The sequence below is a fragment of the Thermostichus vulcanus str. 'Rupite' genome (assembly GCF_022848905.1).
Classification (GTDB): Bacteria; Cyanobacteriota; Cyanobacteriia; order Thermostichales; family Thermostichaceae; genus Thermostichus; species Thermostichus vulcanus_A.
Map to the genome: position 1 here is coordinate 1 of NZ_JAFIRA010000017.1, position 56661 is coordinate 56661.

The following is a 56661-nucleotide window of genomic DNA, read 5'->3' on the forward strand; positions in this document are numbered from 1 at the left end:
GCTTGAGTGTGGTGGTGACCCGTTTCATGGGGACTATTGTATGTACTATTTCTGTTGCTGAATAAATTCAGCCTGTGCGCTTATATCCCCCGGTTGGAAACCGGGGGCTTTACGCTGTTTTTCGTAAAGACTCAAGCTCGAAGATCAATGGCTATGGGCTAGTAAGTTTGGCTCAAATGCATGCAGCACCGACTGAAACGGGATCCCCATATGGGCCAACCAATCCCGCAGGGGATCATCCGCCAGCAACAGGATCTGCCCCTGCGGGGAAATTTGTGCCGGTCGATGCCAATTGCCCATTTGATGTAGAACCTGTCCCATTTGCATCACGTTCTCCGGTTGGATCAAAAGTACAGGCTCCGCTTGGGCCTTGACCCGAATTTGTCGCTGTGCATCAGCATAGAGCAGATCGCCATCCCGAAGATGGGTGCCACGGGGCAGCATCAACCGGAGCTCAGTGCCCCGATCGCTGACCAACCGTTGTCGGGAACGCTGCCGGTCATGCCAAGTGAGGGTGACCACCTCAAGGCTAAGCGGGATCCCACCTGGAGGCTCATCCAGTAGTTGTAGCACCGTGATGACCGGGGGATCCTTGGCTGCGGTTGAGGGGGTGTTGGGTTCTTCCGCCATCAAAGGGCCTCCAGATAGTGGCTGAGGTCTTCCCGCAGACGAGACAATTCCACCTCCGTAGACAGACGCAGTAATTGGGTTTTCAAAGTTACCAACACTTTGGCTGCATGGGGGCTAGGCCAGATGTTGGGGTTACAAAATACCTCTAGATGCAGATCTTCGGCACGATGGCAAAATTCCACGGGGGGTTGGGGTTGCCGCTGAGTATTCCCTGAATTGAGCTTGAGGCGCTCTAAAATAGTTTGCAGTGCCTCCCGCAACTGCAAGGAAGCCTCAGGGGAAAGGGAAAAACTGGCTGACCCAGTTGCGAAGTTGAGGACAAACTGAGGAGAATAGGTAGTCATGGAGGCCCGTGCAGCGGGAGGGCAGCATTGGATAACAACAGTATCTTACGTCAGCTCCTGCTGATGGGGGTGGGTACAACCACCCTGGTGGCGGAGCAATTGAAGAAGGCCGCTGACGATTTGGTGCAGAAGGGGCAGCTCAACCCAGAAGAGGCATCCAATGTGATTAACAGCCTGCTTAACCAGGTGAAGTTGGAACAGGGCAACGTGGAGTCCTACGTCCAGCGGCAGGTGCGCAACGTCTTGCAGGATTTGGGGGTGCCGCGCCAATCGGAAATGGACGAACTGCGGGGGCGACTGGATCGGTTGGAGCGACAAGTGCGCAATTTGGAAAATCAGGTTTACCGTAAGTAAATCTTTAAGTCTTCCGGGTTCAAGGTTGAGATTCATCCACATGCCGAGCGAAGTTTTGACCATCACTGGCCGAGGGATCCCGCTTCCGGGCAATGATATCGACACGGATCGGATCATCCCTGCCCGCTTCTTGAAGTGCGTTACTTTTGATGGCTTGGGTCAGCATGTCTTCGCGGACGACCGCGCCCAGAAGCAAGGACAGCACCCCTTTGATCAACCTCAGTACCAAGGGGCCCAGATTTTGGTGGTGAATGCTAACTTTGGCTGTGGTTCCAGTCGGGAACATGCGCCCCAAGCAATTGCCAAATGGGGGATCCGCGCTATTCTGGGGGAAAGTTTTGCCGAGATTTTCTTCGGCAATTGTCTGGCAATGGGGCTCCCCTGTGTAACCGTCAGCCCGGAGGTGGCCCAAACCCTGCAAACGGCGATTGCCGCCCACCCACAGTTGCAGCTCAGCCTGGATTTGTTGGCCAAGCAAGTCAGCTGGGAGAGCCATACAGCCCCTGTGGACTTGCCCGAGGGATCCCGGCAAATGCTGGTACAAGGCACCTGGGATGCGACGGGCCAATTGTTGGCAGCTCAAGATCGTATCAAACAAGTGGCCGCCTCTTTGCCCTATATGCGTTGGCCCGCCCCGGGATTCACAGCCCGTTAAAAACCCTTGAGAACCCTACCCGACACCCATACTTGGCTGGGCACTGCCAACCCGGAGTTCCTGGAGCTGGCGATCCGAGAAATTGAAGCGGCGGATGCGGAAGCTGCTGTCCACAGGCTGGAGAGCGCACCCGGTCTGGTGTGGGTGTGTAGCCAACGCTCTTTTGCCGCTCTTGCCCAAGATTGGCAGGTGGCGCCCCCGATTTTCCTGCGCCATATCTGCCCCGTTCACCAGGAGTACTACTGCTCAAAGGGATCCCTGACTCTGCCCCAACTGAGCCTAAACGATGAAGTATTGAAAAGCCTGGATCCTGCGCTGACTTTTTCCGTGCAGACGCGCCTGTTTGGGGAGCTGAATCTCAAGCCGTTTCAGGTGAACCAAGCTTTGGCAGAGCAGGTGATCTCAGCTACAGGGTCTCCCCTAGAGGTCAAAGATCCCCAGCAAATTCTCTCGGTCCTGATCCTGGCTTTGGCGGATGGGATCCGGGTATTCATCGGTCTATCCAAAGCAGCGCAAAACCTCTCCAATTGGGCGGGTGGGATCCACCGTTTCCGACGGGATCCGGGGCAAATCAGCCGGGCGGAATTTAAGCTGCTCGAGGCCCTACAGGTGTTTCGGGTGCCGATGGTAAGGGGAGGCCGAGCTTTGGATTTGGGGGCGGCACCAGGGGGATGGACGCGAGTATTGCGACAGTATGGCCAAGAGGTTACGGCGGTGGATCCGGCGGAGTTGGATGGACGCCTAGCTCAGGATCCGGGTATTCATCATCGTCGCCTCAGCGCCCAAGCCTATTTGGCCCGTCATCCTGGCCAGTTTCACCTTATCCTCAACGATATGCGCATGGATGGGTGCGACTCGGCCCGGTTGATGGTGGCGTTTGCCCCCCATCTGGAGCCTGCGGGAGCTGGGGTGATGACCTTGAAGCTACCGGGTCACTGCCGCCTGCAGGTTCTTCAACAAGCCCTGGGCATTTTGCAGGGCACTTTCCCCGTTGTGAAAGCCCGACAACTCTTTCACAACCGCAGTGAGGTCACCCTCTACCTACGAAAAGAGAGCCCTGCCTCTTCCAGCTCTTAACCCCATCCCCCTCAGTCGGCCGTTTCCACCACCTGAATCTCGCGGCGCAGTACCATCTGGCGAATGGAATCGAGTAACTGCGCTTCTTCAGGGGAGACTTTGCCATCAGCTCGGATGGCGGTCACAATTTGATCCATTTCCAGACGGGTGAGCTTTTTGTCTTCCAAGGCCCGATCCACCAGCTCTTGCAGTTGTGAGAACTCCATGTTTCGGATGCTCCTCTGTGACTTCACTTAGGCTAAACGCCCCGGCAAGGATCCAGCTCAAGTGCAAGATTCTCTTCAGGTATTCTTAGAAGGGAGAGGAAGCGTATTCGGGAGAGGACGTTATGGCTGGCTCGGATCCCAGTAGCATCGGTGCTGCCCCGGCGGGGCATGACTGTGCCACGCTTTGCAGAGATGGATGTATCCTGGGCGAGGCTTGTCCACACCGGGAAGCCGCTCGTCAGGCGGTTGCCTTTGTCATGAGCACCGACTGGGATACGTTGATGAATATTGCCGAAACCAAGAACCTACCCCCGGAAGAATCGGATCCCCTCAAGGTTTTGGATAACTATTTCCCCGGCTCTCAACCCTAAATCAGATCCCATCAACTCATGCCATCGGGATCCTAGCAGAGCGGATCCCTGCCAAGAATAGGGGGGTTTTGGGCCATACTGGATGCAGTGGGATCCCTGGATGCTATGGTTCTGCCCTGGATCATCATCGGATTGGTTTTAATTGCAGCTGAATTGTTTTTGCCGGAATTGGTAGCTGGGTCTGTGGGCTTGGCGGCTCTTCTGGCAGGACTTTTGGCTTATCTGGGGCTGCCGATCTGGGTACAGTTTTCCGCCTGGATTGGCGTGTCGATTGTGTTTATCATCCTCAGCCGCCGATTGGTGCCGCATGGATCGGCTCAACTAGAAGAGTCCCGGGAGGCCCGGGCAGTAACCGCTATCCCAGCGGGTGAGCGGGGCCGTGTATCTTATCTCGGATCCACCTGGAATGCCAAGTGCAGCATCCCCACCCTGGAAATTCAAGCGGGGCAAGATCTATACGTGGTGGAACGACAAGGCAATACCTTGATCGTGATGCCGGCCAAGATGCTGAACTCCTAAACCCAAAATCAGTCTTGTTTTCGGCTGCAATGCCCCCAATCCCATGTACACCAACGGCGGGAATCTGTCATAATCGCAAGAGTCAAGCCGGGATGTAGCGCAGCTTGGTAGCGCATCTGCTTTGGGAGCAGAGGGCCGCAGGTTCAAATCCTGTCATCCCGATCACAGTACGCTCACGAACCCAAATGGAGTCTGTTGCATGGTTCAGTTGGGGGCACGTCAGCGGAATGAAGCGCTTCCCAAGTCTTTCATGGTTACAGACTTCGTGGAGCGCTACGGAGACAACGCCCGCTATGAACTGATCGATAGAGAGCTAACCGATTTGGAGCCAACTGGTGTTCATGAAGAAAGAGGTTGCTGGGTTCATCGGGCGTAAGCTCAATGTTGCTATTGACCAGCAGCATGCTCCTTATGGGATTCCTTTCCGCTGTTTGATTAGGCTGTTGAGCACTGAAACTGCCTTTCGGCCTGACCTGGTTGTTCTGGATCAAAATCAGTTAGCGCAAGAACCTTATGAGCAAGCCACCTGGACTGGATAAGATCAAGCGGTTCTCTTAAAGGGGACTTGGATTGGCTTTGGGTCGGGATCCCCTTGCCTGAACCGTGAGGTTCTCGTTATCCTGGTAAAGCTGAAAAATCCGGGGAAGCAAGTGAACCGTGGCTAAAAAGAGCATGATCGAGCGGGAGAAGAAGCGCCAACGCTTGGTCGATAAGTATCGGGAAAAACGCCAACAACTGAAGGCGGAGATGGCCAATCCAGAGATCGATCAGGCCACACGCATGGAGCTGCACGCCCAGCTGCAAAAACTCCCTCGGGCCAGTTCTCGCACCCGTCTGCGCAATCGCTGCTGGCAAACGGGCCGTCCGCGTGGCTATTTCCGAGATTTTGGCCTCTCCCGCAACAGCCTACGGGAGATGGCTCACAGGGGGTTGCTACCCGGTGTGGTCAAGTCCAGCTGGTAAGATCCAAAACTTGCGATTGAATGAGCACTGAGGGATCCCGCGTGGGCCTACAGCCTTTTCAAGTTTGTGATGAGGATCTCTCTGCTGAGGTTCTAGAGGCACTTGCTGGCGAAACCCGATTGGCAGTAGATACTGAAACCATGGGCTTGATCCCGCAACGGGACAGGCTCTGTGTTGTGCAAATTGCCAATGCCTCTGATGAGGTGGTGCTGCTGCGGCTGAGTCGCGGGGTCCGGCAAGCCCCTCGCTTGGCCCAGTTGATGACGGATCCCGGCATTGAAAAGATCTTCCACTATGCCCGTTTTGATCTGGGTATGCTGTTGTATCATCTCGGGATCCCGGTTTGGCCGGTGTTTTGCACCAAAATTGCTAGCAAACTGGCCCGCACCTACACCAACAAGCACGGCCTTAAGGAAGTGGTGCATGAGCTATGTGGGGTGGAGCTAAACAAAACGGCCCAAAGCTCGGACTGGGGATCCGTACAGGCTCTCTCTGCTGAGCAACTGGAGTATGCTGCCAACGATGTCCGGTATTTGATCCCGGTTCGGGATAAGCTAGCCCTCATGTTGCAACGGGAAGAGCGCTGGGACTTGGCACAGCGTTGTTTTCAACACTTACCCACGCTGGTGGATCTGGACTTGATGGGCTTTAGCAACATCTTCGAACATCAGTAGCCCCACTCCACAGCACTGTTCGGCAGTCAGAGGCCCGTGGGGTTTCCAGTAGGTACGGGGCCTGAACCGTGATGAATCTCTGCTCTGTTCTCACTTTTTCTCTGCGATAGATGAATCTCAAGGGATCCCTCTCAAACCGGCTCATCTCCGCTGCCGGAAAATGGGCAGGGTTGGGGGAGTGTAAGGTATCAGGTAACACAGTTAGCTGCTGCTCTCTCTGGTGTAGTGATGGCAGGACTGGCCCTAAAAGATTAAGAGACTAAGCCTTTTCTGTCCTGTGCTTTTGTGCAAACACCCGGAGTTGAGTCGATGTTGGAGTCTCAGATGGTTGCCCAAGATCCGTCATCCCCTCCCAGCACCCGCCATGGGATCCCGGGTCAGCCCGTTCTGGAATTTCGTCATGTCTCGCTGCAATACCCCGGTAAAGGAGCTCCCGTCACCATCATTCGGGATCTCAACTTTTCTGTGGAGCACTCTGAGTTTGTCTCCATCGTCGGCCCTAGTGGCTGTGGCAAAACGTCGCTGCTGAAAATGGTTTCGGGTTTGAATACCAACCACGGTGGCACCATCTACTTTCAATCGCAACCGATCAATGGCCCCCTGAAAAATGTGGGTATGGCCTTTCAAAACCCGGTGCTACTGCCCTGGCGCAACACCCTAAAAAATGTGCTGCTGCCTCTGGAGGTAGTTCAGCCCCACAAGCGCACCTTCAAACAAAATCTAGCCCAGCACGAAAAATCTGCCCTCGACCTACTGGCAACCGTTGGTTTGGATGGTTTTCAAAATGCTTATCCCTGGCAACTGTCGGGTGGCATGCGACAACGGGCTTCTTTGTGTCGCGCCTTAATTCATCAGCCGGAGTTGTTGCTGTTGGATGAACCCTTTGCGGCCCTGGATGCTTTCACCCGCGAGGATATGTGGGAAATGTTGCAGCGGCTGTGGATGCACACCGCTTGTACCAGCATTTTGATCACCCACGATTTGCGAGAAGCGGTGTTCCTCTCCGACACTATTTATGTGATGGGGCCGCGCCCGAGCGAGATCATCTTTTCCCTTAAGGTAGATCTGCCCCGCCCACGTCCACTGGAGATCTGCTTGACGGATGACTTTCACCACCTGGTTTCGGAAGTGCGCAAACACATTCGCCGCAGCTACTGATCCCGGTTTTTGGGCTTTGAAGGTTCTGGATAGGTTTTGGCTTGTTGCGAACACTGGGGGATCCCAATGAAGAAATCATTCGACCAATTTCTAAATACCAAAGCGGCTTCGATCATCCTGCCCGCTGCCACCATCATCCTCAGCATTGTGCTGTGGCAGGTGGGGGTACGCCTGTTCAACGTTCCCCGCTTCATCTTGCCTGCGCCCACTGAGATCATCGCCGCCATGAACCAATGGAGCCAGGTAATTATGCGCCACTCCCTGATTACCGTGGGCTCGACGGTGCTGGCCTTTACGCTGGCTTTGGTAGGGGGAGTCCTGCTGGGATCCATCATCGGCAGTTCCCGCCTGGCCTATCTGTCTTTGTATCCGCTGCTGGTGGGCTTTAATACAATCCCAAAGGTAGCTTTGGTGCCCCTGTTGGCGATCTGGTTTGGTTTGGGCTTGATCCCAGCGGTCATTACGGCCTTTTTGTTGGCTTTTTTCCCGATAGCAGTAAATGTGGCGGTGGGGCTAGAAACAGTTGAAACGGAAATGCGGGATGTGCTGCGCTCTCTGGGGGCGAGTGCCTGGGAGATCTTTATCAAGGTGGGATTACCCCACAGTATGCCCTATCTGTTTGCCTCGCTGAAGGTCTCCATCTCTTCAGCGTTTGTGGGTTCGGTGATCTCAGAAACGGTAGCCTCTAATGGTGGCTTGGGCTATTTGATCGTCTCCGCCAGCTCCTCTTTTGATGTGCCCTTGGCCTTTGCTGGATTGATTGCCCTCGGTATTATGGGCATCTTGCTCTACACCTTCTTCGCGGCCCTAGAGAGATATGTGTTGGCTTGGCGGCAGTAGGGAGGGATCCTGGATCCCTCTGTGTCGCGTTCCCGGTCAGTGGTTGCCAGTCTTTATGGTTGCTAGCTAGCGTCTCCACCGAGAACTCGCGCCATCACGTCTGAACTCACCGGCCACCAGGGATCCCCTGTCTTCGAGTCAGTCTTCTACCGAAACCGGCGGTGTGAGGTTACGAAAAGCAGCGTAAAGCCCCCGGTTTCTAACCGGGGGATATAAGCGCACAGGCTGAATTTATTCAGCAACAGAAATAGTACATACAATAGTCCCCATGAAACGGGTCACCACCACACTCAAGCTCAAGTTTCTTGACCTCAATGTGGTCAAAGCAGAGATGTTCGACCAGACGGTTTGTGCGACAACCGAACTGGCAAACGAACTGCTCCGCATCAGTCCGAAGGAACGAAAAGCATTGACAACCGCCAAAGTGGTGACACCACTCAAGTCGGCCCTCTCCAACCAGGTGATTCGTGTCCTGAAGGGGAAAGCCGGCCAGCGGGTCAAACACTTCAAAGTGTTCTGGCCAGAGGTCAACAACCAAAACTGGAAGCTGCACAAAATAGGCAGCACCTACTCAGTGAGCTTCCCCACAATTCAGGGTGACAAGCGGGTTCCCCTTGAGGTTAGCAGTTCCTACTATGCCGAGCGTCTTGAGCGCATCCTGGCCGAGCAGGATTGTGAACGGGGAACCTTGAAGCTGATGCAAATACGTGGGGTTTGGTATGCTGTTCTATCTATCACTTGGGAAGTTCCCGAAGTGAGCAGCACGGAGCGGCTGGGTGTTGACCGGGGGCAGAACCGTTTGGCGGTGGCGGCCACCCGTTGGGGTCGGGCGGTGTTTTTTGGGGGTGGAGAGGTAGCCTATCGTCGTCGTCGTTTCCAGAAGCGTCGCGCCCAGTTGCAGCAGGCGGGTAAATACCGAGCACTCAAGCGACTGGAGCGCAAAGAAGCCCGTTGGATGAGGGCGGTCAACCACACCGTTAGCCGTCGCATTGTGCGGTTTGCCAATGCGGTAAATGCAGATGTGTGGATGGAAGACCTCTCAGGTATCCGCCAATCCAGACAGAGCCAGAAGGCTCGCTCTGATGCCGGTAAGTCACGGCACACCTGGTCGTACTACGACCTAGAGCGGAAGGTTGCCTACAAGCTGGAGATGGCGGGTAGGACGCTGCATAAACGTCCTGCTGCCTACACATCCAAAACCGACCACAGGACAGGATTGATTGGGAAAAGGAGTGGGCATTTGTTCACCGGGCAGGACGGGTATTGCTGTGACGCGGACTGGAATGCCGCAATAAACATTGCTCGGTGGGACGGATTTTCGTGTCCTTTGAGTCTAAAAGAAGCCCTGCCCGTAATAGGCAGGGTCGGCTCAGGGGATGGGGTAGTTGGCAATCCCCTGAACTCCATGAATACCTTGCAGTCTAAGGTTGCAAGGGGCTAGAAGGGAGAATCCCCCGGTTTCTAACCGGGGGAGTGTCAAATTTCATCAGGTCACTAAAGCCAGATCCGAGCCAGCCTCTTGTTAGATTGTTAGACATTCATGCTTTACCTAAACCCGACTGAAGCCCACTATCCGTACCAACCAAAATAAGGGCAGGAGAGCCAGCATCCAGCGATCCAGCCGCCGCAGTTGCAGGGCGTGCCAGCGCAGCGGGTGATCTGGGCCTGTTAAGCCCCGTGCCTGCATCGCCGTAGCCGTCTGTTCGGCCCGCAACAGCAGATTCTCAAAAAACCGTTCCACTAGCGCCATTAAGGTTTGGATCCCGCCCCGGAAACTCAGGGCTCCCCAGCGTACATCCCGTGTTTGCACCGCCCGCACCAAGTTTTGCACCTCCTCCATCACCAGAGGCAGAAAGCGCAAGGCCAACGTTAGGGTGAGGATCACCTCCGCAATCGGTAAGCCCCAACCTTTCAGAGGCTGCAACAGTCGCCCGATCCCTTCCGTAATCTCTTCGGAGGCAGTGGTGAGCAAAAACAAGTTGGTGGCATAGAGCAGCGTGAACATGAGTGTGCCCAGCCGCAGCGCTACTGACAAAGAACGGCGGGAGATCTGAAATGTTCGCCCCAGTAAGGAGAAATGAACCAAACGATAGCGGTAGGGAGCCGGCCATCGGCGAGTTTGGGCCATCCACACTCGGGTTGCCTCTTCTGGTTCAGAACTGGGGATCCCGGTCAACCCATAGCCCACCACCTGCACATCCTGTCGTTGCGGCTGCGGCGAAACCCCCAACCCATCCGGCGCCAAGCTCGTAATCCCAAAGGTGAGCAGGCTCAAGACCAGCACAAACGAGAGCTGGCGTGACCAGACCCGCCGCGGCAAGCGGGCCACGGCTGTCAGCACCAACAGGGCCACCACCACGGCTAGGCGCCAGACATTACTGGCCAGGATTGGGCTGAGCAATACACTCAGCAGCCAGAACAGCTTGACGCGCGGATCGAGGCGATGCAGCCAAGTTCGAGGTTCTTCTAGATAAACCCCAAGCGGGGCATTGCGCAGAATATCCACAAGAGCAAAAAGGGGTATTACCTATCCCCGCGAGAGGAGCAGAACCTGAGCCACAGACCCATCAGGGTCGTTCCACCAAACGAGTGGTACCGGATTGTGCGGCAATCCAGCCGCCGGGAGCCCCATCCCGCTCAATGCGCAACCACACGGGAACCTGTCCTTCTCCAGACTGTACCTCCACCACCCGCAGCAGAGCTTGACGGGGGGCAGCCCCAACAATGGCTCCCGTCAGGCTAGGTTGCTGGCGAATGTTGATGCCATCATTCGAGATGACCCGCACCTGTTGCACCCCCTGCCATTCGGCTAGGGGGCCAGTCAATTCTGGCTCCGGCGGCGGAGTCGGTTCTGGCTGGGCAGAGTCGTTAATGGCAACCGGGGGCTCATCCAGTTGCACCTGCGGCTGTTCAATTGGCGGTGCTGGGGGTGGGGTGAATAGGCCCCGTAACATCTGCCAAATCACGATCAAAGAAATGATGCCAATGCTCACCACCCCGGCAAGGCGAACCCCAGCAGGAATGGCAGGGCGATAGGGATCCCCACCGCCAGCGCGACCACGGTTTCTTCTCGGCCCAGAGCGGTTGCGGCGGTGACCCTCCAAGTCATAGGACTCCGTCCCGCTAACGCGAAAGGAGGCACGACTGCGGGCTGGGGGAATCTCAGGTTCATCTGAATAGGGATGACCTTCCAACCCGTCTGCACTCGGATAGGTGGGCAAATCCGCCATCCGAGGGGTGTTTAGAGGGGTGGTAGGTGGTGACAGAGCTCCCCCCCGTTGTAAGGGACTTGGGGGGCGATTCAACTCCTGCGTTTGTTCCGTAACCCGCGGGCCAACCATAGCGGGTAAATGGGGCTGAGGTGGGCTGGGGGATTGGGGAGACAACATCCCAGGGATCCCTTCCAGGGGGTCTTCACGGCTGGGCATCTCATCCAGGTAAGCCTGAACCTGAGGGTTGTCGAAGTAGGCTTGCAGAGTGGCTTGAGCGGTTTCCAAATCCCGAAATTCCGGGAAGACTTCCACTTCAAACCACTTTTCCGTAAAGCGGCACAGCCCCGGCAGTTGGTCAGGGGATCCGGCGGAGTGCTCTTCAATAAACTGCAACGCCTCTTCCTCTTGGGCTGATTGTAGATGCTGTAGGGCTTCCTCGGTGCGACCCAGCAACAGGCTGCAGATGGCTTGTTCTAGATGGACATCCTGCCGCTGCGCCAGCCGAGTCAGGTAGCCACGGGCTCGCCTGACCAGAGCAGGGCGATTGTCTAGGTAGCCACCCGCCAGCAACACCTGCGCCGCCAAGTAGGTCGCCACCATGGAGGGCCGCTCAGCCTCCCGCTCAAACAATTCCTGTTGCTCCTTGAGGGTGAGCTGACGGCGCACCCGTTGGATAAAGCGCAGAAAATCTTCGGTGCTGAGGCCGGAGCCATCCTGGCCAGTACCCTCAATGCCGCGTCGTTCATCCAACATGGCCTTGAGGAGGGAGAGTCCCTGTTGCCGCAACAGAGCCGGATCCTCTAAGGATCCCTTGCTGGCTTCAGCAAGGGTGCTCTGCACCGCTGCGCGATCGGGTTCGTGGCTGAGAAGTTGCAAAACGCGATAGGGGCGCAGCTTGCCCAGATCCACCCGGATCTCCGCTTGCATTTGTGGAAACGCCTGGTATTCCTCTAGCTCTGCCAAACCGGCCTGCAGAGAAAGGGCAGCCTCTTCATAGGATCCCTGCTGCCAGGCTTCTCGCCCCAACTCCAAACGACCAATGGCCCGCGACAAAATCGCATCGAAACGGGCGGGGTGCCCCTGATCCAACATCGCTTGCGCCAAATCCAAGGCGGCTTGATACTCACCGGATTCACAGTGCAAACAGAGCACTCCGGGCAGCAGTGACTCTTCCACCGTCAAAGTGGGATCCGCCGGAGTGAGGTGTTCATCGTAGTTGCGTCTTGCCTCTGGGTTGAGCAGCACAGCCGCTGCTTCTTGGATCAACTGGGCTCGACTCTCCACCGCCTCAGGCGAGAACTGCAATAACCAAGAACGCTCTCCTGGCTTGAGTTCGAGCCGTTCCTGATAAGCTTGCTCAATCTGATGCTCATCTGCCCGTGCCGACAGCATCAAAACCCGATAGTAGTCGAGGGCCACCCGCACCGTCATGGTCTTTGTCTGCTCTCCTGTTGAATCACCGGAAGCTTGTCCTCTCCTTTCGTGTGCCCCAACGTTCAGGACACCCCATAGCAACCTGCAAGACTCCGTTTCTGTGCGGCAGCCCTAAGTGGGTTGAATAACCCTTAGCGGGATCCCTTGGTTGAGGACAACTCACCCGAATCAGATTTACTTTAGTCCTTTTCCTCGGCAAAAGGGATCCCCTCCCTTAGAATCGGTATTTCGACTGAGGCTCCCAGATGGGGATCAACTCTGGGCTTACCAACCCCAACTGCCCGGCCCGCCCTTGAAAGGGCCCACCACTTTGGCGGTGATCCAGCCGCCGTAAAAACCCCCCGGTTGCGGCTGCACGAGTTCTCCCTCTACCCGGCACTCCTGCATCCGGCCCGGATAGAAGGCGAGGTAGTCGCGGATGGGTAAAAACGCTGGGCTGGGATCCGGGTAGCTCCAGGCCGCATCGACCGCGGTTTGGGAGCCGACCTGTACCGTCCAATAGCGGGCGGATCCCTTAAACTCGCAGAAGGAGGTGCGCGGGCTGGGCTGGAGGTACTGCAGTTGAATATCGGCGGGAGGAATGTAGTACACCGGCGGGTGACTGGTTTCCAAAACCCGATAGCAGCTTTGGCTTTTGGCAATCCGCTGATCGTTAAAGATCACTTCCACCCATTCTGAGGTGGGTTCTAGGCGGGGTGGGCGCGGATAATCCCAGACGGATTCCTGTCCGGGTTGTGGAGGAATGGGTTGGGGGCGCATGACCGGTTTGTGAAAATTCTTAGGAAACCCTCTACAGCAGGCGGGTGGCTTCCACCAGCTTGGCATACTGCACCAATAGCAGGGATTGTTGGTCTGGCAATAGCTTCACAACCCCCTGCCGAATAAAGCGATCTAACACCGCCGTTGCCGCCTCGAGGCTAACTTGGCTAATATCCGCCAAATCCTGTAGGGGTGGGTGAAAGATGCGTACCCCCTGAGGGGTTTTCTCTCCGAAGGCTTCCCCCAGTTGCACCAGCGTATGGACTAGGCGCACCGGTGGGCTTTGCTGGCTGAGATCCGCCTGCAGGTTGGTCAGGCGCAGGCGGCGGGAGAGGCTAATGGCCAGTTGATAACACAATTGCGGCTCTTGGATCATCAATTCACTGAAAATCGCAGCCGGGATCCCGGCTACCCGCACCGTTGTTAGGGCCAGGACATCCCGAGAGCGGGGGGCTTCATCCAAAACCGCCATTTCCCCCACCCAGGAGCCTGGCCCCAAAATAGCGAGGGTTTTGGAGTTATCCTGCACGGACTCTCCATCGCGTACCCGCACCGCTCGTCGCACCTTCGCCCAACCGGAAAGCATCAGATAAACAACACTGCCCCAGGCATCTTGCATGAACAGGGCTTGTCCTGCTGAGACCTCCCGCAACTTCACCTGGGATCCCAGCCATTGCAGAGAGGCCGCCGAGATTTGTGCCAACATCGGCACCGCTTTTAGCTCGGCAAGAACAGCAGCCAATGAGGTGGAAACAGGAGAATTAGCAGTCATGCGGTAGTAGCTTCCAGACCCGGGGCAAGCTCACTGTAGCCCAGTTGCCAAGCCAAGGGCTATCCTGCAAAAGTGCACTTAGTGGGTCAGCCTGTAGTCTCGCAGCTTGTGCCAAGATCCGGGAGGGAATCGTCTTGTCCAGGTGGTCTTGTCCGTATAATCCCGTGGCCATTGCTCCTGAGCCTGCCTTAGCTGTTCGAGGGAGGTTCCGGAACTGGGGGAACCCCTACTCTCCCATTTCGTCCAAGAAACAGAGGTTCTGCCCAGGAGGGGATCCCTCTGCTGTTGCTTCTCACCCCATGAATGCCTATGAATGCTGCCCTCAGCGAAATCAGTTGCCAGCCTTGGTCGGTTTTGGTGACGAGCGTGCCTGTGCGGCCCGAAAAGCTGACTGATTTGGATCTGGTGCTGCTTTGTCAGCAGGGATCCCAGCCCCACCGCGAGGCTTTTGCAGAGCTGATGCGTCGCTATCAAGGGCATGTGGATAAGGTGCTTTATCATCTGGCACCCGACTGGCATGACCGGCACGATTTGGCTCAGGAAGTGTGGATTCGTGCCTATCGCCACCTGAAGCGACTGCAGGAACCCGTTAAATTCCGCAGCTGGCTGGGTCGAATCGCCACCAACCTTTTTTACGACGAACTGCGCAAGCGCAAGCGGCAACAACAGCCTCTCTCCCTCGATGCCCCGATTCAAATGCGGGATAGCGAGATGGAATGGGAACTCCCCAGCGAGAGCCCCAGTCCCCACGACCACCTCACCACCTGTGAGTTTTACGAGCAATTGCACCAAGCGGTCAGGGATCTCCCTCAAGCCTTTCGCCAAACCATCCTGCTGCGGGAGATTCAGGGTATGGCCTACGAGGAGATTGCCGAAATTACAGGCGTATCTCTGGGTACAGTCAAGTCTCGCATTGCTCGTGCCCGCGCCCGTTTGCAATCCACCCTGAAACCTTATCTAGATGGTGAATGAACATGTTTCGCGGCAACTTTAACCCTAACCGGGGGGATCCCCCGCTTGATTCGCCCCCAGAGTTACCGGCAGTGGACAAACGCTTTGAGCAGTTGAGCGCCTATCTGGATGGGGAATTGTCGACCCAAGAGGCTCGACAGGTGGAGGATTGGCTGGCAACCGATGCACAAGGGCGGCAACTGTATAGCCAGCTGGCCGCTTTGCAGGCGGGGTTGGCTAACCTGGAAGTGCCGACGATGGACAGCACCGAAACGGAGATGCTGATCAGCCGCGTTTTCGACAAATTGGATCAGGCTCCGGTGGTTCATCTGGGCTGGGGATCCCGGCAGCGGCGGCGTCATAACCCTTGGGGCCAAGTGGCAGCAGCCCTGCTGGTATTGGCAGGGGCGGGCTGGGCGGGTTGGCGTTGGTACCACCCACAGCCGTTGGTATCGCTGGAGGAGCCGCCGGTGCGGGTGGCGATTGTGCCGGCTTCTGCCCGGGTGGCGCAACGCTACCTCTTCGAGCCGGGGTATAAGCAAGACGCTTACTCGATTTTGTTTGAAGTGGCTTCCACAGGTGGAGCTGAGGTGCCCTAAGGATGACCCAGACAGGTGGTGTGGCAAGACGGGTTCGCTGGGCTTGGGGCTTGGGGGTATGCCTGGGTCTGTACAGCCTGGGTGCTGGGAATGTGCAGGCCCAGCTCAACTCCAACACGCGCCACTCGACCCACGGGATCCCGACTTCTGAAGCAAGCCCATCCCCGTTACAGCCCCACTTGCCCTCTGTAAAGGACTCTTCAGAGGACTCAGAGCAATCGGAATCCTCTCTTGAGGCTCAGGAACCCGGATCCGAATCCACCCCTCCCCCCAACGATCTACCTTTTCCAGGGCGATTACCTCGCCTCACCACCCCCATGGCTCGCCCGCAAACTCCTACCCCAGAGCGGTGGCAGCCTGCGTTGCCCAGTGCAGAGGCGGAGTTGTTCCCCTTCTCCCGGTTTCCGCTCCTCGAAAAGCTGGATCCACCCCCTCCGACGTTGGCGGATCTGGGTATTCACCTGGATCGCTTGGCCCTGTTGCCGGATGCAGATCTGGCAGAACAAATGGATGTGGAATTTAGCCAACAGCTAGCCCGCCTCAACGCACAAATCGCTGACAAACAGGAGCGCCTCTATCGCCTTCTACAAGACTGGAGCTCCAGCGAAGCTGACCTCCGCCAGATTCAGGCCCAACTGAGCGAATTGCGCACCGAACGGGATCGCTTAGCCCTAGAACACCTGCTGATGCTGCGGCAGCTGCAAGACAGCTTTGCCCTACCCTTGCCCAACCGCTCTGCTGCTAGCTCCCCATAAGCCCAGGTTATGCTGTGACTGTGGGCAAATCCGAACACCAAAAGACAACGGAGCTGAGCGATGGCCACAATGCCCAGCAACCTAGAAATTGAGCAATTGGCTGCCACCATTGGCGCAGAAGTTTACATGGATGTAGCCCGCTGGCACCTCTACCTGCGGGATGCCAATTTGCACATACTTTTGGCAGAACGGCTGGCTCCACAGGTGATGGCCGGTAAGGTAGATGAGGCAGCTGTGACCCAGGTATTGCAAGGGATCCCAGTGAAGCTGGGGGGTGGGCGTAAAGAATTGCCTCTAGCGGATCTGCTGCCGATGCAAAGTCTACTCAACTTGCTGGATGTGCTGGAGGACTTTAGCCGCAAATGGGCCCAATGAAAAATAAAGTGTTAAACCATCTGTTAGATTATCAGCCCAGCCGATTTCAACGTAAGGGCTGCCGCTGGCTCCGGCTCAGTGGTGTGCTCTCCCTAATCGGTCTGCTATCGGCCTGTCAGGGTACCGAGTGGGGAGAGCAACTGGGGCGGGTGGTTCAGCCGGCCGTGCCAGCGGCATCTCCTGCGACCTCAACACCTCAACTCTCGTCCAGCCCAACCCCACTTCCTTCTCCTGGCCTGTCCAGCCCTCAGCCCACTGGGGTGGCCACAGTCTCCCCCTCCCCTCCCCTCTCCCCAGAAAGCAGCGGTCGTTTTGTCGATCTGGAGGCGGGATCCTTGGTGGCCCGTTCCGTGAACAGGTTGGATCAATTGGGGGTGTTTGCCGATCTGACTGGCAACGAATTTCAGCCACAGCGCAGCATCCGTCGCGGCGAATTTGCCCGCTGGTTGGTGCTGGCCAACAATGCCATTCATGCCGATGAGCCGAGCCGCCAGATCCGTCTCGGATCCGCATCAGAGCGCCCGATCTTTTTGGATGTTCCGGAAGAGGATCCCCATTTTCGCTACATTCAAGCCCTAGGAGCCGCTGGCTTGATCGACGGCGATGCCCATCAGGAGTTTCGCCCCAATAGTCTGTTGTCGCGGGCTGAGCTGATCCGCATGAAGGCACCCCTGGATCTGCCCCCCGGCCAGGTGAAGGGATCCCGGCAGGAATTGGAAGAAGGGTGGGGTTTTACGGATGTCGCCCAAATCCCTGCCGAAGCCGTTGCCCCCTTGGTGGCGGATCGCAGCCTCAACAATGCCTCGACAGTGTTGCGCACCTTTGGCCCGATTCGCACCTTCAACCCCTTCGAGCCGGTCAGCCGGGGAGAAGCAGCCATTGCTCTGTCGGCCTTTGGGGAACGAACTGCTCAAGACGCCGTACTGCAGACCCCAGCCCCCTCCTTGCCAGATCCCACTCCCGAGCAAGAATCGCCAGAATCCTCAGAATCCGAGTCAGAACCCGAGCCCTCCCCCCCTCCAGCAGAGCCGGAGCAGACGGCTGACCCTGAGCCTGACCCAAGCCCGGATCCCACCCCTGCAGAACGGGCGACAAACCCGGCGCGTCCTAGCCCTCCAGAAGCGGCTCCAGGGGAAATCATCACCCCCAGTGAATCCCAACCTTAGTGAACTCCAGTGAACTCCCTGGGTGAGCCATCCATCCGGATCTCATCCGGATGGATCTGGACATCACCCCTTCTCAAAACTGCACTGGGATCTCCGCCAGTTGCCGCCCACGCCCAATCGTCAGCCGAGCCGATCGAGGTCGAGTATCCAGATAATCCAGCAACTGTTCCAAATTGGCCAAACGGCGACCATTCAGCCCCACCAGGCGATCCCCCGGTTGTAGGCCGATTCGGCTGGCCAGGGATCCCGTTTGTACCTCTTGGATCACCAGTGTTTGGGGATCTACCGCCACCCCCAAGCGCGGCCCGGTTGGCTGGCTAGCAACCAGGGGAGCATTGTTCAGGTTTTGGGCAATGAAGGCTTGTGCAACGGTAGCACTGGTGGCAAAGCCAATTCCCAGATTTCCCCGTCCAGAGGTAAGAATCGCCTTGTTGACACCGATCAATTCGCCACGGGAGTTCAGCAAAGGCCCGCCGGAGTTGCCGGGGTTAATGGCGGCATCCGTTTGCAAATCGCCATTGGGGGCAATGCGGCTGAGAATGCCGGTAGTCAGGGTTCCTGATAGGCCGAAAGGGCTACCAATGGCATACACCTGCTGGCCAACGCGAATGCCAGACTCTGAAGCCAAGGGCACCGTGGGAAAAGTCGCGCCGCCCGTGTCCCGCAAGCGCACCAGAGCCAAGTCATTGAGCCGATCCACCGCGATTACATCACCTGTGTAGGTAGACCCGTCGGCTGTGCGCACCTGTACCTGCCCATTGCGGGATCCTCTCACCACATGTTCATTGGTCAGGATTAAGCCCTCAGGACGGATAAACGTGCCCGATCCAGTGCCACGACCGTTGCCAATGGTCACCACTGCCGGACTGGCTGCCTGGTAAACATCGATGCTGGTCTGTTCTTCGCGGTTAAATTGGGTGGGCAACACTTCGATCGGATTGGCATCAACCCGTAGCCCCAGCAGGCCGAGGGTGAGCAAACCCACCGAGAACCAGCGGGAAAAGCGAAGAGAAACAGGGGAGGAAAGAACGCTCTTGCTCATGGTCACACGGATGAGGAAGGAACAGAAGCCTTCTTTTAGCTTGGCAGACAAATTGCTCCTTTAGGAGCCTCGCGAAGCTGTCTTGGCTGTCGGCTTGGGGAAGGTTAAGCTACGGCTGAGCGCAATTCTGTGAGGGAGGGCCACTGCGGCTTAAGATGAAAAAACCGGAAAGCCTGTAGGGATCCCGCCCGTGTCCACAACTGTTCCCGAAACCCGTTCTGCTGATGTGCTGCGTTACACCGTAATCGGATCGCGGCGGGCCAGCGTTTATTTTTGGGCAGTGGCCTTGACGGGGGGTGGGTTGGGCTTCACCTTGGCAGGACTCTCCAGTTATTTTCACCAAAACCTGCTGCCGTTTTCGGATCCAGCGGCCTTGGTGTTCATTCCCCAGGGCATTGCCATGCTTTTTTACGGGGTGCTCGGATCCCTGGCGGGGCTGTACCAATGGTTGAGTTTGTACTGGAACCTGGGGGGCGGCTACAACGAATTCGACCGTCAGGCCCAAAAGGTAACCTTGGTGCGGCAAGGCTTTCCGGGAAAAAACCGTGAGGTGCGCCTAGAGTATGATTTTGCCGATGTGCAGAGCCTGCGGGTGGAACTGAGGGAAGGACTCAACCCCCGTCGGGCCATCTACTTGCGGGTGAAAGGGCGTGGGGATATCCCCCTCACGGGAGTGGGTCAGCCACCCCCCCTAGCCGAGATCGAAAACCAAGCGGCAGAAATCGCCCGCTTCCTCAATGTCAACCTAGAAGGCATCTAGGCTCTCCATAATGCAAGTATAGTAGTTTACGGGCTTGATTGATCCATTGATCCGTAGACTCTTGCTCGCAGACTCTTGAAGAAGCAGCGGTGAAGGGCGTTCTGCTGCCCAGTTCTACCGGGATCCCCCTGGGGAAAACCCTGCGGGAAGTTGAATATTGTTTTCGAAGGGGCAGAATCCTCCCGGAAGAATGATCTACCCTTAAACCAGCTCGGTCTTTGCCTGGGAGAAGTCTGTGATCGCCAACCTCAACCCATTACCCCCCCTACGGGCCAAATTACGGCCAGTGCCACCCCGCCTGTGGTTACGCCTGGGGTTAACCCTCCTGCTCGCGCTGGGCTTGGCTCTGCTGGCCGTGTTGCTCACCCCCTATTCCGCTCATGCAGCCCGTGGTCCCCTGTATCGATTGGGCCGTCCAGAAGGAGCTGTTTCGATTGTGGCGTGGGCGGGCTATATCGAACGGGGCGAAACGGATCCCGCCTACGACTGGGTGACCGGCTTTGAGCAAGAGACCGGCTGTAAGGTCAGCGTTAAAGTGGCGGCAACCTCCGATGAGATGGTGGCCCTGATGAACGAGGGGGGCTTTGACCTGGTGACCGCCTCTGGGGATGCCACCCTGCGGCTGATCAAAGGGGAACGGGTGCAACAAATCAATCCGCGCCTCATCCCCAGTTGGGACACGATTGACCCACGCCTGCAGAATGCCCCCTGGCATACCGTGGAGGGCAAACACTACGGTGTTCCCTACCAATGGGGATCCAATGTGCTGATGTACAATACGCAAGCCTTTCGAGAACCGCCCACCAGTTGGGATGTGGTGTTTGAAGAGAAAATGCTGGCGGATGGCAAATCCAACAAAGGTCGCATTCAAGCCTACGACGGGCCGATTTATATTGCCGATGCCGCCCTTTACCTGAAGGCCCACCGACCGGAGCTGGGCATCACGGATCCCTACGAGCTGACCCGCGAGCAATTTGATGCCGCCCTGGATCTGTTACGGCAACAACGGCAACTGATTGGTCGCTACTGGCACGACGCGGCGGTGCAGGTGGACGACTTTGTCAACGAAGGGGTAGTGGCCTCTGGGTCTTGGCCCTTCCAGGTGAACCTGTTGCAGTACGAGGGACAGCCCATTGCTAGCGTGATTCCGGAAGAGGGAGCCACCGGTTGGTCAGATACCACCATGCTCAGCTCTACGGCCAAACATCCCAACTGCGCCTACCTGTGGATGGAGCATTCCTTAAACCCGAAAGTGCAGGGGGATTTGGCGGCTTGGTTTGGTTCGGTGCCGGTGGTGCCTGCGGCTTGTCAGGCGAGCGAGCTACTAGGGCCGGAGGGATGCCAAACCAATGGCATTGATAACTTTGAAAAAATCTCTTTTTGGAAAACTCCAGTGGCCGACTGTGGCGATGGCCGGATGGACTGTGTGCCCTACTACGAATGGGTCACCAACTACATCGGCGTGATTGGGGGGCGCTGATGGGTCAACCTTCACAGGACCCAACCCGTTCTTAAATCACTCTTAACTGCAACGTGACCTCAACAGCAAAGTTCATGAGCCATCTCAATCTCGTTGGGATGGTTTTTGCTTTTCAGGCAAACCTTTTGGGATCTTAAGTGCCCCAAAGATCCCAAGTGGACCCGGGCCTGAACAGGGGATCCCTGACTCAAAATCGCAATGCTTACAGAAGTTTAGAGTGTGGCTTCAAGCCCAACAAAAGTGGCATTGGTGCTTAATAACCCACTCTTAACCTTTCATTAAACTCGTCTTATCTTGAATTTTGCCAAACAGCGCTACTGTGTTATTGAGTTTCGTTAAGCATTGTGAGTCTTGCAGAGTCTTCAGGGCTCTGTTGGTATTGATTTGTTCTGAATTTGACCTGATATGGCTCTGTGTTTTGAATGAATAGCTTCACCTGCTTGTGCTTGATAAACTCAACCTTTTCGGCCTCGACTTCATCTCGGCTAGGAGATTTTTTGCAATGTTGGCGTCTCACTCTGTGACTCGTCTGTTATCCAAAAGCCTTGCCCTGGCTGCTCTAATCGCAGTGATGGTAGGCTACCAATCGGCACAGGCTCAATCTTGCCCTCGCCCGGCGGGCATGGATGAGCGCTACTGTGATGCCGATGGGGATCTGGTGGCGGATACTCCGACGGATCCCGCTCAAATTGTTAATCCTGACACCTTGCTCATCTCCTACACCTCTTCCGAGGATCCCGCTGTTTATTCAGAAACTTGGCAGGAGTTCACCGACTACCTCAAGCAAGTGACTGGCAGAGAGGTGCAATTTGTACCCGTGGATTCCGAGGCCGCCCAAACAGAGGCATTGCGGGCTGGACGCCTGCACATTATGGGCACTTGCACTGGCTGTACCCCTCGCGCTGTCAACCAAGCAGGCTATGTGCCCTTCGCCATTTTTGCTCAGGAAGACGGCAGCTTTGGCTACGAAATGGAAGTGATCACTCGCATCGACAGTGACCTGGAAAAACTGGAAGACATCAAAGGCCGACGCATTGCCTTCACCCAGCCCTCTTCCAATTCCGGCTACATCAGCGCGCGCATTTTGATCGAGGCAGAAACTGGTTTTAAGGATGGTGTGGACTACGAAGCCAACTTCTCCGGTAGCCACGAAAACTCGATTTTAGGTGTGTACAACGAAGACTACGATGCAGCCCCCATTGCCAATGATGTGCTGAACCGCATGTGCATCGCCGGACAAGTGGAGTGTAATCAGTTCCGCACGCTCTATAAATCTGCGACCTTCCCCAGCGGCCCCTTTGGCTACGCTCACAATTTGGATCCGGATCTGCAAGCGAAAATCCGTGAAGCATTCTATACATTTGACTTTACGGGAACCAAATTGGCTGAGGCCTTTGACCGCGCTGCTTTTGTCCCCATTACCTACAAGGAAGATTGGGAAGTGATTCGCTTGATTCAGGAAAATGCCCCGCCCCAATAGGGGTTGAAAAGGGAAGCCAGGGATCCCTTCTTGAGGGTAAGTCATAGGGGATCCCTTCTTATTTCAAAAGTTTCAAAAGTTCTCTCAAACCTCTCAAGGCTCTGGTTCTGGAAGGCCCGCAACTGTAAGTGTCCACCCAAAGTAGGTTATCAAGATGCTACGTATCGACTCCCTCAGCAAACGTTACCCCACAGGCGATATGGCCTTGAAGGGTGTGACCCTAGAGGTGCCGGATGGTCAGGTGATGGCCTTAATTGGCCCTTCGGGAGCCGGGAAAAGCACCCTGATTCGTTGCATCAACCGCTTGGTGGAACCCACCAGTGGTAGCGTTTGGCTCAATCGAGTGGATCTGACCCGCTTGAACACCCGTGAGTTGCGGCAAGCGCGGCGCAAAATCGGCATGATCTTCCAGGAATATGCTTTGGTGGAACGCCTGACCGTAATGGAAAACATTCTTTCCGGGCAACTGGGCTACGTCAATTTCTGGCAAAGTTGGTTCCGCAAGTTTCCTCAGGCCACCCTTGATGAAGCATTCCGGCTGTTGGATCGGGTCGGTCTGTCGGACTTTCCTGATAAGCGAGCCGATGCCTTATCCGGTGGACAACGGCAACGGGTGGGGATCGCCCGGGCGCTGCTGCAAAACCCAGAACTGCTCTTGGTGGATGAGCCAACCGCCAGTTTGGATCCGAAAACCTCCCGTCAAATCATGCGCTTGATCAATGAGCTGGCTGCTGAGCGGGGCCTGTCGGTGATCATCAACATTCACGATGTGCCCTTGGCGCAGATGTTTGCCCAGCGGATCGTCGGCTTGCGCTTCGGAGAAGTGGTTTATGATGGCCCGCCCAATCGCCTCACCCCCAGTGTCTTGAATGAAATCTACGGCGAAGAAGACTGGAATGCTTCTGGCCCCGCCCAAGACTTGGAAGAGGCTGAATCCGTTTCGGCAGGGGTGGCAGCCCATTAACGGGCCATCCATCGACAGGGATCCCTGACAAGCAGCCGTCAGCATTGTGGAGTAGAACATGGCACAGGCAACAACACTGAGCGGGCGGAAGTGGTCACCGCCACCTCTGATTAAGAATCCCTGGGTTCGTTGGGGACTGATTGTGGGGGGCATCCTCTACCTGATCTTTGCTCTTTCTACCCTCAACTTCGATGCAGCCCGAGTATCGCGCGGCCTTGAGCGCAGCGGTCGTCTGCTGTTGGCCTTTTTGCAGCCCGATTTCACCACCCGTGGCAACCTGATCTTCACCGGCATGATGGAAAGTGTGACCATGGCCGCCATTTCTACGGTGGCGGGGTTCATCGTCGCGGTTCCGGTGGGGTTTGGTGCTGCCCGCAACTTGGTGCCGGTGCCGGTCTATCTATTTTGCCGTGGCCTGATTGCCCTGTCCCGCACTTTTCAAGAGGTGATCATTGCCATTCTGTTTGTGGTCATGTTTGGTTTTGGGCCTTTTGCTGGGGTGCTCACCCTCACCTTTGGCAGTGTGGGCTTTTTCAGCAAGCTGCTGGCGGAAGACATCGAAGAAATTGATGCGGTACAGGTGGAAGCCATTCGTTCTACGGGAGCCTCCTGGCTACAAATGGTCAGCTACGCTGTCGTGCCGCAGGTGTTGCCCCGCATGATCGGCCTGACCCTATATCGCTTCGACATCAACATTCGTGAGGCGGCCATTCTGGGGATTGTTGGAGCGGGTGGGATTGGCTCTACCCTGAATACTTCCCTCCGTCGCTACGACTACGACACCGCCTCGGCCATCATCCTCATGATTATTGCCTTGGTGATGGTGGTGGAATTGAGTTCCGGTTGGATTCGCAAGAGGGTGCAATAATGCCTGTTCTAGAAAGCAATGGGATGAAAACCTGGCAGTGGCGCAATCAAAAGCAAACCTTGATTGAATACGCTTTCTGGTTGCTGCTGCTGTTGGTGATGTTTGCCTGTGCCAAGTTCATTGCCGAGCGAACCACCTGGAGCTTTGTCTTGGATGCACCGCGCCAGGGGGGAGAAATGCTCGCACGGGGGATCCCACCCCGTTGGGATTATATGTCGCAGCTTTGGCGGCCCCTTTGGGATACTCTCACCATCGCCACGTTGGGTACGGTTCTTTCCTTTGTGATTTCGGTGCCGGTGGCGTTTTTAGCGGCTCGCAATACCACCCCTCATCTACTGGTTCGCTACATCGCCCTGTTCATCATTGTGGGTACTCGTTCGGTGAACTCCCTAATCTGGGCTTTGATCCTGGTGATCATCCTTGGACCGGGGGTCTTGGCGGGAACCTTAGCCATTGCCCTGCGCTCGGTTGGCTTTATGGGCAAGCTGATCTATGAAGGCATCGAGGAAATCAACGAGGAGCCTGTGGAAGCAATTCGCTCGACGGGGGCCAGTGGGGCTCAGGTGCTGAGCTACGCCATCTGGCCACAGGTGATCACCAATATCCTCGGGGTAACGGTTTACCGTTGGGACATCAATTTGCGCGAGTCCACGGTGGTGGGTCTGGTGGGTGCGGGTGGCATTGGCCTACAGCTGGATGCTTCCATCAACACCCTGCGCTGGAATCAGGTGAGTCTGATCCTGCTGGTGATCTTTGTTTCTGTGTTCATCAGCGAGTGGATTTCCGCTAAGGCCCGGCAAGCCCTGACTTAGCCTCAGGGATCCCGACGGGTTCTTCAGCTATGGTGAAGAGCAGGTTGTAACCCTATGACTGCATCTCTCATGACGGAAGAACTGTTTCGGGCGGATGCCTATCTCACTACCTGCCAAGCTAAGGTGATCGCCCTTGTGGATACTGGGATCCAGTTGGATCGAACGGTCTTTTACCCCACAGGGGGCGGGCAGCCCGGAGATACGGGATCCCTGATCACAGCCGATGGTCGCGTCATCTCGATTGTCGATACTCAAAAGGGGGAAACAGGCATTGTCCATGTCCCAGCTGAGGGATCCCCGTCCCTGAACATTGGGGATGAAGTCACCGCTCGCATTGACTGGGAACGCCGCTATCGCCACATGCGCATGCACACGCCTCTACACCTGCTCTGTGCGGTGGTAGAGGGTGGAGTGACGGGGGGACAAGTGGGGGAAAGCAAGAGCCGCTTGGACTTCGATATCCCTGGAGACAAACCCGACAAGGAAACCCTGACAGCCCGCCTGAATGAACTGGTGCAGGGGAATCATGGGGTGCAGCCCCGCTGGGTGAGCGATGAAGAGCTAGCGGCCAATCCTAATTTGGTGCGCACCATGTCGGTTAAGCCGCCGACGGGACAAGGGCGGGTACGCTTGCTGGACATTGAAGGGGTAGATTTGCAACCCTGTGGCGGCACTCACGTGCGGGCAACCGGGGAAATTGGCCAGTTGCTGGTGAGCAAGATTGAAAGCAAAGGCAAACAGAATCGCCGTATTGTGGTTAGCTTGATGGATCCTTGAAATCCACTACCGCCTGAAGACGGGCCGCCTCTGAAAAGGGGGCTTGCGCCGTCGGGAAGCCCAAGAACGGGCTCTCCTCCACCGCCTGGGTGGAGAGGGTAAACAAGGGGTTGGAGAGGATCCCGGCAAAGATGGTCGCCACCAGAGTCAACACCATACCCACCCGCAGAGCTTGCATGCCTTCCTCTTGCCAGTTGGTCTCCGGGTAGTTTTGCACCGAAACCGACATCTCCTGGGGCTCTTTCACCACAATCGTTTTCACCACCCGCACGTAGTAGTAGATGGAGATCACACTGGTAACCAACCCCACCAACACAAGGGTATAGGCTCCCGCTTGCCAACCGGCCCAGAACAGATACAGCTTGCCGAAAAAGCCCGCCAGAGGGGGGAGCCCACCCAGCGAGAGCAAACAAATGCTCAAGCACAAGGTCAGGAAGGGATCCTTCTGGTAAAGGCCGCTATACTCGTTAATCTCGTCGGTGCCGGTCTTGAGGCTGAACAGGGTAATGCACAGGAAGGCCCCCAGGTTCATGACCAAATACACCAGTAGGTAGAAGATCAAGCTGGCGTAGCCCGCCTCTGTCCCCACCACTAGCCCAATCATGACAAAGCCCGCTTGCCCAATTGAGGAATAGGCGAGGAGCCGCTTCAGGCGGGTTTGGGTAATCGCCACCACATTCCCCAGCACCATGGTCAAGATCGCCAGCACTGAGAACACAGCGTGCCACTCTTCGGTCATGGCCGGGAACACCGTTGCCAAAAACCGTACCGCCAGCGCAAACCCTGCCGCCTTGGATCCCACCGATAGGAATGCCACTACCGGAGTTGGGGATCCCTCGTAAACATCGGGAGTCCACTGATGGAAAGGGACGGCTGCCAACTTAAAGCCGATGCCGCCGATGCAGAGCACCAAAGCAATGATCCCCGCCAAGCCTGAATCCCCCATGTGCAGCGCAATCGCCTCCAGATGGGTTTGCCCACCCGACAGGCCGTACAGCAGTGACATGCCGTAGAGAAAAATCGCCGTGCTACTGGCCCCGATCAACAGATACTTCAGGGCGGCCTCAGAGGAGCGAGGGTCTTTTTTGGTGTAGCCGGCCATCAGATAGCTGGCGATGCCCAGAGTTTCTAAGGCAACAAACACCATAATTAAATCGGTAGCGCCGGAGAGGAACATGCCCCCCACGGTGGCGGTGAGCAACAGCACATAAAACTCGCCGGTAGCAGCCCCCGACTGGGCGATATAGCGCTCCGCCATCATCACCGTTAGCAGAGCTGTACCCACCACCAAGCTCCGGAACAAAATGCTGATCGGATCCGCGGCAAAGCTACCCAAAAAACTTTCTGGTTGTGGGTGCTGCCACTGCAAAACCAGGGTTACCCAAGCCCCGACCAAGCCCAAGATCGAGAGAACCGGCAGGCTTTTGCGAACGGACGAGCCGCCCACCAAGTCCACCACCAGCACCAACAGTAGAGTCAGGGTGACGACCACTTCTGGCCAAATGGCGCCAGCATTCAGATTGGCGGTTGGGGCAAAGATATCCATAGGGAAAAACTATGAAGAGAGATTGAAGAGAGATGACAGGTAATCTGAAGCCAGCATACCGCGATTTATTTCCCCCTCTCATCTCTTCTCTCGATAGTCTCGATAAGTCAGAATCAAAATCTCAATAGAGCTTGGCACTAGAGGTGAGCACCAATTTCAGGCGGGCATGGATCAAATCCAACTGAGCCAACCCCAGATCAATTTCTCCGTCGATGACAATACCGGTGTTGATCAGCCGATCCAACAGTTCCAACAGGGATCCCTCGCGGTGGGGTTGCCCAGGGTAGTAGTCCCCTTTGCGGGGCAGGAGTGTACCCAAATCCCCCAAATCCACATTCAAGTCGGCGGGGTCAATCTGAAACAGCTCGCAAAGGTGCAAAATCTGATCCCGCAAGGTTTGCAGGCTGGTACCGGCCCGTTCGATTTGTTCCGGGGTAAGACGCTCCGCCTCCATTTGGCGCACCACCTGCGCTTCCATGAGTTGCCGCAACAGTTCCACCAAAGTCAACACCAACGAGGCTAAACCCGCCTCCGGGCGCTCCGGAGAATGGATAAGTGGGGATCCCGCCAGCTGGTCTAGCTCCTCCGGACCAGCAGGGGCAATGGAAAGGCGAGGCAGAGGCCCTGTCGGATCTGCGGTTGGGGTTGAGATCCTTGCAGTCGAGACCCAGTGCTCGAATGGCTGAGACAGTTGCGCCAATTCCAACAGGTGCAGACGGGGATCCTGGGCGGCCTGCTGTCGTTCTTCCGGCAGGTTATAGCCCCAACCGGCCAGAAACAAAACCGCATCCTGCAGAGCGGGTACGGCTTTGACCTGCTCCAGGGTTTGCAGGCGATCCTCCACAAACCACAGCTCGGCAGCGGGCAGTTGAGCGGCTGTGAGCAACCGTTGTAAGGTCGTGGATTTGGGGGCACGCACCTCTTTGCCCAAAATGTGGTGGCGCAGCAGTTGGATCCCTTCCCCTTGTAGAAGCTGCTGGATAAATCGCCCTTCCTTGGTGCTGAGGATCACCAAGCGCGGTTCCCCGGTAGCCCGGATCTGGCGCAACCAGGCTCCAACTCCAGGGTAAAACCGATGCAATCCCAGCCAACCAGGCAGATCTGCGTGGATCCATTCATCGCGCACCTGATCCAGCGCCTGAGCCAACTGGTCAGAAGGGATCCCGGACTGTTGCAACAACTGCTGCCGCTGAGCAGGCCAATCCTGGCGCAACTCCGCTTCTGCGATCCCCTGCTGCAACCCCCAAACCAACAAAGGCATTTCCCAGCCCGTCTCGATCAGGGGGCGTAGGCGGGCGAAGACAGAACGCAAAGGCTCCAGTTGGGACTCCTTAGCCCCCCAAATCCGTTGACAAACCCGGCAGGCAGTGGCGAAGTATTCCGCCAACCCATCGCAAATCACCCCATCAAAATCCAAAGCCAAAAGGCGGGGGTGCATGGGTGAGGATCCCTAGAGCAGTAGCTCGATCAAGACTCTGAAATGGTCACGGACTTAATTTCCACCGGATCCACCGGACGATCCTGCGGCCCAGTGCGTGCAGTTGCAATGGCATCCAGCACCTCTTCCCCTTCGATTAGCTGCCCAAAAATGGTGTAGTTGGGGGGCAAGGGATAGTCAGCGTGCATGATGAAAAACTGACTGCCATTGGTGTTGGGGCCAGCATTGGCCATCGCCAGAATCCCCCGGCTGTAGGGACGCTGCACGGGCTCATCCGGAAAGCGATAGCCTGGCCCCCCGCGGCCTGTGCCAGTGGGATCCCCACCCTGAATCATGAAACCCCGAATCACCCGATGAAAAATCACCCCATCGTAAAAATGCTCATTGGCCAAGAAGACAAAATTATTGACGGTGAGGGGAGCTTCTTGCGGAAACAGTTCCAGCGTCATCGTGCCGGCGGTGGTCTCCATGGTAGCCGTGTAGGACTTGGCCGGGTCGATCACCATCGGCGGGGGACTATCGTAGGTTTTCACGTCTTTGCCCAATTGTTGTGCCAGGAGCAAATCGTAGGAAGAATGCGGGCGGGCCGAGACAGGGACAACACCTAACCCCAGCCAAAGCAGCACCATCAGCACAGCCATCTTCAGGAGGGTCATTCCAGGTCGCACACGCATATCTCTCGCAAGAACGCTCCGTGATTATCCTACCTCCTCTTAAGGTTTTCTGGAGGCTGACGGGATCCCGGGCAGGAATCTACTAGTGTGAGGGTAGATCTGGTTTTAACCGGATTAGTTCAGGCAATTGCTGAGGTGTAACTGTGGAAACTGCCATCGAGTGGATCACCGCCCATGAGATTCTCGACTCCCGTGGACGTCCTACCCTAGAAGCCTTGGTGGGTTTGGCCAATGGGGCAACCGGGTTAGCCCAGGTTCCTAGCGGTGCCTCCACCGGTACCTTTGAAGCCCACGAACTGCGGGACGGGGATCCCAACCGATATGACGGCAAAGGGGTCTTGCAGGCGGTCGAAAACATCCTCAGTGAAATTCAGCCGGAACTCCAGGGGGAAGATGCCCTAGAACAGGCCCAAATCGACCAATTGATGATCGACCTGGATGGCACCCCCAACAAATCTCGTCTAGGGGCCAATGCTATTTTGGCGGTTTCTCTGGCGACAGCTAAAGCTGCAGCGGATGCGGTCGGTCTGCCCCTCTACAAATATTTGGGTGGGCCCTTTGCCAATTTGCTGCCGGTGCCGTTGATGAATGTACTTAATGGCGGTGCCCATGCCGACAACAACGTTGATATCCAGGAATTCATGATCGTACCGATTGGGGCGGCCAGCTTTCGAGAGGCGCTGCGCTACGGGGCAGAAGTGTTTGCGGTGCTGAAAAAAGTGCTGCACCAGAAAGGACTGACCACCAGTGTCGGGGATGAAGGCGGCTTTGCTCCCAACCTCGATTCCAACGCGGCGGCCTTGGATCTGCTGATCACGGCGATCGAACAAGCGGGCTACAAACCGGGGGAAGATATTGCCTTGGCTTTGGATGTGGCGGCCAATGAGCTGTTTCAGGATGGCCAATACCACCTGGAAGGACAGGCCCGCAGTGCTGCTGAAATGGTGACCTACTACGAGCAATTGCTGGGCAATTACCCGATTGTTTCCATTGAAGATGGTTTGGCAGAAGAGGACTGGTCAGGCTGGCAAGCCTTGAATGCCCAACTGGGATCCCGGCTGCAACTGGTGGGAGATGACCTGTTTGTCACCAATCTCACCCGCCTCCAGAAGGGAATCGACAGCGCTGCCGCCAACGCCATTTTGATCAAGCTCAACCAAATCGGCACCCTGACGGAAACCGTTTCTGCCATTCAACTGGCCACTCAATCGGGTTTTCGGTCAGTCATTAGCCATCGCTCTGGGGAAACCGAAGATACCACCATTGCTGATCTGGCGGTGGCGACCCGGGCCGGGCAGATCAAAACCGGATCCCTCTGCCGCAGTGAACGCATTGCCAAGTACAACCAGTTGCTGCGCATCGAAGACGAACTGGGGGAAGCAGCCATCTATGCCGGACGGGCCGGATTGGGCTTGAAAAGCACTTAAAAACACTTGAACTCTGGGAATGCTTGGGTGGGCTAGAGCAAGTACTGAGCCCATTCTTCCACCACCTCAGGGGTGCCATACCAGCGCCGCCCGCCACGCCCGGAGTGGTAACAGTCGGGCAACGTGAGGTTGGTGGCCCCCTGCAGATGGGCGGCCTCGATCGGAATGATGCCATCCCCCCACAGTTCCCCTTTCCCGGCGGTGAGTTGATAGCTGTTGTAGGCCAGCCAGGTGAGATAGCTTTCCCGCAGGGATCCCAGCCCCCATCGCTGCCCTTGAATGACTTTGCCCGCCACGCAAACGTAGTTCACCTGCGGCCAAAAAGCGCCCGGATAATGATTGTTGACAAAATCCAAATTGCGCTTCGTCCAGCGTTCTCGGCTGGTATGGGGGGATCCAAGACTGATCAAGGTAGCCACCCGATCTCGCCCCTGCCACACCTGACCTCCATAGGGGACGGATCCCAGATAGATGCGGGCAATCCAGCCGCCTGCTGAGTGGGCCACCAAGTTGACCCGGTCAGTGCCAAACTCCTGTAGGGTCTGTTGCAGGGTGGTGTGCAAAACCTTCAGGATCGGAGTGATCGGCCTGCCCCCCAGTGTTGGCAGCCAACTGCGCACCCGCAAGGGCACCACCCGGGTTGGAAAACCGAGTCCCTCCAGCGTTTGCCGCAAAGGCTCGTATTCCAGGGCACCCGCCAGATAACCGGGCAAAATCACCGTTGGTAAAGGGTTCATGGCCAATGGGGATCCAGCCTCAACGCTAGCGCGGGTACCAAAACATGCCCTTGATCCCCTCAGGGTCGGGGGTGAACCCCAGCCGTTCATAAAAGCTGACCACCCCTTGATCGGCAAACAGGGTGATGTTGCTGATGTCTTGTGCCCGCAGCTCGCGGATCACCTTTTCCATCAACACTTTCCCCAATCCTTTCCCTTGGAAATCCGGGTGTACCACCACATCCCAAATGGTGGCGTTAAAGGCGTGGTCAGAGGTAGCCCGGGCAAAGCCAATCAAACGGCGATAGTTGCCCCGCTGCTGCCACATCGATACCACCAAAAAGCTGTGGTGCAGAGCTTTTTTGACCTTGTGAATGGGGCGGCGGGACCACCCAACAGCATCACAAAGCTCCTCCAGCTCATACAGATCCAAATCCGGATCAAGGCTGAACAGGATCGACTCCCCCTTGACCGCCACCGCTTCTTGGCGATGACTGGCTTTGGCTGTTCGCGTCAACTCTTTTGCCGAGACTGTCTCTGCTGCCCCGAACAGGCCCTTCCAAAAGCTCATCTGGATAATACTGCGGAATGAAAGCCTACATCTGGGTTTGGCAGGCGTGTCATCAGTATAGCCAGGATTGGAGTGAGGAATGGCCAGATCTTCTACCTGAATAGGTGCTTCTGCGCAGGCTTGAGGCGAGCCTCTATCAGAAACTGAACATAGGTAAGGTTGATCCTCCTACGGGCTCTGCGAACAATCGATGGCTCTCCCCGGCACTGGTACCCTTGTCAATACTCTCGCCATTGTGGTGGGTAGCGCCATGGGTTGGGGGCTAGGTAGCCGTCTACCGGAGCGCATCGGCCAAACGGTGTTGCAAGGCCTGGGATCCCTGGTGTTAATCCTGGGGATCCAAATGGCCCTCACCCTCAGCAGTGCCGCCCAATCGGTAACGGTCTTGATTGCCCTGGTCTTGGGGGCTGTGGTGGGGGAGTGGATCAACCTCGAAGCCGCCTTCGAGCGCGTCGGGCAAGCCCTAGAAAAGCAAGTGAGCCGCTGGCTTGGCCCCAGCCCCATCACCCAAGCCTTTGTCACCACCAGCATCCTGTTTGTGGTTGGGCCTATGACCCTACTGGGATCCATTCAAGATGGGCTAGGGGATCCCTCGTTGTTGTTGATCAAAGCAGCCCTAGATGGCATCGCCACCCTTGCCTTCACCACCAGCCTCGGCTGGGGTACCCTGTTTTCTGCGATACCCGTGTTCTTGGTTCAGGGGGGAGTGGCTCTGTTGGCGCGGCAGTTGCAGCCCCTCTTGCGCCCAGAGATGATCGCGGCTTTGGAAGCCACCGGCGGGATCTTGATCTTGGGGATCGGCATCAACCTACTCGGCCTAACCCGTCTGCGGGTGGGGAATCTATTGCCAGCCCTGTTGATCGTGGAACTGTTGGTGGGATTCTTGCCAGTTTGGGAGCTGAACTTTTAGGGGAGCGGTTGTGTCCGCCTTGGCTAGGATCCAGTTCCCTGTCCGGTCTATCGTAGAAACATCGAGTCGGATCCCGCATGAGCTTGCACTGGTTGACTTGGGCCCAACAACTTCAGGCGATTGCCCAGAACGGTCTCACCTACAGCCAAAATCCCTTTGATATCGAGCGCTACCAGAAACTGCGACAGATCGCGGCCCAGATCCTGGCCCAGCACACCGATTTGGAAGCGGGGGCTATCTTGAAAGGGTTTGAACAAGAGCTGGGCTATGCCACGCCGAAGGTGGATGTCCGAGCTGCTGTCTTTCGGGAGGATCAAATCTTGCTGGTCAAAGAGCGCATCGATGGCTGTTGGACGCTGCCGGGGGGGTGGGCGGATGTGGGAGACTCCCCTAGCGAAGCGGTGGAACGGGAGGTGTGGGAAGAATCAGGCTACCGGGCCAAAGCGGTGAAATTACTGGCGGTTTACGACAAAAGTCGCCATGATCACCCTGCCTATCAAGACTATTCCTACAAGCTGTTTTTCCACTGTCAGCTCACCGGGGGATCCCCCAGCACCAGCTTGGAAACCGATGGAGTGGGTTTTTTCCCGGAAGACCAGCTACCTCCCCTCTCTTTGCCACGCGTGACTCCCGCCCAGATTGCGCGCCTGTTTGAACACTACCGCCACCCGGATTGGCCCACCGATTTTGACTGACTGCCCTGAGTTCGTCCCATCAGCTTGCTTGCATCCCCCCTTTTTGCCTTAAACCGCAAGTTGAAAAGGGGAGTCGTTACCATGAAACAAAGTGCGAGATCGTGCATGGCTTCCCTCCCATTTGAGCAATTTTTTGAATATTGCCCCAGCCTACTTTGGGCGGTTGATGGCGATGGGCGAATTTTGCACATGAACAAGGCGTGGGAACGGTATCTTGGACACCCCGCCCAGGTCTTACGAGGGCAATCCCTCCTGCAGCACTTGCATCCTGAAGATCGTCCCCAAATCCAGTCAGCCTGGGAAAAACTCTGGCAGGGATCCCCTCCCTTCCAGCGGATGGGCAGCACCATCACCTTTGTTGGGCGAATACGTGCTCAAGATGGTATTTATCGTCGCCTCAGCTGGACAGCTGCCCCCTTGCCGCTACCGGGTAGCCTACGTCACGGGCTGTGTGGCACGGCTTTTGGGCGTGTGGATCCCGTTCTCTCGCCATCCGATGCTCCTGAATTGTCATCCTTGCAATCTCTGTACGACAACTACCACCATCTCCAAGCCCTAATTGAGCAAACCAGCGTCGGTATTGGCCTCACAGACTTGAGTGGACGCCTGTTCAGCATCAACCCTGCTGCCCAGCGTATGTATGGCTACAGCCAGGAGGAGCTGCTGCAGATGCACTTCGCGGACTACACCCATCCCGAGGATTTGCAAAAAGACCAGGATCTGTTCCAACAGTTGGTGACTGGAGAAATCCCCTCCTACAGCCTGGAGAAACGCTACTTGCGCAAAGATGGCAGCCAATTTTGGGGACGCCTCACCATCAGCTTGGTTCGGGATCCTGAAGGTCAGCCTCAGTTTACCGTTTCGGTCTTGGAGGATATCTCGGAGGCTAAGCAGGTGGAAGCTGCCCTGCGCCAGAGCGAGGCAGAAAAGCAGGCGATCATCCAAGCCATTCCAGATCTCATGTTGTGGATCGATGCGGAGGGTCGTTACCTGAGCATGGTACGGCAGCCAGTTGGCTTCCCGGTGTTGGCCAATATGGATGAGATTCAGGGACAAGCTATCCCCGATATCATGCCCCCGGATCTGGCGGAACGGGAGCTGTTTTATCTGCGGGAGGCGCTGCGCACCGGGCAACAACAGATCTACACTTACCCACTCATTTTGGGCGGGGAAGAGCGACACTTTGAAGTGCGCATGGTTCCCAGTGGCACCGAGAAAGTTTTGGCTGTGGTGCGGGAATTCACCGATCAAAAACGCGCGGAAACCGCCCTCCGGGCCAGCGAAGAACGCCTGCGAGCGATTCTGGAAAACGCCCCCAATGCCATCAATATCCTCAGCCTGGATGGGCGCGTTTTGGAATGTAATCCTGCTGCTCTCAACTTGCTGGGCTATACGCTAGAGGAGCTGCAAGCTCTTAGTTTTGCCGACTATACCTACCCAGAAGATCAGGGGCTTTCGGAAGGGATCCTCGACGAATTGTTGGCCGGACAACGGGAGAACTACCGCTACGAAAAACGCTTTGTGCACAAACAGGGGCATGTGGTGTGGACGCGGGTAGCCGTTTCGTTGCTGCGGGATAGCGCCAATACCCCCACCCACATCATCAGCATCATCGAAGACATCACCCAAGCGAAGCACCTGGAACAGGAACGACTGGTGGTGCTGGAATCCTTGAAAGAAAGTGAGGCCCGTTACCGCCTGCTGGCAGAAAATGCCACCGATATGATCTCCCGTCACGGCCCCTTGGGACAGTTTTTGGATGCTTCCCCCGCCTGTTTCGCCATCCTCGGCTACCGACCGGAAGACCTGACGGGGAAAATGCTTTTCGATTTGGTCCACCCCGAAGATTTGACCCATGTCCAGGCTGCCTTTCGTCCCAACCTGGGATCAGGGGTAGACAGTGAGCCGCGGGTGATCTACCGGGTGCGTCATCAGCAGGGCCATTTCGTCTGGCTAGAAACCAGCAGTCGGCTGTTGATCGGCCCAGAGGGATCCCTGGAACGGGTAGCGGTATCGCGGGATATCACCGAGCGCAAACAGGCGGCCCGTGAGTTAGAACGCTCTTTGGCGCTGCTGCAAGCCACGCTAGAAGCCACCACCAACAGCATTTTGGTGACAGACCTGCAGGGCCATCTACTGGTGTACAACCGCCTACTGGTACAAATGTGGGGGTTGAAGTCAGCCCACCTGAAGCCGGAGGCAGAGGTAGAACGCACCCAGCACATGGCTGAACAGGTGCAAGATCCACAAGCCTTCCTCAGCCTGATTGAAGAGTTGCTCGCTTGTCCGGAAGTCAGCCAGAGCCTGGTTTTGGAATTACTGGATCAACGCATTTTGCACCTTGTCACCAAACCTCTTTGGATTGGCGGTACCATCACTGGTCGGGTCTGGAGCTTCCAAGACATCACCAGCAGCAAAAAAATCGAACGGATGAAAAACGAGTTCGTCTCCATGGTCAGCCATGAACTGCGCACACCCCTCACCTCCATTCGTGGTTCCCTGGGGTTGATCTTGGGTGGAGTGGGTGGCCCCCTGAACAAACAACACCAAAATCTTCTGGAGATTGCCCAAAAAAACAGCGAGCGACTCCTGGTGTTGATCAACGACATCCTGGATATCGAGAAGATCGAAGCGGGGCGCATTAGCTTTGAGATCCGACCGCTGCCCTTAATACCGCTGCTGGAGCAAATTTTGCAGGTGAACCAATCCTATGCCGATAATTATGGGGTTCGGATGCGTCTATCGGTGGATCCCGGCTGTGCAGATTGCCAGATCCGCGCCGATAGCCAACGCCTCACCCAGGTGGTGACCAATTTGCTCTCCAATGCCATCAAGTTTTCTCCCCCCAGAGAATCGGTGGATCTGCGGGTGAGCCAGATCCCAGGCTGGCTGCGGCTCACGGTTCAGGATCGCGGACCTGGGATCCCAAGAGCCTTTCATTCACAAATGTTTCAGCGGTTCGCTCAAGCGGATGCCTCCGATACCCGCCTACGCGGGGGAACCGGTTTGGGGCTGAGCATCAGCAAAGCCATTGTCGATAAGCTCGGGGGGCGCATCGATTTCATCACCTGCTCCGCAGAGGAGGGCGAAGGAGAAACCGGCACCTGTTTCTACCTAGATTTTCCCCTACTTTTGGGAGGGGATCTCTTGGCACAGACTGCCTCTGAGCAGGATTTTCCTGATAAAGGATCCTAAGTTAGGATTATTACTTAAACACTGAAGTTTCCTGTCCCCTCTCCGCAATTTCCCCATGACAGCCTCGTTGGAACGCATTCTTCTGGTGGAGGACGACCCCGATATCCAAGCGGTGGCACGGTTGGCGTTGGAAGCGGTGGGAGGGTTTACGGTTGGGATCTGTAGCTCCGGCAAAGAGGCTCTGGAGCAGGCGGTGGGCTTTGCTCCCGACTTGATCCTGTTGGATGTAATGATGCCGGTCATGGATGGGCCGACCACCTTAAAGGCGTTGCGGGAGTTATCTCCCCTCAGGGATACCCCAGTTATCTTTATGACAGCGAAAGTTCAAACTCACGAGGTAGAAAGCTATAAGCAATTGGGAGCAGTGGATGTCATCTCCAAACCCTTCGACCCCATGAACCTGTCCAGTACGATTCACACCATCTGGGCAACTTACCATGCCTAGCTCCCCGGCCACCCCCACCCAAATTCAACAACAGATGCAGGCACTGCGGGCCGCCTATGCCGAGAAGATCGGTGAGCGGGTGTTGCAAATTGAGCAGTCTTGGGATCGGCTGGTTAAGGATGACTGGAATCTGGAGACCCTGCGGACTCTGCATCGCATGGTTCACAGTTTGGCCGGATCGGGGGCCACCTTCGGCTTTACCTATTTGGGTACCATTGCCCGCACTCTCGAAATTTTGCTCACCTCGATTCTAGAAACCGGTAACCCCCCAATTGCTCTGCAACGGATTCAGGTCCATGCGCTGTTGGCCTCACTGCGTCAGTCCATTCACGAACCAGAGCAAAACCTGCCGGAATTGACGGCTTTTATCCCTTCCCAAAGCCCACTTCCGAACAGGGGTGACAGTCACCTGATTTATTTGGTGGATGATGACCCCGAGTTGGCGGAAGATTTGGCCCTACAGATTGGCTATTTCGGCTATGACGTGGTGCGTTACCACAACAGTACTGACCTTAAAGAAGCGGTGTTACAACAACTTCCCGCCGCAATCTTAACCGACATCACCTTCTCAGAAGGAGATTCCGCCGGTATTGAGATGATTTCAGCCTTACGCAAGCAACTGGGATCCAATATGCCCCCGGTGGTGTTCATGTCGCTACGGGAGGACTTGACCGCCCGCCTCGAAGCGGCTCGCGCTGGGGGCAAAGCCTACTTTACCAAGCCCGTCAGCGTGCCCAGTTTGGTGGATAAGCTGGATGAACTGACCCGGGCGCATCCCCAAGAAGCCTATCGCGTCTTGATCGTGGATGACGAGTCTCATCTGGCGGTTTATTATTCCCTGATTCTGCAGCGCACGGGCATGGTCACCCAGGTGGTGACGGATCCCTTTGATTTGATCCCGGTGATGTCGGAGTTTAACCCCGATCTGATCCTGATGGATGTCTATATGCCCCATTGCAGCGGCCTAGAGCTAGGGACGGTGATCCGCCAACAGCCGGCCTATGTCGGGATCCCGATCGTCTTTCTCTCCACCGAGACCGACCTGAACAAACAACTGGATGCCATGAATTTGGGGGGTGGGGATGAATTTCTCACCAAGCCGATCCAGCCAGATCACCTCATTATGGCGGTTTACTCGCGGGCTCAACGGGCTAGAACCCTGCGTTCTCTGATGGCCACCGACAGCCTGACTGGACTCCTGAACCACACCACCACCAAGGAACAGCTGGTGCAGGAAACCCTGCGGGCGGAACGCTCCCAGAGCAGTTTGGCCTTTGCGATGCTCGATTTGGATCATTTCAAATCCGTGAACGACACCTATGGCCATGCCACCGGGGATCGAGTGATCAAGAGCCTCTCTCGTCTACTGCAACAGCGCTTACGCCGCACCGATACCATTGGCCGTTATGGAGGGGAAGAGTTTGCGGTGATTCTCCCCGATACGGATGGTGCTACCGCCTGCAAAATCATGAACGATATACGCCAACGCTTTGCTCAAATTCGGCAACAGTCGGAAGACGAAGAATTCTCTGCGACCTTCAGTTGTGGTATTGCCGTGTATCCCACCTTCTCGGATGTGGGAAGCTTGAAGACGGCTGCGGATAAGGCCCTCTACCGAGCCAAACATCAGGGGCGCAATCGGGTGGTTTTGGCGGAGAAGTAGTTTCAGAAGAGTTCAGTTAAGAGTCTATCCATTGGCGCTAGGGAATAGGCACTCATAGCACCAGCTCAACCCGTTCGAGAGCCTGGTCTGGCCCCACCAAGGCAAGCACAGGCATCACCAGATAAGTCTGTACGGCTTGATGCAACTGTTCTGCATTCAGGTGCCTCACCAGGTTCAGATACTGCTGGTCAAACTCCATCCCCAAGCCCAAGATTTCGTACCAGCCCGCCAGTTGTGCCACCTGGGCATTGGTTTGTTTGCTGAGGGCGTATTGACCCAACAGTTTACGCTGGGCCAGTTCCACCTCTTCCGGTGTCAAAGGGTGCTTGTGCAGGCGGTGGATCTCTGCTTGTAGCCGATCCAGAGCCATCTCCGTATTGTCTGAGGCGGTGCCCATATAGGTCACAAAGGGAGCCGGATCCCGACGGGTGGCATAAAAGGCAGAGACCTCATAGGCCAGCCCACAACGCTCCCGCAACTCCCCAAACAGGCGGCTGGAGAGGCCATTGCCTAAGTAAGTACAGAGCAACTTCAGAGCCGCATAATCAGCTGTTCCGGCAGCGGCACCCCGAAAGCCGATCATCATCGTCGTTTGTTGGGTCGGTTGCGGTAGCTTGAGGAGCTTGGGTTGCCCCAAAGGAGACAAGGGTAGGGCGGGATCCACAGGGGAATGGGCGGGAGCTGACCAGTCCGCCAAGGCCGCTTCGATGTGGGTGGCCATCTGCTGTGGTGGTTCTGGGCCAATCACCACCATCACCATGCGGTCTGGGCGACAATGGGTGGCGTGGTACTGACGCAAGTCCTCACGAGTCAGGGATCCCACCGTTTCGGGTCGGCCAATGCCCGGCAGAGCATAGGGATGATCGCCATAGAGGGCTTGCCGCACCTGATCAAAAGCTAGACTGAAGGGTCGCTCCTGTTGGGCGCGAATCGACTGCAACATCAGCGCCCGTTCCCGCTCCACTTCCGCCTCAGGAAAGCTGGGATCCCGCAAAATTTCAGACAGCAACCCCAGGAGCGCGGGAAAATCCGCCGCAACACAGCGCAGGCTAACCTCAAAGTAATCGGCAGCGCTATCAACGGAAAGGGCAGCCCCCAAAGATTCCACCCAGGCGGCGATGGCTTGGGAATCCCGTTGCTGAGTGCCTTTGGTGAGGACAGCGGCCATGAGGTTGCTTAACCCCGCCTGCTCCGGTCGCTCAACCCGGCTACCGCCACGGAAAAAACAGTGGGCCGCCAAGATATCCACGGTTGGATTTTGCCCCAGCAGCAAAGTGGCACCATTGGCTAAGACAACACGCTGTAGATGGCCACGCTGGGTGGCAGAGGGGGTAGAGGTCATGAATTCTAAGAGGGGATCCCGTTGAGGACTTAACGGTAGGCCAGTTGCCGCTCGGGCGAGGATGCCGAATCAAGGCCAGCGGGCTTGAGAGTGGTGACCACATAGGCTTCGGGAGAGAGGTGTTGCTGGGCCAACTCTCGCACTTGGGTTGGGGTGAGAGACTGCAACAGCTCCAAATACTCCTGAATGCGTTGCACGCCCCCCAGGGTTTCGTAGTAGCCGTAGATGCCCGCCAATTGGCTGGGGGACTCTGCCGAGAACAGGAACTCATGGGTGAGGATGCGACGGGTACGATCCAACTCCGCTTGGCCGATGCCATCCTGTTGCAGCTTTTCGATCTCGTGCAGGATGGTTGCCTCCACCCGCGATAAATGATCGGGATCCATCTGGGCACTGACGCAGAATAGACCCCCCTCCTTCAGCACCATCGAAGAGCAGCCAATGCCCCTCACCCAACCCCGCTGTTCCCGCAGCAGATGCACCAAGCGGGAGGTACGACCATCCCCAAGAATGGAGGCCAAGACTTCTAGGCCACAAGCTGTCTGCCAATCGTGGGCACTGACGGTGGGCCAAGCCAACAGCAAGCGGGCCTGTTCCAAGCGAGGATGGGTACTCTCTTGGCGCAGGATCCCTTGGGGACGGGGCTGTGCTGGGGCAGGGGGGATCCGCAACTCTGCACCGCTGGGGGAACCCCCAAATTGCTCTTCCACCAAAGCCAAAGCCCGCTCCGGATCGATGCCACCCGTCACCACCACAGTCATTTGCTCCGGTCGGTACCAACCTTGATGGTAGGTGCGCATTAACTCTGGGGTCAGATCCATCAGGCTTGCGGGCGTACCCAACACCGGTCGTCCGTAGGGATGATCCCCGTAGGCCGTTTGCATTAACTGTTGATAGGCGTTGTAGTCAGGGTTGTCTGCTGCCCGACGAATTTCTTCGAGAACCACCTGGCGCTCCCGCTCAAATTCATCCGCAGGGATCCCCGCCCGTAAGACCACCTCTGCTAAATAAGGCAAGCTCTCGGGCAGATCGCCAGCCGCAACCGTGATGTAGTAGTGGGTGTAGTCTTGGCTGGTGGCCGCATTGGTTACTCCTCCCCGGCCTTCAATGGCTCGATCCAGCTCCCCTGGAGCCAGCCGATCATTGCCCTTGAACACCATGTGTTCTAAAAAATGGGATAGGCCCAACCATTCAAGGGGCTCATTGCGTCCTCCGGTCTGTACCCAAATATCGACAGTTACAGAATCGGTGATTGGGATGGGGTGAAGAATAACGCTTAACCCATTGCTCAGACGGTGGGTGTGGGCAGGCAGAAGGCGAGGGGAGCAATTCAAAATTCTTAATTGATAGAGAACACTCTTATTGTAGTCAGGGGAGGCCACCCCAGGACAGTATTTGCGATCACTTTTCATCAGCTGTCTACCCCAGGGATGTGGATATAAGGAGCCCTGCCTCGCGTCCAGCTAAGACTTGCTGTGGAGGTCTGGGGATCCCTGCAAAGATAAGCTGGGAGAGGATCCCTCGCTGGCCAGGGTTTCTTCCGCTTGAAAGCCGGGGGGCCATTCCTGGCTGTCCCGAATCCGTTGCACCACCTCCTGCGGTAACATCACCCCCAACTGACGGGCAGCCATTGCCACCACATCCCCCCGATCGATCAACCCAGCAATTGCGCCGGTAGGGGTCAGCACCAAGACTCGGCGCGGCTCCGACTGCCGCATCATCTGAATCACTTGCGGGATCGGGGTTTCTTCTCGTACCCCCTGCAGTTGCTCCATCGGCTTCAGGATCGCCTTGAGACTGAGGTGATCCCATTGACTGCGCTCGATATCGCTGATCAACTCTGGCCTGACCAACCCCCGGTAGCGGCCATCTTCTTCGGCAAAATAGACTTCGGGTTCCGGCTGGGCTGCTTCCGGTTCGGTTTTCAGGGAGGAGGGCACCACATAGCGATCGACAAACTCCCGCAGACTCATGCCGGCATCCAAAACCCGGAAATTGCGGGTCATGACATCCCCAGCTTTCAGGCGACCCAACACCTGCTGTAGCTGAGCGTATTGGCTGTAGCGGCGAGCATTGTTCAAGATAAACAACCCGATCAACCCCAGCCACAGACCATTTAGGCTACCGGCAAACACCACCAGCAACCCCAACCCCAGCAGGCCAAAACCCACCCACTGACCGGTTCGAGCCGCCCAAATCAAGCCCCGTTGTCGATCCCCAGTCATACCCCAAATGGCGGCTTTGAGCATTTGCCCTCCATCCAACGGCAGACCCGGCAGCAGGTTAAATAGGGCAAGCGTCAGGTTGATGGCGGCCAAACTGGTTAATGTAGAGGCCAGCAGGGTCTCTGGAGTTGTCCAAGCCAGCGCCAAGCTAAGGAAGGCAAACAAACTCAGGTTGAGCAGAGGGCCAGCCACCGCCACCCAAAAGGCTCCGAGGGGATTGGGGACTTCCCGTTCAATCGCGGCCATCCCCCCAAAAATGAACAGGGTGATGGAGTTGACGCGGATCCCGTGGGCGCGGGCCACCAGACTGTGGGCCAGCTCGTGAGCCAGCAAAGAGAGGAACAGCCCCAAAGCGGTCAGCACCCCGTAGGAGAGCGTGAGCAACAGCGCCACCGGGAACCAGGTGTAGTCGATGAAGAACGGGATCCCCCACAGGCTACCGATGCGCAGGCGACTGGTCATGGCGATCAACACTCCGTATACTGCGTTGCACAATCGGGACCGTCACTGGGGATCCGCCCGAGAAGGTGCATGTTGGGACTGCAAGCTGAACTGTTCGCGACAGCGGGACGGAGTCCCTATCCGCTTGGGATCCCCCTCTTTCACTGTAGCCCCCTGCTCTCCCCGACGGTGTGGGAGTGGGGCTTGGCGAGAATCTTTCCAGAACTTTCCAGAATCTTTTGATGGTTCGGTAGGGATCCGATAAGACCGATAAGAGTAGATGGGGGAGCGGATTTGGGCTTGCTCTATCCCTAGAGGCTCTTGGGTAGAGGAACATGGAATCGCACTAGATGTGACATCTGGCCTGCGAGGATTGTGATAGCCTGATGGGCGTTGTGCTGGGTTACTGCCTACAAACGGAAGTCTCGGCAGAGGTTTGGGGCAGCCCACACAGGGTCAAAGGGTTATCGGTTGGTTTATTGTGCTCTGCACAGTTTGGAGCGTCATCGCAGGAGGGGTGTAGAGATGGTTCAGAGCAAAGAGGTGCGTTCTGCTGAGGTATCGGGATCCCTGAACATGGATGCGTCGGCTCGCTCTGGTGGGGATTTTCCAGCTTCCGCTCCGGCAGCCAACCCGGTGTTTTATCGCACCTACAGCCGTCGCCAAACTGACAAAGGGCGAGAAACCTGGAGCGAGGTTTGCGACCGCACCTTGGCGGACATCGCCGAGTTAGGCCGGTTCACCCCAGAAGAACAGGATCTGATCAACCGCATGCAGCGGCAACTAAAGGCTTTGATCTCAGGTCGGGCCCTGTGGGTGATGGGCACCGACTGGATTCATCAACCGGAAAACTTCTCGGGAGCCTACAACTGCACCAGCACCAACGTCACCGACTGGAAAGCCTTTGGTTTGATGATGGATCTGGCCATGATGGGCTGTGGCACAGGTGCTGTTTTGGAACCCAAGTTCATCAATCGTCTACCGGCCATTGTCAATCGTCTCCAGGTTCAAATCACAGGAGCAATCGGTGCTACTCCCCCCCAACAACGGCAGGACAAAACCCGCATTCATCGACAGGGATCCCAGGCCCATATTCAAGTGGGAGATAGCCGGCGCGGCTGGGTAGATTCCTATCAGGTGTTGATGGAGTTGGCTTCGGATCCCAGTTTTGGCGGGGAAGTCCAACTAACGGTAGATCTGAGCGATGTACGGCCTGCGGGTGAAATTTTGAAGGGCTTTGGCGGAGTGGCTAACCCGATTAAACTGCCCACATTGTATGAGCGATGCGCCGCCATTTTGAACAAGGCTGTTGGTCGTCAGCTGAATTCCGTTGAGTGTTGCCTACTGATTGATGAGGCAGCCTCTTGTATTGTCGCGGGGAACATTCGTCGTTGTCTACCCGAAGATGCGTTGGTACACACCTCAAAAGGATTAGTGCCTATTCAGCACATACAAGTTGGGGATTTGGTTCAAACGCCTTTGGGCTTCCGAAAAGTGGTCAATAAATTCGACCAAGGTTTTCAAAACGTCTATGAGATTGAGACCAATGCCACAGCTCCACGGGCAACTCTGAACCATCAACAAGCCATTCTCTTAGACCCTAGAGGAGCTATTCATTGGAAGCGAGTTGCGGAGCTAAATCCGGGGGATCGCCTCATTCACAATACTCAAGTTCTGCCGGGAACCATCACCCATTTGCCGGCTGACTTCACAGCCATTCGTTCCAGTCATAGCCAAACAGCCAAACCTCTGGTTATTCCCGATCTCACACCAGAAGTAGCCTGGCTAATTGGCTTTACTCATGGAGATGGATATATTGTCTTAGGACGGAATAAACACAATAAGCCCTATGGACGCGTAGAATGGGCCATGAATGGCTCAGATGCAGAAGATATATCCCGGATCCGTCACAAACTAGACAGCGCACTAAAGTGCTTTGGCTTAACCGCTGAGTATAGTCAAGTCAAGGGGAAAAATACAGCAAAATTCATCTGCTCTTCAATTCGGCTTGCCGAATACTTCCATCGCTACATTAAACAACCCAATGTGCCTCTGCAAGTCCCACCATTTATATTACAAGGGACAACAGATATCCGAGCAGCTTATTTAGCGGGGCTGATGGATAGCGATGGTACTGTCAACAATCATCCTCCCCATCTTGTGACAACCATTTATCCTTCCTTTGCTCGGCAAGTGGGTGTAGTACTCTCTAGCTTAGGTATAGCGGGACGGATGACTATAGTTCGTCCTCAAGAGCAAAACTGGCAACCTAAATACAATCTCACCCTTCCAGCGTTCAAGGAGCGCTACAACAACTTGATTGCCCCTCACTCTGTCAAAGGAGCTATCCGGCAGGATCTAAAAACGTATGGGTTTACGATTCCTGGAGAGTTGATGCGGGAAGTTTTCACATACAGTGAAATGAGGGCAATGGGCTTTCAAGGTTCTCGCTTTGTTGATGCCAACTATGAAAGATATGTAGCGGAAGCAGATGTAGAACTTCCTATTCCAGTCACAGTCAAAGGGCTTGGCAGCTATGACTATGTGAGAACCTTTGATATTGAGGTTGAAGAGGCCCATTGTTTCTACTGTGATGGTTATCTCACACACAACAGCGCCGGAATGCGTCAATTTGATGGGGAAGATCAACTGGGATCCACTGCCAAAGATAACCTCTGGCAACAGGATGAAAATGGGAATTGGCGTATCGATCCGGAGCGAGATGCCCTGCGCATGGCCAATCACACGCGGGTGTTTCATCGCAAACCCACCCTAGAGGAAACCATCGAGGCAGTCCGCAAGCAGTTCTACTCCGGGGAAGGGGCGATTCAGTGGGCAGGCGAAGCCGTGGCGCGGGCCAATTGTGATCTGATCCCACCCGATCAAAAATCTGATTTTCTCAAGGCTTATGAGGCCGGATCTGCCAAAGATTGGTTGCAAAAACGGGATCCCTCTTTAAGTGCAGAGGAACTGGAAGATCGGATCCATCGCTACGGTTTGAATCCTTGTGTGACCGCAGACACTTGGATCCACACCGGAGACGGGCCACGTCAGGTGAAGGATTTAATCGGGATCCAACACAGCACCTACGTCAACGGTGAACTGTTTAGCACCACCACAGCAGGCTTTTTCTACACAGGCACCAAGCCAGTTTTCAAGCTCATCACCCAAGAGGGCTATCAGGTGAGGCTGACGGGCAATCACAAGGTACTGAAAGTAACAGCTCAAACACAGAAGAGACAGTACAGCGAGTGGGTTGCGGCTGAAACCTTACAACCTGGTGATCGAGTCCTGCTCCATAATCACCGAGAGCTACAGCCCTGGGATGGAGCAGGGACATTTGAGGCGGGCTGGCTGTTGGGTAACCTGTTGGGTGATGGCAGCTTAGCCAAGACTCAGTGGAATGACATTGCTCTCTTGCGTTATTGGCAAGACTCTCAGGATGAGATGAGCCAATTCGCAGTAGCTTTGCTAAAAACCAGCGTGGGCTATGAGCGACGTGTTGATGAGGTTCATGACCATTCCACACTGAAGCACCGAGTCATTAACTCGACTGGGTTAGCTCAGCTAGCAGCAACATTTGGCATGACCCAAGGCTGCAAAGTCATCACGCCAGCCATTGAACAGGCCAGCTACCCGTTTTATCAGGGGTTCTTACGCGGTCTGTTCGATGCGGATGGTAGTGTGCAGGGCAACCACACCAAAGGTATCAGCATTCGTCTAGCCCAAAGCAATCTAGCGAATCTTCAGGCTGTTCAGCGGATGTTGGCCCGGCTGGGAATTATCTCCACACTTTATTCGGAGCGACGGCTAGAGGGTTATCTAGCACCATATTTTTGTCAGGCTCAACATGAGTTGATTATCACCAAAGATAATCTCTCAAAGTTTCAGGAGGTGATTGGATTCCAGGAACCCGCTAAGGCTGCTAAGTTGTCTGAGCTACTGGGATCCTACACCTACAAGGAACAGTTCAATCAGGAACGGTTCGCAGCAACAGTGATGTCTCTCATTCCCGATGGTATTGAACCTGTGTATGACTGCACGGTTCCTGGCCCTCATCGTTTCGATGCCAATGGCTTTGTTGCTCATAACTGTGGGGAAATTATCGGATCTAACTATCATTGCAACTTGTCCGAAATTCACCTGAATCAGATTGATCCGTACAACTACAAAGAACAAGAAGAAGCCTTCGCTGCTGGGGCATTGGCTGTGGCAGCTCTGCTTAATCATCGTTTCCAAGAACCCCGTTACCAACGCTCGCGGGAATGGGATCCGATTGTCGGGGTTTCTTTCACCGGATTATTCGACTTCTTCGTCAAAGCCTTCGGCGTGGATTGGCTACGCTGGTGGCAGGAGGGGCGACCGGAAACCCCGACTGGACTGACCTTCAAACGAAAAGAGCAAGAATACTTGACCCGCTGGCGAGAGATAGCCCATCAAACCGTCTGGGACTACTGCGACCGCCATGGGTTACGCCGACCCAATCGCTGTACCACTGTCCAACCGGCAGGCACGAAGTCTCTTTTGACAGGGGCAGCACCCGGCTGGCATCCTCCCAAAGCACAACGCTACATTCGCCGCATTACCTTCGGCAAAAACGATCCGGTGGCTTTGGCTTGCTTGGAGTATGGCTACTCGATCGTGCCCTCCCAATCGGATAAAGATGAAAACGGGAACCTGCTCAACGATCCGTTTGATCCTCGTTGTACGGAGTGGTTGGTGGAATTGCCTGTCGAGGTTCCTTGGGCCAACTTGCCCGGTGCCGATCAAATCGAGATTGAGCAGTTTTCTGCCCTGGCCCAATTTGACTTTTACATGCAGGTGCAGAAGCACTACACCACCCACAACACCTCTGCCACCATCGAGCTGCGGGAAGACGAAGTGGAAGCCTTAGGATCCCGTATTTTCAAGGCGATTCAGGAGGATGAGGGGTACATGAGTGCCGCCTTATTGGCCCGCTTTGATGCTCCCTTTCCTCGCCTACCCTTCGAGAAGATCGACAAAGCCACCTACGAGCAGCTCTCGGCGGAGGTTCTGCGTCGTCGGCAAACCGAGGATTTCTTTGGGGCGCTGATGCGCTACGACCGTGGCTTTTTGAATACAGAAGGGCCAGCTGGCTGCGATGCCATGGGTTGTCTGTTGCCAGAGGCTACTCCCCAAGGCCAGAGTTAGAGGGATCCCCATCCCACAGCAAGGACTTCGTTAACAGGAGCAGTTAGATCCACCCGCGACGGGAAAAGCCTCGAATCCGGTCAGGGCTTGTGATACTTTTGTAAAGGTGTCAAGGCCGATTCCAGCTTGGCTGGAGCCCAAGAATTCTGTCCCGCGCTCTCGCGCTGCGAGGTGCGTAGCCCTATTGGAATTGGACTGCATGCAAGACCAACTTCTCACTCTACAAAGCGAAGCGCTCGCCCAAGTGGAGCAAGCTGCCGACCTCGAGGCTCTGGAACAGTTACGCATCGACTACCTGGGCAAAAAAGGTAAGCTCTCCAAAATTTTGGGGGGGATGGGGAAGTTGCCCCCCGAAGAGCGGCCTGTGATTGGGGCATTGGCCAACACCTTCAAAGAGGCTTTGCAATCCAGTCTGGATCAGCGCAAACAGGCCCTCAGCGAAGCCCAACTGCTGGAGCGCTTAGAAGCAGAGCGGCTGGATGTGACAATGCCGGGATCCCGTCGTCTCTTGGGGCGGATTCACCCTTTGCAGGCCACCATCGACCGCATGCTGGATATTTTTGTGGGCATGGGCTACACGGTGGTGCATGGCCCTGAGATCGAGACCGAGTATTACAACTTTGAAGCCCTCAATACCCCTGCCGACCATCCAGCACGGGATATGCAGGATACGCTTTACCTGGAAAACGGCTACCTGATGCGTACCCAAACCTCCTCCGTACAGGTGCGCTACATGGAGCAACACCAGCCCCCCTTACGTATTGTTCATGCCGGACGGGTGATGCGCCGCGATACCGTTGATGCCACCCACTCGGCGGTGTTTCACCAGATGGAAATCTTGGCGGTGGGAGAAAACCTCACCTTCTCTGACCTGAAAGGCACCCTGAACGAGTTCATTACCCGCCTGTTGGGCAAACGGGAAACCCGCTTTCGCCCCAGCTACTTTCCATTTACGGAGCCTTCGGCGGAGATGGATGTGCGCTTTGGCTCTAAGTGGCTGGAAATTTTCGGCTGCGGCATGGTGGATCCAAACGTCTTTCAGGCGGTGGGCTACGATCCAGAGCGCTACACCGGCTTTGCGGCAGGGATCGGCATTGAACGGATGGCTATGCTCCTCCACGGCATTCAGGATATTCGCCTGTTCTACACCAGCGATCTGCGCTTTCTTTCCCAGTTTTAGTGCTAACCCGAACGTGGAGTACAACAACAATACAGGTGACTGTCTTCAGGGGTGAACTTAGGGGGAGTCTTTGAGGCTACTCTTCGGCACTACACTCAAAAAGGGTGTTGCTGCTGGAGTAACTGGTCAACTTGGCTTCCCAAACTGGCTACCGTCACCTTGATTGGTTGGCTTACTGGCTGCTGAAGTGGTTGGTGGTCAACCCTCTGTTTCGTGGACTGTACTTGGGGCACACCTACGGGCAGGACAGGGTGCCTCGCCAGGGATCCCTGATTATCGTGAGCAACCATGCCAGCCACTTGGATCCGCCGTTGCTGTCTAATGCGGTGCGTCGCCCGGTGGCCTTTATGGCCAAGGAGGAATTGTTTCGGGTTCCGGTTTTGAAGCAGGCGATTCGGTTGTACGGGGCTTATCCGGTGAAACGAGGTGGTTCGGATCGCAGCGCACTGCGGGCCACGGAAACCGCTTTGGCTCAGGGGTGGGCGGTGGGCATCTTTCTGAATGGCACCCGTACTCCCGATGGGCGCATACCGCATCCGCACTTGGGTGCGGCCTTGATCGCGGCTCGTACCCAAACCCCGTTGTTGCCTGTAGCCCTTTGGGGAACCGAGAAGGTACTGCCCAAGGGATCCAAATGGCCACAGCTGTTTTGTCCGATCACCGTGCGCATTGGCGAACTCATCCCACCGCCGGCCTCCAGCGACAAGGGAGAGTTGCAGCAAGTCACGGCAAGATGTGTAACAGCTATCCATATGCTTTTGGATCAGGGACGCTAAGGGCATTCGTCAGGGATCAAAGTATCTTGGGCCACCAAATAGTCCCAAACCGGGATCCCGCCCAGCACATGCTCTTGCAAAATCCGCTCAATCACCGCAGGGGTGGCGGAGTGGTACCAAAACCCACCGGGGTACATCAGCAGCACAGGGCCAGGAATGCCATAGTCACACCCCCGTAGACAGTTGGCCTTGGTACGGTGGACCCGCAGGGATCCCGGTCCTCCAAGCTCCAGGTTTAAGGCTTTGATGCGCTGCTTCAGATAATCCCAGGCTTCTAGACCGACAGCCTTCTCACAACATTTGGGTTTGGTTGGGTCAGCACAGAGAAAGATATGCCATTGATAGGGAGGAATAGGAACTTGACTGGGGCAGCCCGGTTCAGAAGCGAGTTCTGAGTTGGGGAGAGAATCGGTGGAAAGCATGATTACGCCCTTCAAGCTACGGTTGCATTATCCTCCCCTTCCTATGGGTTCTGATGTTTGCGTTTTGATGTCTGAGTTCTGATGTCGGCCTCCAAAAAAGTGTTTCTGGCACTGCTCCCTCCCCCGGAACTGCAGGGGCAGGTGAGAGCCCTTCAACAGGAATTTGTAGATCGGTTTGCCAGTCGTGCTGCCCTCCGTTCTCCTCCTCACATCACCCTAGTCCCACCTTTCGAGTGGCCCGGCTCCGAATGGCCTGCGTTACTCGGATCCCTGCGGGGTTTTGCCGCCAGCCAAGATTCCATCTCAGTGGAGCTATCGGGTTTTGGCGCTTTTGCCCCCCGTGTCATTTACATCCAGGTTGATCCTTCGGCAGAACTGCGGCAGCTGCAATCAGGCGTCCAGGCTCATCTGCTGCCCCTGTTGCATTCAAAAAATCCTTCGACCCGCTCACGCCCCTTTGTCCCGCACATGACTGTGGCTTTTCGAGATTTGACCCCACAGAACTTTCGTGCTGCTTGGCGAGAGTTCCAACCTCGACAGTTTCAGGCTTCTTTTTCGGCTACAGACTTGACCCTCTTGCAACACGATGGTGAGCGGTGGCAAGTAGCAGAGCAGTTTTCCTTAGGGATCCCTCATGACCCATCAACCAACCCTACGACGATACATTCCCTTCCCGCTCAGCCAGCACTGGAGGACGATCCTGTCCGGTTGCAAACCAGTTCTGTAACCGATCCCACTCGATCTGGTTGTAGCCATCCACCACCCAGTTGGCCCGCCGTTGCAACATGTGCAGAGGAAACAGAGTAGCCATGGCCAACACCGGGATCCCAACGGAACGGGCGGCACGAATGCCGGGATAGGTGGCTTCAATGCTCAAGCACTCAGCAGCCTGCACCCCCATCCGCTGCAAAAGCAGCCGATGTAAATGACCAGGAGACAACAGGGGATCCCCTTCGTCCCCCGTGACTACAACGGGAAAATAGGGCTCCAAGTGGCAGCGTCTCAGCACAGAGTTGACCTCTGCCGCAGATTGCCCACAGACCAACCCAACAGACAGCCGCAGTCGTTCCAATTTCTCCAGGGTTTCCACCAAACGTGGGATCAGGGGTAGACGGGCTTGAGCTTCCAGAGCCTGTTGATAGTAGAGGGCTTTGCGCTCCAGTAAGTCCGCCAGTTGTTTGGGGTTGAGAACCCGACCCTGATTTCCCCAGAGGCTGAGCAGGCGTTCTCGATCCGGTTGGCCCAGATACTGCAGTCGGTAAAGTTCCTTTTGGTTGGGATCCCAGGGGCGCAGATTTTCTTCCACCAGCAATCGGTTGATTGCCTCTAGGTGTAGCCCTTCGTCCTCGGCCACCACCCCACTCCAGCTCAGTATCACCCCTTGCAGTGCCATATCGGCCAAGACTACCCCATGTCGGTCGGTTGCAGCTCCAGAGCCGCTCTTTATCTTTGCTGGTCTTTACTTGATCCTTTCTTGATCAAAGCAAAGATTTGAGGAGAATCGGCAGGAGCAGCGATATGACTAGGCTGCCCGCACGGGTGGAGCCATAAAACTGGGGGGGATCGACTCGGGAATACAGGTTTGCAAAATCCTATCGATGGTCTGCATCGCTGCCTCATCCAAGGACCATCCCCACAGCCCCGCTACCGCATCTAGGTGGTAGGGTTTCCGCGCACCCCACAAGGCCACACTCACCCCCGGACGATCCAGCATCCAGCGCACCGCCAACTGAGGTAGGGTCTTGCCGTAGCGCTCCTGAGCAAACTGGGTCAGCTCTGCTGCTGCCTTTAGATACTGGGAATAACGGGGTTCTGTGAATTTGGGATCGATTCCAGAGCGCATATCCCCTGCGGCAAAGGTGGTCTCTGGACCCATGCGCCCACTCAGTAGACCCCGACACAGGGAGCTGTACATCAGGGTGTGAATGCCATTTTGCCGACAGTAGGGCAAGACATCCGCCTCAATATCCCGTTCAAACAGGTTGTAGGGGGGTTGAGCACTGTGTAGGGGGGCCACCTGGCGGAAGCGATCCATTTGTGCTGGCGAAAAATTGCTCACCCCAATGGCACGGATCTTGCCTTGCTTGAACAACTGCCCCAAAAACGCGGCGGTTTCCTCGATTGGTTCCACCGGATCCGGCCAGTGAATTTGGTAGAGATCGATTACATCGGTTTGTAAGCGGCGCAGGGAGTCTTCCAGCTCCTGGGTGAGGCGAGGCAGGCTGGAGTTGCGCACCACTTGGTTATTGGACCAATCCAACCCAGCTTTGGTGGCGATGATCACCTGATCGCGACGACCGGAGTCTTTGACCGCTTGCCCGACCACTTCTTCTGAGAGTCCAAATCCGTAGATGGGGGCGGTGTCGAGGGTGGTAATGCCCAGATCAATCGCTTTGCGAACCGTAGTATAAGAATCCTGTCGGTCGGAAGGCCCCCACCAACCTCCACCGATGGCCCAAGTGCCCAACCCGACGCGGCTCAACCGTAGCCCTGTATCCGCAAGCGTCACAAACTCCATCACTGTACCTCTCAAAGAACCTGGTCAGCCCCACTGTCCAAGACTCTCTCAGCATTAGGGATTAGGGGCACGAAAAGTTTGCAATGATTCGACCCACCTACTGTGGCAGGGGATCCCATGAAAAAATCGTAACAGAGGCTACTTTTTCTCAATTACAGCAAAGAGGGGTGCGCAGATGTCCCAGACATTTGGCCGTGGCTGGAAGCCGATGACAGGCTTTTGACTCTGCTTCTGGGAGGAACTGGGTCGATAGGATCAGATTCAAGATGGATGACTTGCCACTTCAAGGAATTGTTCGATGAAGTCCTCTTTTGTCTTTGGCCTTTCCAGTGTTCTTTTCAGTTCTGTGGGTGTGCTGTTGCTGGGGGGATCCGTTGCTCAGGCACAGGTGATCACCCCGATTTTCCCGGAAACCTCGACAGCCCCTGTACCAGCTGAACCTTTGCCCCCCAGTCAGGATATTCCCACCTTGCCGATTGTGCCGGATGCTCAACCCTTGCCCGTTACGCCAGGCAGCACCCGCCCGTTACCTAGGGGGAGCTTTGAAGAGATCAGCCAATATTTCCGGGATCTAAACCGAGCCAAAAACCTGGCTCGCCAAACCGCCGAGATTGCCAATGGGGGTCTGCAAAACTATCGTGCTGAAGCCTCGATGCACGGAGCCGCCTTTGACTCCCCTTTTGAAGAGTTTGAAGATTATTGGATCTTCACCTTCCGCGGAGGGGAACCCGGCTTTGTGCAGCCCAGCATCGAAAGTCAGGTGCGGGTCGATAAAGGAACCTTCCAAACCACCCTGCTCTACAACGGCCCTTTGCGCTAAGCCCGTGGTTGGGATCCCTGTCATACTTGTCATAGTCGAAAGGGCTAGAGGGAAGGGATCCAGGCTATGACTAAGTTTGTCTTCGTCACCGGCGGAGTGGTGTCCAGCATCGGCAAAGGCATTGTTGCCGCCAGTTTGGGTCGCCTGCTCAAATCCCGGGATTACACCGTGTCGATTTTGAAGTTGGATCCTTACATCAATGTGGATCCCGGTACCATGAGCCCCTACCAGCACGGGGAAGTGTTTGTTACCGATGATGGCGCTGAAACCGACCTGGACTTAGGCCACTATGAGCGCTTCACCGACACCAACATGTCGAAGTTAAACAACGTCACCACGGGATCCATCTATCAGGCTGTCATTCACAAAGAGCGGCGCGGCGATTACCAGGGGGGGACGGTGCAGGTGATCCCGCACGTAACCCAGGAGATCAAAGAACGGATCCGACGGGTGGCGCGCGAGACCACCCCCGATGTGGTGCTGGTGGAGGTGGGCGGTACGGTGGGAGATATCGAGTCTTTGCCTTTTCTAGAGGCGATACGCCAATTTCGTAAAGATGTCGGTCGGGGCAATGCTGTTTATATTCATGTCACCTTGGTGCCCCTGATCAAAGCCGCAGGGGAAATGAAGACCAAGCCCACCCAACATTCGGTCAAAGAACTGCGCTCGATTGGGATCCAGCCAGATGTGCTGGTGTGCCGCTGTGAGCAGGCTTTGCCGCGTGGACTGAAAGAGAAAATTTCTGAGTTTTGTGATGTGCCTGTGGAGTGCGTCATTCAAGCTCAGGATGCCCCCAGTATTTACGATGTGCCTCTGGTTCTGGAGCGGGAGGGCCTGGCCCAACAGGTGCTGGAGATTTTGAACCTGGATCCACGGCGGCCAGATCTGCGGGGGTGGGAGGTGCTGGTGGAGCGGTTGCATCACCCCCAAGAGCGGGTGGAAATCGCCATTGTCGGCAAGTACGTGCGCCTGACGGATGCCTATCTTTCGGTGGCAGAAGCCCTACGCCATGCTGGATTGGCTTTGAATGCGGGGGTGAACCTGAACTGGATTTCTTCGGAAGAGATCGAGGAACGAGGGCCGGAGGTGCTGCTGTCTCAAGTGGATGGAGTGGTGGTGCCGGGGGGGTTCGGCAGTCGGGGGATTGAAGGCAAGATCAACACAATTCGATATGTGCGGGAGCAACGCATTCCTTTCTTGGGTCTGTGCCTGGGCATGCAGTGTGCGGTGATCGACTGGGGATCCCATATTGCTCATTTGGAGCGAGCCAATAGTTCCGAGTTTGACCCGGATACTCCTAACCCCGTGATCAGCCTCTTGCCGGAACAAAAGGATGTGGAGGATCTGGGGGGAACCTTACGGTTGGGCCTTTACCCCTGCCGCATCATGCCCGATACTTTAGCAGCCAAACTGTACGGCGACCCGATCATCTATGAGCGCCACCGCCATCGGTATGAATTTAACAATGCCTACCGCAATCTGTTACTGGATTCGGGCTATGTGGTCAGTGGGGTCTCGCCAGACAATCGCTTGGTGGAGATCATTGAGCTACCCAGTCATCCCTTTTTTATTGCCACCCAATTTCACCCTGAGTTTCGTTCGCGCCCGAATCGGCCACATCCCCTCTTTCTAGGGTTGATCGAAGCCGCTCTGCGCAGTCACTCCCAAGCTCAACCGTTGCAACTGCAAAATGTGGGCTAGACCCTCACAGGGATCCCTGGCCGGGTCAGGGCTTCCATTAAGGCCCGCACTTGCGCCACCATAGCCACTTCATCCTGAAGCTGGTTAATCGCTTTGCCCACACCCACACCAGAGGCACCCGCCGCAATCGCCATCGGCACCGTCACTGTCGAGAGGCCGGAGGCGCAAATGACCGGGACAGAAACAGCACGGCTAATTTCATAAGCAGCAGCCAGGGTGGGCGCAGCTTTTTCGATTAAACCCAGGGATCCCCCATGCAGCGGTTCCGCGCTGGTTCCCCCTTCGGTTTGGATCAGATCAGCACCCAGATCCTCCAGTTTTTCCGCCAATTCCGCCTGTTGATCCAGCGGCAAGGTGTGGGGAACCGTCACCGACAACAGGGTCCGGGGTAAGAGGGTCCGGGTTTGTCGGGTCAACTCCAGCACCTCCTCAGGGGAGAAGATGCGACCGGAGGCATAAAAGCTGTCGTAGTTGCCGATCTCTGCGGCTGTTGCTCCGGCATGAACGGCTGCGGCCAACTGTTGCGGATCCACTGCAGAAACACAGATGGGCAGATCAATCTCAGCCCGTACCTGGTGCACCAATTCAGGGCTGGCGGCAATATCCACCCAAGTCGCTCCCCCCTGCTGGGCAGCACGAGTAATTTTCAAGACCGAGGGCAGGTGAACGTTTTGCAGGCCACTAATCACCTTGAGGGCCCGGCCTTGGGCCAAAGCATCAGACAGTGCGGAGTTCGGATTGATGGTCATGGGTCTCTCATCGGCACCAGCAGGTTTGTTGCTCAGTC

General features: G+C 56.1%; 54 protein-coding genes, 1 tRNA gene and 1 pseudogene. 36 read left to right on the plus strand and 20 right to left on the minus strand.

Going from position 1 to position 56661, the window contains the following annotated elements; all coding sequences use genetic code 11:
- Positions 1-144: 144 nt before the first annotated feature.
- The gene (locus tag JX360_RS08100; RefSeq protein WP_244350150.1) at positions 145-630 is read right to left on the minus strand and encodes an urease accessory protein UreE; all 486 of its coding nucleotides are present in this window, start codon (positions 628-630) and stop codon (positions 145-147) included.
- Positions 630-974: a hypothetical protein gene (locus JX360_RS08105; RefSeq protein ID WP_244350151.1), complete on the minus strand. Its 345-nt coding sequence runs from the start codon at positions 972-974 to the stop codon at positions 630-632. The genes JX360_RS08100 and JX360_RS08105 overlap by 1 nt, the downstream gene beginning before the upstream one ends.
- Positions 975-1001: 27 nt before the next feature.
- Here JX360_RS08105 and JX360_RS08110 point away from each other — a divergent pair, with 27 nt between their 5' ends.
- Genes JX360_RS08110 through JX360_RS08120 form a run of 3 tightly spaced genes read left to right on the plus strand, consistent with a single transcriptional unit; the run spans position 1002 to position 3060 of the window.
- On the plus strand, positions 1002-1328 hold the full coding sequence (locus tag JX360_RS08110; protein WP_244350152.1) for a phasin family protein: 327 nt from the start codon (positions 1002-1004) through the stop codon (positions 1326-1328).
- A 40-nt stretch (positions 1329-1368) separates the two neighbouring features.
- On the plus strand, positions 1369-1983 hold the full coding sequence (leuD, locus tag JX360_RS08115) for a 3-isopropylmalate dehydratase small subunit (RefSeq protein ID WP_244350153.1): 615 nt from the start codon (positions 1369-1371) through the stop codon (positions 1981-1983).
- Positions 1984-1989: 6 nt separating this feature from the next.
- On the plus strand, positions 1990-3060 hold the full coding sequence (locus tag JX360_RS08120) for an SAM-dependent methyltransferase (protein WP_244350154.1): 1071 nt from the start codon (positions 1990-1992) through the stop codon (positions 3058-3060).
- Between the two features lie 11 nt (positions 3061-3071).
- Here JX360_RS08120 and JX360_RS08125 read toward each other — a convergent pair whose 3' ends face one another.
- Positions 3072-3266, minus strand: coding sequence for a hypothetical protein (locus JX360_RS08125; protein ID WP_244350155.1), 195 nt, complete (start codon positions 3264-3266; stop codon positions 3072-3074).
- A gap of 122 nt (positions 3267-3388) precedes the next feature.
- Between JX360_RS08125 and JX360_RS08130 the strand changes: the two genes are divergently transcribed.
- The 9 genes from JX360_RS08130 (at position 3389) to JX360_RS08170 (ending at position 9232) form a co-directional block, all read left to right on the plus strand.
- Positions 3389-3637, plus strand: coding sequence for a hypothetical protein (locus JX360_RS08130; protein ID WP_244350156.1), 249 nt, complete (start codon positions 3389-3391; stop codon positions 3635-3637).
- A gap of 105 nt (positions 3638-3742) precedes the next feature.
- Complete coding sequence (locus tag JX360_RS08135) at positions 3743-4156, plus strand: NfeD family protein (protein ID WP_244350157.1); 414 nt, start codon at positions 3743-3745, stop codon at positions 4154-4156.
- A gap of 88 nt (positions 4157-4244) precedes the next feature.
- Positions 4245-4318 (plus strand) — tRNA-Pro (locus tag JX360_RS08140).
- Between the two features lie 37 nt (positions 4319-4355).
- Positions 4356-4532 (plus strand): hypothetical protein, encoded by a 177-nt coding sequence (locus tag JX360_RS08145; RefSeq protein WP_244350158.1) that lies wholly within the window; start codon positions 4356-4358, stop codon positions 4530-4532.
- A gap of 281 nt (positions 4533-4813) precedes the next feature.
- A complete protein-coding gene (gene rpsN / locus JX360_RS08150) occupies positions 4814-5119 on the plus strand; it encodes a 30S ribosomal protein S14 (protein ID WP_244350159.1) in 306 nt (101 codons plus the stop codon).
- A gap of 41 nt (positions 5120-5160) precedes the next feature.
- The gene (locus tag JX360_RS08155; RefSeq protein ID WP_244350160.1) at positions 5161-5793 is read left to right on the plus strand and encodes a ribonuclease D; all 633 of its coding nucleotides are present in this window, start codon (positions 5161-5163) and stop codon (positions 5791-5793) included.
- A 324-nt stretch (positions 5794-6117) separates the two neighbouring features.
- A complete protein-coding gene (locus tag JX360_RS08160) occupies positions 6118-6951 on the plus strand; it encodes an ABC transporter ATP-binding protein (protein WP_244350161.1) in 834 nt (277 codons plus the stop codon).
- Between the two features lie 66 nt (positions 6952-7017).
- Positions 7018-7791, plus strand: coding sequence for an ABC transporter permease (locus tag JX360_RS08165; protein ID WP_244350162.1), 774 nt, complete (start codon positions 7018-7020; stop codon positions 7789-7791).
- A 268-nt stretch (positions 7792-8059) separates the two neighbouring features.
- Positions 8060-9232, plus strand: coding sequence for an RNA-guided endonuclease TnpB family protein (locus JX360_RS08170; protein ID WP_244350163.1), 1173 nt, complete (start codon positions 8060-8062; stop codon positions 9230-9232).
- 108 nt (positions 9233-9340) lie between these two features.
- On the opposite strand, the gene JX360_RS08175 is transcribed toward JX360_RS08170, so the two are convergent.
- The 4 genes from JX360_RS08175 to JX360_RS08190 form a co-directional block, all read right to left on the minus strand.
- Entirely contained in the window at positions 9341-10297 is a 957-nt protein-coding gene (locus JX360_RS08175) for an energy-coupling factor transporter transmembrane component T family protein (RefSeq protein ID WP_244350164.1), read from the minus strand.
- Between the two features lie 61 nt (positions 10298-10358).
- Positions 10359-12434, minus strand: a complete 2076-nt coding sequence (locus tag JX360_RS08180; protein WP_244350165.1) for an SH3 domain-containing protein — start codon at positions 12432-12434, stop codon at positions 10359-10361.
- Between the two features lie 267 nt (positions 12435-12701).
- Entirely contained in the window at positions 12702-13196 is a 495-nt protein-coding gene (locus JX360_RS08185; protein ID WP_244350166.1) for a DUF427 domain-containing protein, read from the minus strand.
- A 31-nt stretch (positions 13197-13227) separates the two neighbouring features.
- Positions 13228-13968, minus strand: a complete 741-nt coding sequence (locus tag JX360_RS08190; protein WP_244350167.1) for a Crp/Fnr family transcriptional regulator — start codon at positions 13966-13968, stop codon at positions 13228-13230.
- Between the two features lie 309 nt (positions 13969-14277).
- Between JX360_RS08190 and JX360_RS08195 the strand changes: the two genes are divergently transcribed.
- Genes JX360_RS08195 through JX360_RS08215 form a run of 5 tightly spaced genes read left to right on the plus strand, consistent with a single transcriptional unit; the run spans position 14278 to position 17814 of the window.
- Positions 14278-14940, plus strand: coding sequence for a sigma-70 family RNA polymerase sigma factor (locus tag JX360_RS08195; RefSeq protein WP_244350168.1), 663 nt, complete (start codon positions 14278-14280; stop codon positions 14938-14940).
- Complete coding sequence (locus JX360_RS08200; protein ID WP_244350169.1) at positions 14937-15518, plus strand: anti-sigma factor family protein; 582 nt, start codon at positions 14937-14939, stop codon at positions 15516-15518. Before JX360_RS08195 ends, JX360_RS08200 begins: the two co-directional genes overlap by 4 nt.
- Before the next feature lie 2 nt (positions 15519-15520).
- Positions 15521-16273: a hypothetical protein gene (locus JX360_RS08205; protein ID WP_244350170.1), complete on the plus strand. Its 753-nt coding sequence runs from the start codon at positions 15521-15523 to the stop codon at positions 16271-16273.
- Positions 16274-16333: 60 nt separating this feature from the next.
- On the plus strand, positions 16334-16648 hold the full coding sequence (locus JX360_RS08210) for a DUF3181 family protein (RefSeq protein WP_244350171.1): 315 nt from the start codon (positions 16334-16336) through the stop codon (positions 16646-16648).
- 8 nt (positions 16649-16656) lie between these two features.
- Positions 16657-17814 (plus strand): S-layer homology domain-containing protein, encoded by a 1158-nt coding sequence (locus JX360_RS08215; protein ID WP_244350172.1) that lies wholly within the window; start codon positions 16657-16659, stop codon positions 17812-17814.
- Positions 17815-17887: 73 nt separating this feature from the next.
- On the opposite strand, the gene JX360_RS08220 is transcribed toward JX360_RS08215, so the two are convergent.
- A complete protein-coding gene (locus JX360_RS08220) occupies positions 17888-18856 on the minus strand; it encodes a S1C family serine protease (RefSeq protein ID WP_244350173.1) in 969 nt (322 codons plus the stop codon).
- A 190-nt stretch (positions 18857-19046) separates the two neighbouring features.
- On the opposite strand from JX360_RS08220, the gene JX360_RS08225 reads away from it, so the two are divergent.
- From JX360_RS08225 to JX360_RS08255, 7 genes are all read left to right on the plus strand, one after another.
- Positions 19047-19616, plus strand: coding sequence for a photosystem I assembly protein Ycf4 (locus tag JX360_RS08225; protein WP_244350174.1), 570 nt, complete (start codon positions 19047-19049; stop codon positions 19614-19616).
- A 298-nt stretch (positions 19617-19914) separates the two neighbouring features.
- A complete protein-coding gene (locus JX360_RS08230) occupies positions 19915-21096 on the plus strand; it encodes an ABC transporter substrate-binding protein (RefSeq protein WP_425244375.1) in 1182 nt (393 codons plus the stop codon).
- A gap of 502 nt (positions 21097-21598) precedes the next feature.
- Positions 21599-22576, plus strand: a complete 978-nt coding sequence (gene phnD / locus JX360_RS08235; protein ID WP_425244374.1) for a phosphate/phosphite/phosphonate ABC transporter substrate-binding protein — start codon at positions 21599-21601, stop codon at positions 22574-22576.
- A gap of 154 nt (positions 22577-22730) precedes the next feature.
- The gene (gene phnC / locus JX360_RS08240) at positions 22731-23540 is read left to right on the plus strand and encodes a phosphonate ABC transporter ATP-binding protein (RefSeq protein WP_244350177.1); all 810 of its coding nucleotides are present in this window, start codon (positions 22731-22733) and stop codon (positions 23538-23540) included.
- 58 nt (positions 23541-23598) lie between these two features.
- Positions 23599-24408 carry a phosphonate ABC transporter, permease protein PhnE gene (gene phnE / locus JX360_RS08245; protein ID WP_244350178.1) on the plus strand — a complete coding sequence of 270 codons (810 nt, stop codon included), beginning with the start codon at positions 23599-23601 and terminating at the stop codon, positions 24406-24408.
- Positions 24408-25220 carry a phosphonate ABC transporter, permease protein PhnE gene (gene phnE, locus JX360_RS08250; RefSeq protein WP_244350179.1) on the plus strand — a complete coding sequence of 271 codons (813 nt, stop codon included), beginning with the start codon at positions 24408-24410 and terminating at the stop codon, positions 25218-25220. Before phnE (JX360_RS08245) ends, phnE (JX360_RS08250) begins: the two co-directional genes overlap by 1 nt.
- Before the next feature lie 54 nt (positions 25221-25274).
- Positions 25275-25997 (plus strand): alanyl-tRNA editing protein, encoded by a 723-nt coding sequence (locus tag JX360_RS08255; protein WP_244350180.1) that lies wholly within the window; start codon positions 25275-25277, stop codon positions 25995-25997.
- On the opposite strand, the gene JX360_RS08260 is transcribed toward JX360_RS08255, so the two are convergent.
- From JX360_RS08260 to JX360_RS08270, 3 genes are all read right to left on the minus strand, one after another.
- A complete protein-coding gene (locus JX360_RS08260) occupies positions 25978-27543 on the minus strand; it encodes an NAD(P)H-quinone oxidoreductase subunit N (protein WP_244350181.1) in 1566 nt (521 codons plus the stop codon). The genes JX360_RS08255 and JX360_RS08260 overlap by 20 nt on opposite strands.
- A 121-nt stretch (positions 27544-27664) precedes the next feature.
- A complete protein-coding gene (gene gvpJ, locus JX360_RS08265; RefSeq protein WP_244350182.1) occupies positions 27665-28981 on the minus strand; it encodes a gas vesicle protein GvpJ in 1317 nt (438 codons plus the stop codon).
- 29 nt (positions 28982-29010) lie between these two features.
- Positions 29011-29487, minus strand: coding sequence for a peptidylprolyl isomerase (locus JX360_RS08270; RefSeq protein ID WP_244350209.1), 477 nt, complete (start codon positions 29485-29487; stop codon positions 29011-29013).
- A 311-nt stretch (positions 29488-29798) separates the two neighbouring features.
- On the opposite strand from JX360_RS08270, the gene eno reads away from it, so the two are divergent.
- Positions 29799-31082, plus strand: a complete 1284-nt coding sequence (gene eno / locus JX360_RS08275; protein WP_244350183.1) for a phosphopyruvate hydratase — start codon at positions 29799-29801, stop codon at positions 31080-31082.
- A gap of 32 nt (positions 31083-31114) precedes the next feature.
- On the opposite strand, the gene JX360_RS08280 is transcribed toward eno, so the two are convergent.
- Positions 31115-31819 (minus strand): esterase/lipase family protein, encoded by a 705-nt coding sequence (locus tag JX360_RS08280; protein WP_244350184.1) that lies wholly within the window; start codon positions 31817-31819, stop codon positions 31115-31117.
- A gap of 25 nt (positions 31820-31844) precedes the next feature.
- Positions 31845-32369 (minus strand): GNAT family N-acetyltransferase, encoded by a 525-nt coding sequence (locus tag JX360_RS08285; protein WP_244350185.1) that lies wholly within the window; start codon positions 32367-32369, stop codon positions 31845-31847.
- A 190-nt stretch (positions 32370-32559) separates the two neighbouring features.
- Here JX360_RS08285 and JX360_RS08290 point away from each other — a divergent pair, with 190 nt between their 5' ends.
- The 5 genes from JX360_RS08290 to JX360_RS08310 all read left to right on the plus strand — a co-directional run bounded on the left by JX360_RS08290 (position 32560) and on the right by JX360_RS08310 (position 39277).
- Positions 32560-33279: a DUF554 domain-containing protein gene (locus JX360_RS08290; protein WP_244350186.1), complete on the plus strand. Its 720-nt coding sequence runs from the start codon at positions 32560-32562 to the stop codon at positions 33277-33279.
- 77 nt (positions 33280-33356) lie between these two features.
- Positions 33357-33974: an NUDIX hydrolase gene (locus tag JX360_RS08295; RefSeq protein ID WP_244350187.1), complete on the plus strand. Its 618-nt coding sequence runs from the start codon at positions 33357-33359 to the stop codon at positions 33972-33974.
- A 105-nt stretch (positions 33975-34079) separates the two neighbouring features.
- Positions 34080-37169: a PAS domain S-box protein gene (locus JX360_RS08300; protein WP_244350188.1), complete on the plus strand. Its 3090-nt coding sequence runs from the start codon at positions 34080-34082 to the stop codon at positions 37167-37169.
- A 55-nt stretch (positions 37170-37224) separates the two neighbouring features.
- Positions 37225-37614 (plus strand): response regulator, encoded by a 390-nt coding sequence (locus JX360_RS08305; RefSeq protein ID WP_244350189.1) that lies wholly within the window; start codon positions 37225-37227, stop codon positions 37612-37614.
- A complete protein-coding gene (locus JX360_RS08310) occupies positions 37607-39277 on the plus strand; it encodes a diguanylate cyclase (RefSeq protein ID WP_244350190.1) in 1671 nt (556 codons plus the stop codon). Before JX360_RS08305 ends, JX360_RS08310 begins: the two co-directional genes overlap by 8 nt.
- 52 nt (positions 39278-39329) lie before the next feature.
- Here JX360_RS08310 and JX360_RS08315 read toward each other — a convergent pair whose 3' ends face one another.
- From JX360_RS08315 to JX360_RS08325, 3 genes are read right to left on the minus strand one after another with little or no spacing between them, the layout of a single operon-like run.
- Positions 39330-40619 carry a M16 family metallopeptidase gene (locus JX360_RS08315; RefSeq protein WP_244350191.1) on the minus strand — a complete coding sequence of 430 codons (1290 nt, stop codon included), beginning with the start codon at positions 40617-40619 and terminating at the stop codon, positions 39330-39332.
- A 29-nt stretch (positions 40620-40648) separates the two neighbouring features.
- Positions 40649-42031 carry a M16 family metallopeptidase gene (locus JX360_RS08320; RefSeq protein WP_244350192.1) on the minus strand — a complete coding sequence of 461 codons (1383 nt, stop codon included), beginning with the start codon at positions 42029-42031 and terminating at the stop codon, positions 40649-40651.
- Positions 42032-42082: 51 nt separating this feature from the next.
- Positions 42083-43306: a site-2 protease family protein gene (locus JX360_RS08325; RefSeq protein WP_244350193.1), complete on the minus strand. Its 1224-nt coding sequence runs from the start codon at positions 43304-43306 to the stop codon at positions 42083-42085.
- A 555-nt stretch (positions 43307-43861) separates the two neighbouring features.
- Between JX360_RS08325 and nrdJ the strand changes: the two genes are divergently transcribed.
- The 3 genes from nrdJ to JX360_RS08340 all read left to right on the plus strand — a co-directional run bounded on the left by nrdJ (position 43862) and on the right by JX360_RS08340 (position 50413).
- Entirely contained in the window at positions 43862-48457 is a 4596-nt protein-coding gene (nrdJ, locus tag JX360_RS08330) for a ribonucleoside-triphosphate reductase, adenosylcobalamin-dependent (protein ID WP_244350210.1), read from the plus strand.
- A 199-nt stretch (positions 48458-48656) separates the two neighbouring features.
- Positions 48657-49637, plus strand: a complete 981-nt coding sequence (gene pheS, locus JX360_RS08335) for a phenylalanine--tRNA ligase subunit alpha (RefSeq protein ID WP_244350194.1) — start codon at positions 48657-48659, stop codon at positions 49635-49637.
- A gap of 131 nt (positions 49638-49768) precedes the next feature.
- Positions 49769-50413 (plus strand): lysophospholipid acyltransferase family protein, encoded by a 645-nt coding sequence (locus JX360_RS08340; protein WP_244350195.1) that lies wholly within the window; start codon positions 49769-49771, stop codon positions 50411-50413.
- On the opposite strand, the gene JX360_RS08345 is transcribed toward JX360_RS08340, so the two are convergent.
- Positions 50410-50835 carry a (2Fe-2S) ferredoxin domain-containing protein gene (locus tag JX360_RS08345; RefSeq protein ID WP_244350196.1) on the minus strand — a complete coding sequence of 142 codons (426 nt, stop codon included), beginning with the start codon at positions 50833-50835 and terminating at the stop codon, positions 50410-50412. The two genes, JX360_RS08340 and JX360_RS08345, sit on opposite strands and share 4 nt — an antisense overlap.
- A gap of 81 nt (positions 50836-50916) precedes the next feature.
- On the opposite strand from JX360_RS08345, the pseudogene JX360_RS17885 reads away from it, so the two are divergent.
- Positions 50917-51417, plus strand: a pseudogene (locus JX360_RS17885) (2'-5' RNA ligase family protein); the annotation flags it as partial.
- A 70-nt stretch (positions 51418-51487) separates the two neighbouring features.
- Here the strand turns inward: JX360_RS17885 and JX360_RS08355 are convergent.
- Together JX360_RS08355 and JX360_RS08360 are read right to left on the minus strand one after the other, a co-directional pair.
- Positions 51488-52228, minus strand: coding sequence for an HAD family hydrolase (locus JX360_RS08355; protein WP_244350211.1), 741 nt, complete (start codon positions 52226-52228; stop codon positions 51488-51490).
- Between the two features lie 129 nt (positions 52229-52357).
- Complete coding sequence (locus JX360_RS08360) at positions 52358-53353, minus strand: aldo/keto reductase (protein WP_244350197.1); 996 nt, start codon at positions 53351-53353, stop codon at positions 52358-52360.
- Positions 53354-53651: 298 nt separating this feature from the next.
- On the opposite strand from JX360_RS08360, the gene JX360_RS08365 reads away from it, so the two are divergent.
- Positions 53652-54173, plus strand: a complete 522-nt coding sequence (locus JX360_RS08365) for a hypothetical protein (RefSeq protein ID WP_244350198.1) — start codon at positions 53652-53654, stop codon at positions 54171-54173.
- A gap of 66 nt (positions 54174-54239) precedes the next feature.
- Positions 54240-55874: a CTP synthase gene (locus tag JX360_RS08370; RefSeq protein WP_244350199.1), complete on the plus strand. Its 1635-nt coding sequence runs from the start codon at positions 54240-54242 to the stop codon at positions 55872-55874.
- Here the strand turns inward: JX360_RS08370 and JX360_RS08375 are convergent.
- Entirely contained in the window at positions 55871-56623 is a 753-nt protein-coding gene (locus tag JX360_RS08375; protein ID WP_244350200.1) for a DUF561 domain-containing protein, read from the minus strand. The genes JX360_RS08370 and JX360_RS08375 overlap by 4 nt on opposite strands.
- Positions 56624-56661: the final 38 nt, after the last annotated feature.

Bases quoted from the DNA above. Each gene is read 5' to 3' on its own strand.
- JX360_RS08100 (WP_244350150.1), bottom strand. From the start codon at position 630: ATGGCGGAAGAACCCAACACCCCCTCAACCGCAGCCAAGGATCCCCCG.
- JX360_RS08105 (WP_244350151.1), bottom strand. From the start codon at position 974: ATGACTACCTATTCTCCTCAGTTTGTCCTCAACTTCGCAACTGGGTCA.
- leuD (WP_244350153.1), top strand. From the start codon at position 1,369: ATGCCGAGCGAAGTTTTGACCATCACTGGCCGAGGGATCCCGCTTCCG.
- JX360_RS08125 (WP_244350155.1), bottom strand. From the start codon at position 3,266: ATGGAGTTCTCACAACTGCAAGAGCTGGTGGATCGGGCCTTGGAAGAC.
- JX360_RS08130 (WP_244350156.1), top strand. From the start codon at position 3,389: ATGGCTGGCTCGGATCCCAGTAGCATCGGTGCTGCCCCGGCGGGGCAT.
- JX360_RS08135 (WP_244350157.1), top strand. From the start codon at position 3,743: ATGGTTCTGCCCTGGATCATCATCGGATTGGTTTTAATTGCAGCTGAA.
- JX360_RS08145 (WP_244350158.1), top strand. From the start codon at position 4,356: ATGGTTCAGTTGGGGGCACGTCAGCGGAATGAAGCGCTTCCCAAGTCT.
- JX360_RS08160 (WP_244350161.1), top strand. From the start codon at position 6,118: ATGGTTGCCCAAGATCCGTCATCCCCTCCCAGCACCCGCCATGGGATC.
- JX360_RS08165 (WP_244350162.1), top strand. From the start codon at position 7,018: ATGAAGAAATCATTCGACCAATTTCTAAATACCAAAGCGGCTTCGATC.
- JX360_RS08170 (WP_244350163.1), top strand. From the start codon at position 8,060: ATGAAACGGGTCACCACCACACTCAAGCTCAAGTTTCTTGACCTCAAT.
- JX360_RS08180 (WP_244350165.1), bottom strand. From the start codon at position 12,434: ATGACGGTGCGGGTGGCCCTCGACTACTATCGGGTTTTGATGCTGTCG.
- JX360_RS08185 (WP_244350166.1), bottom strand. From the start codon at position 13,196: ATGCGCCCCCAACCCATTCCTCCACAACCCGGACAGGAATCCGTCTGG.
- JX360_RS08190 (WP_244350167.1), bottom strand. From the start codon at position 13,968: ATGACTGCTAATTCTCCTGTTTCCACCTCATTGGCTGCTGTTCTTGCC.
- JX360_RS08195 (WP_244350168.1), top strand. From the start codon at position 14,278: ATGAATGCTGCCCTCAGCGAAATCAGTTGCCAGCCTTGGTCGGTTTTG.
- JX360_RS08200 (WP_244350169.1), top strand. From the start codon at position 14,937: ATGAACATGTTTCGCGGCAACTTTAACCCTAACCGGGGGGATCCCCCG.
- JX360_RS08205 (WP_244350170.1), top strand. From the start codon at position 15,521: ATGACCCAGACAGGTGGTGTGGCAAGACGGGTTCGCTGGGCTTGGGGC.
- JX360_RS08210 (WP_244350171.1), top strand. From the start codon at position 16,334: ATGGCCACAATGCCCAGCAACCTAGAAATTGAGCAATTGGCTGCCACC.
- JX360_RS08220 (WP_244350173.1), bottom strand. From the start codon at position 18,856: ATGAGCAAGAGCGTTCTTTCCTCCCCTGTTTCTCTTCGCTTTTCCCGC.
- phnD (WP_425244374.1), top strand. From the start codon at position 21,599: ATGTTGGCGTCTCACTCTGTGACTCGTCTGTTATCCAAAAGCCTTGCC.
- phnC (WP_244350177.1), top strand. From the start codon at position 22,731: ATGCTACGTATCGACTCCCTCAGCAAACGTTACCCCACAGGCGATATG.
- phnE (WP_244350178.1), top strand. From the start codon at position 23,599: ATGGCACAGGCAACAACACTGAGCGGGCGGAAGTGGTCACCGCCACCT.
- phnE (WP_244350179.1), top strand. From the start codon at position 24,408: ATGCCTGTTCTAGAAAGCAATGGGATGAAAACCTGGCAGTGGCGCAAT.
- JX360_RS08255 (WP_244350180.1), top strand. From the start codon at position 25,275: ATGACTGCATCTCTCATGACGGAAGAACTGTTTCGGGCGGATGCCTAT.
- JX360_RS08260 (WP_244350181.1), bottom strand. From the start codon at position 27,543: ATGGATATCTTTGCCCCAACCGCCAATCTGAATGCTGGCGCCATTTGG.
- gvpJ (WP_244350182.1), bottom strand. From the start codon at position 28,981: ATGCACCCCCGCCTTTTGGCTTTGGATTTTGATGGGGTGATTTGCGAT.
- JX360_RS08270 (WP_244350209.1), bottom strand. From the start codon at position 29,487: ATGGTGATCGACCCGGCCAAGTCCTACACGGCTACCATGGAGACCACC.
- JX360_RS08280 (WP_244350184.1), bottom strand. From the start codon at position 31,819: ATGAACCCTTTACCAACGGTGATTTTGCCCGGTTATCTGGCGGGTGCC.
- JX360_RS08285 (WP_244350185.1), bottom strand. From the start codon at position 32,369: ATGAGCTTTTGGAAGGGCCTGTTCGGGGCAGCAGAGACAGTCTCGGCA.
- JX360_RS08290 (WP_244350186.1), top strand. From the start codon at position 32,560: ATGGCTCTCCCCGGCACTGGTACCCTTGTCAATACTCTCGCCATTGTG.
- JX360_RS08295 (WP_244350187.1), top strand. From the start codon at position 33,357: ATGAGCTTGCACTGGTTGACTTGGGCCCAACAACTTCAGGCGATTGCC.
- JX360_RS08300 (WP_244350188.1), top strand. From the start codon at position 34,080: ATGGCTTCCCTCCCATTTGAGCAATTTTTTGAATATTGCCCCAGCCTA.
- JX360_RS08305 (WP_244350189.1), top strand. From the start codon at position 37,225: ATGACAGCCTCGTTGGAACGCATTCTTCTGGTGGAGGACGACCCCGAT.
- JX360_RS08310 (WP_244350190.1), top strand. From the start codon at position 37,607: ATGCCTAGCTCCCCGGCCACCCCCACCCAAATTCAACAACAGATGCAG.
- JX360_RS08315 (WP_244350191.1), bottom strand. From the start codon at position 40,619: ATGACCTCTACCCCCTCTGCCACCCAGCGTGGCCATCTACAGCGTGTT.
- JX360_RS08320 (WP_244350192.1), bottom strand. From the start codon at position 42,031: ATGAAAAGTGATCGCAAATACTGTCCTGGGGTGGCCTCCCCTGACTAC.
- JX360_RS08325 (WP_244350193.1), bottom strand. From the start codon at position 43,306: ATGACCAGTCGCCTGCGCATCGGTAGCCTGTGGGGGATCCCGTTCTTC.
- nrdJ (WP_244350210.1), top strand. From the start codon at position 43,862: ATGGATGCGTCGGCTCGCTCTGGTGGGGATTTTCCAGCTTCCGCTCCG.
- pheS (WP_244350194.1), top strand. From the start codon at position 48,657: ATGCAAGACCAACTTCTCACTCTACAAAGCGAAGCGCTCGCCCAAGTG.
- JX360_RS08345 (WP_244350196.1), bottom strand. From the start codon at position 50,835: ATGCTTTCCACCGATTCTCTCCCCAACTCAGAACTCGCTTCTGAACCG.
- JX360_RS08355 (WP_244350211.1), bottom strand. From the start codon at position 52,228: ATGGCACTGCAAGGGGTGATACTGAGCTGGAGTGGGGTGGTGGCCGAG.
- JX360_RS08360 (WP_244350197.1), bottom strand. From the start codon at position 53,353: ATGGAGTTTGTGACGCTTGCGGATACAGGGCTACGGTTGAGCCGCGTC.
- JX360_RS08365 (WP_244350198.1), top strand. From the start codon at position 53,652: ATGAAGTCCTCTTTTGTCTTTGGCCTTTCCAGTGTTCTTTTCAGTTCT.
- JX360_RS08370 (WP_244350199.1), top strand. From the start codon at position 54,240: ATGACTAAGTTTGTCTTCGTCACCGGCGGAGTGGTGTCCAGCATCGGC.
- JX360_RS08375 (WP_244350200.1), bottom strand. From the start codon at position 56,623: ATGACCATCAATCCGAACTCCGCACTGTCTGATGCTTTGGCCCAAGGC.